Annotated in this window: 36 protein-coding genes (2 of these 36 only partly in view); 10 read left to right on the top strand and 26 right to left on the bottom strand. The window is 50.6% G+C overall.

The window, feature by feature from the left end:
- Window positions 1-514 carry the 3' portion of an AraC family transcriptional regulator gene (locus ACYU8Y_RS21485; protein ID WP_460940157.1) on the top strand. It extends 302 nt beyond the left edge of the window, so 514 of the gene's 816 nt are visible here — the last part of the coding sequence; the start codon falls outside the window, past its left edge; its stop codon occupies window positions 512-514.
- Between the two features lie 140 nt (window positions 515-654).
- Entirely contained in the window at window positions 655-1767 is a 1113-nt protein-coding gene (locus ACYU8Y_RS21480; RefSeq protein ID WP_460940156.1) for a DUF5700 domain-containing putative Zn-dependent protease, read from the top strand.
- Window positions 1768-1956: 189 nt separating this feature from the next.
- On the opposite strand, the gene ACYU8Y_RS21475 is transcribed toward ACYU8Y_RS21480, so the two are convergent.
- The 6 genes from ACYU8Y_RS21475 to ACYU8Y_RS21450 all read right to left on the bottom strand — a co-directional run bounded on the left by ACYU8Y_RS21475 (window position 1957) and on the right by ACYU8Y_RS21450 (window position 6998).
- On the bottom strand, window positions 1957-2496 hold the full coding sequence (locus ACYU8Y_RS21475) for a GNAT family N-acetyltransferase (protein WP_460940155.1): 540 nt from the start codon (window positions 2494-2496) through the stop codon (window positions 1957-1959).
- A 194-nt stretch (window positions 2497-2690) separates the two neighbouring features.
- A complete protein-coding gene (locus tag ACYU8Y_RS21470; protein WP_460940154.1) occupies window positions 2691-3221 on the bottom strand; it encodes a hypothetical protein in 531 nt (176 codons plus the stop codon).
- 145 nt (window positions 3222-3366) lie between these two features.
- Window positions 3367-4215 (bottom strand): helix-hairpin-helix domain-containing protein, encoded by an 849-nt coding sequence (locus ACYU8Y_RS21465; RefSeq protein ID WP_460940153.1) that lies wholly within the window; start codon window positions 4213-4215, stop codon window positions 3367-3369.
- Window positions 4208-4585 carry a VOC family protein gene (locus tag ACYU8Y_RS21460; protein WP_460940152.1) on the bottom strand — a complete coding sequence of 126 codons (378 nt, stop codon included), beginning with the start codon at window positions 4583-4585 and terminating at the stop codon, window positions 4208-4210. The genes ACYU8Y_RS21465 and ACYU8Y_RS21460 overlap by 8 nt, the downstream gene beginning before the upstream one ends.
- 255 nt (window positions 4586-4840) lie before the next feature.
- Window positions 4841-6115, bottom strand: coding sequence for a flavin-containing monooxygenase (locus ACYU8Y_RS21455; protein ID WP_460940151.1), 1275 nt, complete (start codon window positions 6113-6115; stop codon window positions 4841-4843).
- 313 nt (window positions 6116-6428) lie between these two features.
- Complete coding sequence (locus ACYU8Y_RS21450) at window positions 6429-6998, bottom strand: methyltransferase family protein (RefSeq protein WP_460940150.1); 570 nt, start codon at window positions 6996-6998, stop codon at window positions 6429-6431.
- A 351-nt stretch (window positions 6999-7349) separates the two neighbouring features.
- Between ACYU8Y_RS21450 and ACYU8Y_RS21445 the strand changes: the two genes are divergently transcribed.
- From ACYU8Y_RS21445 to ACYU8Y_RS21435, 3 genes are all read left to right on the top strand, one after another.
- On the top strand, window positions 7350-8540 hold the full coding sequence (locus ACYU8Y_RS21445; protein ID WP_460940149.1) for a 4-hydroxybenzoate 3-monooxygenase: 1191 nt from the start codon (window positions 7350-7352) through the stop codon (window positions 8538-8540).
- 294 nt (window positions 8541-8834) lie between these two features.
- Window positions 8835-9707: an AraC family transcriptional regulator gene (locus ACYU8Y_RS21440; protein WP_460940148.1), complete on the top strand. Its 873-nt coding sequence runs from the start codon at window positions 8835-8837 to the stop codon at window positions 9705-9707.
- A 302-nt stretch (window positions 9708-10009) separates the two neighbouring features.
- The gene (locus ACYU8Y_RS21435) at window positions 10010-10789 is read left to right on the top strand and encodes a Fic family protein (protein WP_460940147.1); all 780 of its coding nucleotides are present in this window, start codon (window positions 10010-10012) and stop codon (window positions 10787-10789) included.
- Window positions 10790-11238: 449 nt separating this feature from the next.
- Here ACYU8Y_RS21435 and ACYU8Y_RS21430 read toward each other — a convergent pair whose 3' ends face one another.
- The 7 genes from ACYU8Y_RS21430 to ACYU8Y_RS21400 all read right to left on the bottom strand — a co-directional run bounded on the left by ACYU8Y_RS21430 (window position 11239) and on the right by ACYU8Y_RS21400 (window position 23417).
- Entirely contained in the window at window positions 11239-12018 is a 780-nt protein-coding gene (locus ACYU8Y_RS21430) for a heme ABC transporter ATP-binding protein (RefSeq protein WP_460940146.1), read from the bottom strand.
- Window positions 12011-13078, bottom strand: coding sequence for a FecCD family ABC transporter permease (locus ACYU8Y_RS21425; protein ID WP_460940145.1), 1068 nt, complete (start codon window positions 13076-13078; stop codon window positions 12011-12013). Before ACYU8Y_RS21425 ends, ACYU8Y_RS21430 begins: the two co-directional genes overlap by 8 nt.
- A complete protein-coding gene (locus tag ACYU8Y_RS21420) occupies window positions 13078-13947 on the bottom strand; it encodes a heme/hemin ABC transporter substrate-binding protein (RefSeq protein WP_460940144.1) in 870 nt (289 codons plus the stop codon). Before ACYU8Y_RS21420 ends, ACYU8Y_RS21425 begins: the two co-directional genes overlap by 1 nt.
- A gap of 77 nt (window positions 13948-14024) precedes the next feature.
- On the bottom strand, window positions 14025-16367 hold the full coding sequence (locus ACYU8Y_RS21415) for a TonB-dependent receptor (protein WP_460940143.1): 2343 nt from the start codon (window positions 16365-16367) through the stop codon (window positions 14025-14027).
- A 92-nt stretch (window positions 16368-16459) separates the two neighbouring features.
- Window positions 16460-16996 carry a hypothetical protein gene (locus tag ACYU8Y_RS21410; RefSeq protein ID WP_460940142.1) on the bottom strand — a complete coding sequence of 179 codons (537 nt, stop codon included), beginning with the start codon at window positions 16994-16996 and terminating at the stop codon, window positions 16460-16462.
- Window positions 16997-17052: 56 nt separating this feature from the next.
- Complete coding sequence (locus tag ACYU8Y_RS21405) at window positions 17053-20322, bottom strand: WD40/YVTN/BNR-like repeat-containing protein (RefSeq protein ID WP_460940141.1); 3270 nt, start codon at window positions 20320-20322, stop codon at window positions 17053-17055.
- A 32-nt stretch (window positions 20323-20354) separates the two neighbouring features.
- Window positions 20355-23417, bottom strand: coding sequence for a VPS10 domain-containing protein (locus tag ACYU8Y_RS21400; RefSeq protein WP_460940140.1), 3063 nt, complete (start codon window positions 23415-23417; stop codon window positions 20355-20357).
- Window positions 23418-23816: 399 nt separating this feature from the next.
- Between ACYU8Y_RS21400 and ACYU8Y_RS21395 the strand changes: the two genes are divergently transcribed.
- Entirely contained in the window at window positions 23817-24884 is a 1068-nt protein-coding gene (locus tag ACYU8Y_RS21395) for a PepSY-associated TM helix domain-containing protein (protein ID WP_460940139.1), read from the top strand.
- A 188-nt stretch (window positions 24885-25072) separates the two neighbouring features.
- On the opposite strand, the gene ACYU8Y_RS21390 is transcribed toward ACYU8Y_RS21395, so the two are convergent.
- A complete protein-coding gene (locus tag ACYU8Y_RS21390; protein WP_460940138.1) occupies window positions 25073-28291 on the bottom strand; it encodes a WD40/YVTN/BNR-like repeat-containing protein in 3219 nt (1072 codons plus the stop codon).
- Window positions 28292-29217: 926 nt separating this feature from the next.
- Here ACYU8Y_RS21390 and ACYU8Y_RS21385 point away from each other — a divergent pair.
- The 4 genes from ACYU8Y_RS21385 (at window position 29218) to ACYU8Y_RS21370 (ending at window position 36812) form a co-directional block, all read left to right on the top strand.
- Window positions 29218-32211: a SusC/RagA family TonB-linked outer membrane protein gene (locus tag ACYU8Y_RS21385; protein ID WP_460940137.1), complete on the top strand. Its 2994-nt coding sequence runs from the start codon at window positions 29218-29220 to the stop codon at window positions 32209-32211.
- A gap of 66 nt (window positions 32212-32277) precedes the next feature.
- Entirely contained in the window at window positions 32278-33678 is a 1401-nt protein-coding gene (locus ACYU8Y_RS21380) for a RagB/SusD family nutrient uptake outer membrane protein (protein WP_460940136.1), read from the top strand.
- A 105-nt stretch (window positions 33679-33783) separates the two neighbouring features.
- A complete protein-coding gene (locus tag ACYU8Y_RS21375) occupies window positions 33784-34314 on the top strand; it encodes a hypothetical protein (protein ID WP_460940135.1) in 531 nt (176 codons plus the stop codon).
- Between the two features lie 92 nt (window positions 34315-34406).
- The gene (locus ACYU8Y_RS21370; RefSeq protein ID WP_460940133.1) at window positions 34407-36812 is read left to right on the top strand and encodes a TonB-dependent receptor; all 2406 of its coding nucleotides are present in this window, start codon (window positions 34407-34409) and stop codon (window positions 36810-36812) included.
- Between the two features lie 384 nt (window positions 36813-37196).
- Here the strand turns inward: ACYU8Y_RS21370 and mnmE are convergent, their stop codons facing one another.
- From mnmE to ACYU8Y_RS21310, 12 genes are all read right to left on the bottom strand, one after another.
- Window positions 37197-38576 carry a tRNA uridine-5-carboxymethylaminomethyl(34) synthesis GTPase MnmE gene (mnmE, locus tag ACYU8Y_RS21365; protein WP_460940132.1) on the bottom strand — a complete coding sequence of 460 codons (1380 nt, stop codon included), beginning with the start codon at window positions 38574-38576 and terminating at the stop codon, window positions 37197-37199.
- A 66-nt stretch (window positions 38577-38642) separates the two neighbouring features.
- Entirely contained in the window at window positions 38643-39701 is a 1059-nt protein-coding gene (locus tag ACYU8Y_RS21360; RefSeq protein ID WP_460940131.1) for an oxygenase MpaB family protein, read from the bottom strand.
- A gap of 66 nt (window positions 39702-39767) precedes the next feature.
- Window positions 39768-40529, bottom strand: a complete 762-nt coding sequence (locus ACYU8Y_RS21355) for an MBL fold metallo-hydrolase (protein WP_460940129.1) — start codon at window positions 40527-40529, stop codon at window positions 39768-39770.
- A 91-nt stretch (window positions 40530-40620) separates the two neighbouring features.
- Window positions 40621-41001, bottom strand: coding sequence for a response regulator (locus ACYU8Y_RS21350; RefSeq protein ID WP_046575488.1), 381 nt, complete (start codon window positions 40999-41001; stop codon window positions 40621-40623).
- A 175-nt stretch (window positions 41002-41176) separates the two neighbouring features.
- Window positions 41177-41701, bottom strand: coding sequence for a GNAT family N-acetyltransferase (locus ACYU8Y_RS21345; protein ID WP_460940128.1), 525 nt, complete (start codon window positions 41699-41701; stop codon window positions 41177-41179).
- Between the two features lie 204 nt (window positions 41702-41905).
- Complete coding sequence (locus ACYU8Y_RS21340; RefSeq protein WP_460940127.1) at window positions 41906-43480, bottom strand: serine hydrolase domain-containing protein; 1575 nt, start codon at window positions 43478-43480, stop codon at window positions 41906-41908.
- A gap of 118 nt (window positions 43481-43598) precedes the next feature.
- The gene (locus tag ACYU8Y_RS21335; RefSeq protein WP_460940126.1) at window positions 43599-45284 is read right to left on the bottom strand and encodes an amidohydrolase; all 1686 of its coding nucleotides are present in this window, start codon (window positions 45282-45284) and stop codon (window positions 43599-43601) included.
- 172 nt (window positions 45285-45456) lie between these two features.
- On the bottom strand, window positions 45457-49659 hold the full coding sequence (locus tag ACYU8Y_RS21330) for an NPCBM/NEW2 domain-containing protein (protein ID WP_460940125.1): 4203 nt from the start codon (window positions 49657-49659) through the stop codon (window positions 45457-45459).
- Between the two features lie 336 nt (window positions 49660-49995).
- Window positions 49996-51789, bottom strand: a complete 1794-nt coding sequence (locus ACYU8Y_RS21325) for a glycoside hydrolase family 9 protein (protein WP_460940124.1) — start codon at window positions 51787-51789, stop codon at window positions 49996-49998.
- A gap of 56 nt (window positions 51790-51845) precedes the next feature.
- A complete protein-coding gene (locus ACYU8Y_RS21320) occupies window positions 51846-54014 on the bottom strand; it encodes a plastocyanin/azurin family copper-binding protein (protein ID WP_460940123.1) in 2169 nt (722 codons plus the stop codon).
- A gap of 27 nt (window positions 54015-54041) precedes the next feature.
- Complete coding sequence (locus ACYU8Y_RS21315) at window positions 54042-55952, bottom strand: 3-keto-disaccharide hydrolase (RefSeq protein ID WP_460940122.1); 1911 nt, start codon at window positions 55950-55952, stop codon at window positions 54042-54044.
- A gap of 245 nt (window positions 55953-56197) precedes the next feature.
- Window positions 56198-57671, bottom strand: the 3' portion of a protein-coding gene (locus tag ACYU8Y_RS21310; protein WP_460940121.1) for a glycoside hydrolase. It continues 110 nt past the right edge of the window; 1474 of the gene's 1584 nt are visible here — the last part of the coding sequence; the start codon falls outside the window, past its right edge — the gene reads right to left on this strand; its stop codon occupies window positions 56198-56200.

Raw genomic sequence — 57671 nt, 5'->3', positions numbered from 1 at the left:
TTTCTTTTCACTTCCTGCTAAACAGTTCGTGCTTGACGGGGATATACTCTCGGAGGCATTTGGGCCAAGTGCAATTCCATTCTTTGAAACCGTTTTTGGACAAAATGACCTACTTGTTCGCTGTCAACTCATTGAACAATTTCTTCTTAAGGCCATCAACGAAAAACCGCTTCATTTGGCTGAACAGGTTATTGACTGTATTGATTATTACCAGTTTACCCGGCTGTCTCAGCTTAGTCGTTATTTCAACTGTTCCGAAAAAAAACTGTATCGTACTCTTCTCACCTATTATGATATAGGGCCTAAAGAGTACTTACGACTCTTACAATTTCGCGAGTGCCTTATGAATGCTCATCCGCGGCTAAGTCTGGATGAAGTGGCTTTTCAGAACAACTATTTTGATACGAGCCACCTGGTACGCGCTTTTGGGCAATTTACCCAGCAGCGGCCTACCACGCTTAGACAGCAGTTGATTAGTGTCGATGGACAAGTGCTTATTACTAGCTCGGACTAGGGCTCGCCTGCTTTGGGCGATCAACCTGTGTCCGATTTGTACAGTAAGCCAAGCAAAATGAGCCTTATTTTTACGTTTGGTTGTAGCTAGACTTACCATCCCAATGGCCACTGCCAATCCACCTGTTTGCCATACTCTTTATGAAGACACCCTTATTGGTTCTGTGTTGGCTTTTCGTTATCAACTCCTCATCAACTGGCCAGTCGCTAACGGCCACGGCATCGAGTGCAAAAATCACCATCCAGCTCGATTTTGAGAGTGCCAAAGCAATTACTCACTTGATGAGTCAAACCGCAGTTGCCTCAACGCAATTAGAGCAGGTGGCTAAGCTATATGGTAACCAACAATTGATTGCTAAAGTAGGCTACAACAATAAAACTAATAACGAAGTAGTCTTTAAACAGACGCTGCGCGAGGTCATTGAAACGGGTGCCATAAAAGGAGACGATCCATTCAACTGGCAAGTGGTCAAAACAAATTTAGCTTCAACGATTAAATTGATTGATCAGGTAGAAGCTAAAGGTTCTTTTCAAGATGAGGTGAAGGCGTTGATCCTTCCTTATTGTCCTCCTAATAATCCAGTGACGGCTCGGGCTTGTTTTCTAGTAGGGGGCGGATCACTGGGCTTCACAATTGGGGACGATCCCACCTTTAACGTAGCGCTGCAAAAGGTGGGTGATGACTATGAAGGCTTAGTGTACCTAGTGGCTCATGAACTCTATCACACTGTTCAGCAGGTAGGTCAGCGGTCTAGAAAGAAAGAGAAGTTGATCGGCCAATTACCCAAGCCCGTAGAAACCGCCTATATGCTTCTGGAGAATTTATGGCTGGAAGGCACGGCCACTCTGGTTGCCGATTTTTCTAAAATCAAGGGGGCTAAACCTTTAGCGGCTGCCCAACAGCGTGAATACCAACAGAACCGCCAGCGTTCCCGGCAAAATTTTGTATTATTTGAAAGCTTACTTTATTCGGCTTACTATGATTCGACCGCTAGTCCGAATCAGTTATACAACATCGCTTTTACCACTGCTTTTGACCAAACGGGCTACCATATGGGGTACCGTATGGCTAAAGAAATTGAAGAGCACCGGGGCAAAGCCGTGCTAGCTGCTTTGGTCAACCAAAGCCCACTTGAGTTCTGCCGCACGTACATCCGGCTCTATCAGGAGTTACCCAGTAAGATCAATATCAAATTGAGTCCAGCTACGGAGTCAATTATCACAAAGCTACAACCGTGGGCAAATAAATTGTGATGCACTTTCTATGCTGAGTTCCTTCATTATGACTCTTTAAACGCCCCTTTTAAGAAGCAGATGCATCAGTAATTCGTTGTCTCTGGCGGGAGCCTTTCTAAGAACGATTACTTGTCTCAAGGAAGAGCATTTGTTGAAACTGGCTTTCTACCTGCTAAATTGGGTTAATGACCGATGGACATGGGAGCACTACGGCCCGCCAAAAAAATCGTTCGCATAAACAATCTCCCCCTTGACGCCAGCTAACCCGTTTTCCACAAAAGCAATGATCATTTTGTTTTCGTCGGCTACCTGAATCGGTAGCTCAATGGGATATCCACTGAGTCGTTCGTAGCCAAACTTAGGATAGTAGTTGGCATGACCCAACACCACACAGAACGGGTAGCCCAAGTCATGAGCAATGCTATGGCTGGCCTTAATCAATTCACTACCGATGCCTTGCTGCTGAAAGGCAGGGGGTATCGATAGAGGAGCCAACGCCAGTCCTGGAAAGCGTTGATGCCCGTCTTGAATGTGAAGTTTAGTGAACATAATATGGCCTACCAGTTCGTCGGTATCCGCCTGAGCCACCAAGGAAAGTTGCGCAATAAACGCACTGGATTTTCGCAGTCGCTCGACCATCAAGTGTTCTTTTTTGTCACTGTAAGCCACCGAGCGATAGGCCTCCTGGATCAGGCTTGAGACCGCTGGGTAGTCGGCTGGCGTTTCTTGTCGAATACGGATATTCATGGAGGTGGGGCTAATGACAGTTGAACGGGTCTGACAAATGATTAAGGTTAATCATTCACTTATCGGAGCCTTTGATGAGAAATTTGTTTTCGATAGCTGACTATACATTTTTACCCGTCTCATCTAGTCAGACGCCTTTCAAGAGATGAACTGGGTGTAAAACAGCAATAAGAGACACTTTGACGGCAGTTACTCTAGGGTAACGAGCTGCTTTCAGGCAGTACGCTTTGAATCAGCATAACGATGCCCACGATGAAAGCCCCCGCACCTAAGATGGTCAACAGAATGGCCAGGACCATTCGATAGGTTGGTTTATAGACTCTGATCTCAAGGGCGTAAGTTCGCTCCTGGCCAGAGTCCGGCATTTCGAGCTGGTAATCTCCGGGCCCAGCCCAGAAGGTGAACAACTGGAAACGGGTTTCCCCCACACTACTGACCATCACATTGGAATAGGCTTTGTGAATCAACAGCCGTTTACCAGTTGGCGCTGAGGCAATGATGGGCGGGGGCATCTTCAGGGGAGTCTGTCCATAGGTTTTACGGCTTTGCCAGATAGCGTACTTGCCAGCTTTAGTTACCACAAAAGGGCTGATCGACTGAATCCCGGGCAGCTTGCCGATCAGGGAGCTACCGGCCCACTTCAGCAGCTGGCGAATCCCCTGTCGGAGCCACAGGCTACCGATCAGGATCAGCAGGATAGCGATAAACCATAAGGGGAGATGCATATAGTTTTTTCAAATATGAGCGTTTTGATGAGAAATAAATCGCCTTAGCCCCTATCTTAAAAAAGTCTTTTTTGCGATAATATATGCAATTTGATCAGAAAGAATCTTCAAAGGAGAACAAAAGTGCGCAGAGTTGAAGGCAAGATTACTTCTTCTGCCCAAACTGCTTACGGTACGCTATTGGTGTCATTCTGAATTCTTTTCTGAATAAGCGAATAAAAGCGCTCTCGTTCTCAAAGCCACATTGGGGAACGATGTTGGCCACGGTGGAATCTGATTTTTTTAATAATAAAGATGCTTTCTTTAGTCGTAATCGCGTGAGGTATTGCAGGGGTGTCAATTCATAGGCACTGTGGAATAGGCGGATGAAATGATAGGGGGAGAGGTGGGCTAAATTAGCCAGTTGAGCGATGGTGATTTTTTCTTGTGGATATTTGGTCATGTAGGCCAAGGCGAGTTTCAGTTTTTTATGCAGGTCTTTTTGGGTGGCCTCCTGCGTGGCCGGTATTTGGTTGCCCGTTTGGTACTGAGATAACTCAAACCAAGGCTTCTTTGGCCGCGTGGAAGGATAGCCGTTTTTTTCGCGGAAGGCTTTGCGCTCGGGGGTGAAGTCCCACCAATTGAGTTTACTAGTTGGGTGATTGGCAAAATGTACTACCAGCCGAAACTGATCTTCCACACAGGGATCTGTCCATACCCCTTTTTCCAACTCGTATTGATCAGTGAGCTTTGCGGGGTCCTTTCCTTTCAGCTCGTGTAGGGAATAATAGCCCATCCAGATCAGGTCATGCGCGAAGCGTATGCCGACTGAGGGAAGACTTTGAAACTCAGATAACGCAAACAGCTCCATCGCCCTGATTTTTGAGGTAACAAGCAACGTCTGCAGTACCTCTATGTTGTGCAGGTGCATTTCACTCTTTTTGATTTTCAGCGCGCGCAGCTTTTTCACTTCTGCGGGTGTTACTTTCAGTGGATTGAGTTCCTCTTTAGTCATGTTCGGCAAAAGTTAGCAGGAAATTATTGTTGTCGCAGAGCGAAAATTCAGTAGCCCCGTAAAACGTTTTCTCCAGACCGGTGAGCACGGTTACGCGTTCGTTGATATAGGCATAATACTGACGGATGTTATCCACAGTGATGTACAACAAAAGCGCCCCTCCGTCGGCACGACTCACCATCGGGTGCTTGCCTTCAATGCTGGCAAAGCTCTGAAACATGAACGTGACACTTCCGTTGGTCATCATGGCAAATACCTTTTCGCCTTCGGCAGCAGTCACTTCATCCGTTATAGTAAAGCCAAGTTTGGTGTAAAAGGTGATGGTTGCTTGTAAGTCATTGACGAAGATGTTTGGCGAGATGGATTTCATAAATTGAACGCATTGATAGTTTGTTTAAAAATAGGGTAAAGGTGAAAGCGGAAATGTGCGGAAATTGCTAAAGTGGATTAGGAGACAAGCGAATTATGAGACGAGGATTGAGGATTTTAATCACTGTCCAACTTTATGCGTAGCATACGATCAAGTCACTACTATTTCGGGCAGTCAGGATTTAAGGTTGAATCAGCACTTACAAAACGACCCAAACTCTTAAATAAAAAGATTGAATTCTGCTGGATGGTTCATTTACCTACTGCCAGGTAAGGTACTCTTTACAATGTGACTAACAATAAATTCGGCATCTTCCTTTATCCCCAATATAATGGCCGATTGCCGTTTCCTTAACCAAGGCAAACCGATAAAATAAAGTCCATCGACTGGGCTAATCCCATTTCGATGCTTGGGTAACTGATCGTCATTGAGTACCGACAGGGGCAGGTAGCTGAAGTCACCCCCAAACCCGGTCGTCCAAATGATGGAGGTGATTGTCTCTTTTACCAGATTCAGTTGCGTCAAATCAGACGCGCAGGCGGCTTCTTCGTCCGGCCTATCATCCAGATCAATGTCGGCAAGCGGAGCCAACACCTGATGGGTTTGAATATACTCGTCAATGAGCTGTTTAACATGCTGGGAAAATTCGTCAGCGTACCTGACGTTCGAGGAGGCACTGGGCTGAAAAAAAATAGTATCGGCTTCGGCCCTGTCCGCCCGACCCAGTATAATGGCTCCACTTCGGGCCAGGGACTGTAAACTCGAGGTTTTTCCCCGATCACCGGCTCCTGACACCTGTGGGTTTTTGACCTTTAACAAGGACGGGTCAGTGACCTCCTCAGTAGGCGTGTTATAAAACCCAAGCTCAACCAGCCAGTCAAAAATATCTTTGCCCCGGTAGCGTCTTGGTATCCGGCCAACCCGGGCTGTCGAGAGAAAAACGTGTCGCCCCGAAGCCATCAAATCCTGGGTTATCTGAGTTCCGGATTGGCCACTCCCGACCACCAACACATTTCCAACTGGGAGTTGATGGGGATTTTTGTATTCACTGGCGTGTAGTTGCAGCACCGACTTGGTCAGGTGATTGGCTAAGTCAGGGACCCGAATCCTATTTTGACCACCTGAAGCGATAACGAGCCGTCGGCTGAGATAGGCTGTCTCTTTACCCTGCTCCGAGACGATAACCCGAAAAATAGCTTGTTCCTGGTCAGTACGTACGGCCACTACCGGACAGTATTCTTTGACGGGCAGCTGTTCTTGGCAGGCATAGATTTCCAGCGCCAGCGCAAATTCAGTTGCTCCGGTAAAGGCATCGGGGTCTTCAAAATAGGGGGTCTGTTGGGGCAGCAGATTTAATTTGTTAGCCGAGTTCATCCTAAAGGAAACCCAGCGTTGGGAACGCCAGGTTTCCCCGATTCGTCCCTGCTCAAAGACCAGATGGGGAACACCTTGTTTGGTTAGATAATAGCTAACGCAAATGCCAGCATGCCCTGCGCCAACCACAATGACATCCAGTAGGGGCTTAACCATAGGCCAATCGAGTCATCGTAAAAAAAGTTGTTTACTAAACAGTTGTCCCAGAGTTGCAGGTAGCTAAGATCATTCTTTCTTTTGGATTAAAAAAAATGATCGGCCAACTAAACGCCCCCATTTAAAAGCCGCTACATGCTTGCTCCTTCATCTCAAGCAAGAGCCTTTACTAAGATGGTGCGCATTCCTCAGATGTATAGTAGGTCTGCACAAAGGGGTGGCAATCCGCTTAAAAAATCTTTTAAGTAAAGCTCTCTTACCGGCAATTCAGTTGTGAAAACCCCAATCCCTGTACCCCTCGCCGATTCCCAACTCAGTAAAGAAACGGAATCAGACGCCAAGTATGCTGACAATAGACAGAGTAGCCTGGAAGTGCTTGCAATAAGAACTCTTCTTCCCGGCTTATTTTTACCGCATAGGTTCCACACAAGATCAGTAAGCCCATCAAGCTTGACAGGCTGGGTTGATACAGGGTCGTCCCGAACGCGGCCGAGAGGAAACCCGTATACATCGGATTGCGAACGTAACGATAGGGACCACTAGTCACTAAAGTCTGGTTTTCAACTTGCTGAATGGCCCCACTCCAGTTATCAGCCAGCGCCTGGCGGGCCCAGCCCCCCAACAGCATGCCCATCAGCATCAACCCCATGCCTAGTAAGTGAACCCAGTGGGGCAAACCGGAAACCGGTTTAGTGAACGCCATGGGTAGTGGATTGAGCAGCAGGATGAAGGACAGCGCGACAAGGCCCACATGGATTGGCCGATACCAACTCGTCTTAGTTTGCTGCTGCACCTGGACTCGACGGCGTGTTGTATACCCCCATATGGCCCAGCCAATCCAAAAAAAGCCCCATGAACTTAGAGCAAAGTAAGTAGTGAACATAGTGACAGAGTCATTGTGTACAACTTAGGTAACTGAGGTAGCTGTCAATTTGTGTTGTAAGCCAACTCCATTAATTCCGTCCGGTGGAGTGATGCGTGATGCGGTAGGCTATACTAAAAAGCCCAAATTATAGATACGACCTCGTCTCAGGGAGGAGCCTTTCTTGAGAATAAATAATTCAGGGGTCCTTGTCAATTGAAAATGACAAGCCTGCCCCTTTGATCAGACTTCCAGTACCAACGGCAATCGTTTAATCCGCGAATCGTCCATCTATACCCGTGATCTGTTAAACAGGTCCCGTTTCTTCGTCAGCGACCTTTGTACCAAATTTAATAAAAGGCACTGAATAGTATGGAAACAGAGCAAACCAAGAGCGTTGAAGATACCCAAGTGGTTATCATTGGGGGCTGGGTATCCGGGTTGACCTTGGCGACTTTCCTGCATCAAGCGGGCATCGCTTGCGTGGTCTTGGAACGGCGCGACCGGGCATACGTCCAGGTGCGCCAACGCGCCGGTGTCGTTGAAACGCGCGGCATTCAGATGTTCGAGCGATGGGGGCTGGCTGACTCGCTCTTGGGCGGTCCCCTCGCCCAGACCATTGACTATCGGATCAACGGGGTCAGCCGCGTTTTCGAGATCCTGGGCGACGACGGCAGCGAAAGCCGATTTTGCACCCAGCAGATGTTGGTCAACAATCTGCTGCGCGAACTCATCGACGTTCGGGCCGGGGATGTCCGCTTCGAGGTATCGGAGGTTACCATCACTAACGAGGATGGCTTCTTTCCAAGGGTCACCTATTCGGATGCCAGCGGTTCTCACCAACTCGCTTGCCAGTATATCGTCGGTTGTGATGCGGATCGGGGCGTTAGCCGCTCATCGATTCCCCCTGGCATCCTGACCAAGTACAGCTATGAGTACGGCTATGCCTGGCTAGCGGCCCTGGTCGAGGCTCCTGTTACCGGGCATCCGATTATGGGCGTCAGCGACCAGGGCTTTGTCGCTCAGTTGCCCCGTGGTCCCCACCGCAGCCGCTACTATTTGCAATGCGCCCTCAGTGATGGGCCTGAGGACTGGCCCGATGAGCGAATCTGGGATGAGATTCGGCTCCGGATGAAGGATGACACTCTCCAAAACGTGATCGTCCATGATAAAGATTTCATTCCCCTCCGGTCAGTGGTCTATGCACCGATGCAGTATCGTAACCTGTTCTTGGTCGGTGATGCGGCTCACCTGGTCCCCCCCACCGGGGCGAAGGGCATGAATATGGCGCTCTACGATGTCGATGTATTGGCCCAGGCGCTGGTAAGGGCGGTACAGGATGGTGATAGGACAGGCCTGGAGACGTATTCCGACACAGTTCTGACTCACGTCTGGACCTACCAGGAGTTCAGTGCCTGGATGACCGACACGATGCATGACGCGGGGGATGCTACTCAACACGGGGCGGTTCGCCAGCAGCTAGCCCGCGCCCGCCTGGACGCCTTGTTCCGCTCACCGACAGCCGCTCGCTTGCACAGCGACTTTCTTCGAGGCCTAGTCTAAGATTCATTCGGAGGAATACCCTAAAAATGGAAGTAAAATTAGCCTAAGATAATTGTCTAAGAACGATCCATCGTTGGCTGATTTGGCCGTTGTGCCTTATTTTCAGGGCAAATTTCGATGCCTGGGTCGTTTACTAAACCATCCTAGAGACCATACCTATACCAGACAGCAGCATCCTTGCCTTTTCTTCAGGACCCTAGCGGTCATGACGGCGACGCTCAGAGGACTGACTGGCCCAGGGTGACGATGGCCTGGTGAGTAAACGTCAACGATCTGGGTAGCTTGATAAATTATATGAATAGTGATCAACGCATACCGGTTCACCGGATGGACGATTGGGTGGCGGGGGTATACCTCAAAGCGGCCGGTGGGGGACAGGCGACTTCAGCCTACGAACGCGTAAAGCCTCACCGCCATGACTTCTATTATTGTGTGCTGATCGATAAAGGCGAGCTAGAGCTGGAAGTTGACTTTCAGCCTATCAAGCTGACGGATCAAACGCTTTTTCTGTCCTATCCCGGCCAGATTCATCAGGTCAACTGGGCTCGTGTGGAGCGAGGCTGGTTTTTGGCGTTTGATCCGGCCCTGCTGGATGAGGGACTACGAAGCCTGCTGGACCAACGACTGTCCGAGGTTATTTTTCTGCCCTTATCGCCCGGTCAATCCACCCACTTTTTCTCATTTATCGGTCATGTCCATACGGTTTATGGCGATCCGGCTCAATTGTTTCGCCAACCCGTTATTCAGTCGCTGGTGATTGCCTTTGTGTATCAGCTAGTGTCGGCTTATTTATCGATGGAGCAATCCCAGTTGATTCGCCACTCCAGCCGGAGCATCGAAATTACGAAGGCCTTCAAGCAACTGTTGCGTCGGAATTTCAAGTCCATGAAACGGCCCGCCCACTTTGCCGCTCACCTGCATATGAGCGTTAGCCACTTGACTGACACCGTCCGATCCGTGACTGGTTTCCCGATCACCTACTTTATTCAGCAGGAACTGATGCGGGAAGCTCAGCGGTTACTTTACTACTCTGATCTGAGCGTCAAAGAAATAGCGGAGGTGCTGGGTTTTGAAGATGCTCAGTATTTTAACCGCTTATTTCACAAGGTGGTTGGTGTTGCTCCGGGCGCATTCCGGAAACAAAGTGAGCTATCTATTCACGCATAGACCCGTCCGATAAGCGATTTGTCACTTGAACTGGTCGTCTCAAATTTCGCCCGTTTTAAGCGATGGGTACAGTAATTGTTATGGCAAAGTCAATCTGTTTGAGCTGCAGTCTCAAATTGCCGTCTCATTAATCAACCGCTTATTCTCACAATTGAGATGAGTTTGTGCGACAGGAACGAGGGACTGTAACCCCTCAATCAATAGCGGCTAAACGCCGTACCTAGCGTCAACAAACGCGGCTTTTCAGGTAAGCGATTTTTTTACTACACTTACCGCATGTAAACCGGCCCTTCGTCGATCCCATGCCAAACCCATCCATGTATCCACCCCTGCCTCAACTTCTGGATGGCTATCGAAGTACGTTCGCCGATGGCAACATCTATGAACTTAACGAGTTGGTTCGACTTACTTACCACGCGACGGCCCTCGAAGGAGCAAGCTTGACCTTCGCTCAAACTTGCCAATTAATACAAAACGACCAACCGGTTTCTGACTATTGGTTGCCTGACCAGTTGCGTATCCTTGACCATTATCAGGCACTCGAGCAGATCCTGACCATGGCCAGCCAGCGCCAACCTATCAACCGGATCGCCCTGCAAGAAATTGCCGCTACACTCATGCGTCAGACGGGAGAATCGGTCTACTCCTTATTGAGCCAGTTCGATACGCGTCGAGGAGACTTACGAATCGATAGTGTGCTGATCGGCAAGCGCCCCTTACTAGCCGCCCACAAATTACCTGCCGCTCTTGACGAGTTGCTCAAGGGCATCAATACCCACATCAGCCAGCTGAAAACGCCCCGACAGATGTATGATTTCGCGTTTGAGGTTCATTTTCAGTTATTGACTCTCCATCCTTTTGGGGCAGGTAACGGCCCTATGGCCCGGCTGCTGATGAACTACGTTGAGCGCTACCATAACCTGCCGCTGAGTCTGGTTTATGTTGATCAGCGGGTAGCCTACCTGAGTTCTCTGGAAGCCAGTTGGCAGCAGAAAACGACGGTAGCAATTGTGCAGTTTATGCATAGTCAGTTGGTAAGGCTGTTGGAAGAAGGCAGTATGCAGCCGCCTTTTGAACCGTAAATGTTTGGTTGATTAAACTGTGTAGGTGAGGAGCGGATGAGGTTAATTATTTTTCTTTCTGATGTCTTGCCCTAATTGGAATCGGACGTTTTCATAAACGATCTTGAATACGGATCAAGTTGAGAATAGTATGTTGGCTTTCAGGTTGATATCCGATCAATTAATATGAATAAATACCATTGTATTGAACGGATCAAGTTTAGGCAGTTTACACGCAGATGTACAGTATACGTACTGGCCATTCTGCTGGCATAGTAGTACGAAGGGCATCCACTTAAGTAATCGATTTCTGATTAGGGTGCATGGGACATTAAACACATGAGTCCTGTAAAAGAGCGATCGAGAGCTCTCCACTAAACAGACCCATATTATGCCATTTTACGGGAACTAAAGTCCTTGGTATGTGACAACAGCCTCAATAAGCTATGATCTACCTAAGTACGAAAAAATCAGCAAATCATAACCCGTCTGCCGGTTTCAGGATGCGTCATGAAATAGGGGGTGAGCTTGAATACCGTTTCAATAGCATGTTTGGTAAGTACGTCATCTGGATGACCAATACCATAAATGTTCCCCTGGTCGATCAGGATTACCTTTTGAGCGTATTGCAGGGCTAGATTGATGTCGTGAACGATAACAAAGACGACCATATTATGCGACGCTAAGTCACGTACCAGCTTTAGGATTTGGTGTTGGTAATGAATATCCAGCGCCGAAATAGGTTCGTCGAGAAAAAGATACTTTACCGATTTATCCGACCGTTGACGGTACAACTGAGCAAGTACCCGAGCCAGGTGAACCTTTTGCTTCTCTCCACCCGAAAGTGAGGCAAACGCACGTGTTTTGAACGAAAACATGCCTACCGCTTCTAGACAGTCATCCGCAATTTTTTTATCCTGGCTGGTTGGGCTGAGATCAAAATACGGATAACGACCCATCATCACGACGTCTGATACACGCAAGTCGAATGGCAACGATATTAATTGCGAGAGCACCGCTTTCTGTCGGGCCAATGTAGCGAGGGGTATCGACTTCAGAAGTTGATCGCCATACCAAACTTGGCCCTGTGAGGGTGTTTCTGTTCCCGTCAATAGCTTCAGTAACGTGCTTTTCCCGGCCCCATTCGGCCCTAATACCATTGTGAACTCGCCGGGCATAAGCATCAGCGATACGTCGTCAATCAGACGATTTCCACCAATTTGAAAAGACAGATGTTCGGCTCTAAGCATAAAAACCTCCTTTTTGGAAGGACCGGGCATTGCGGACAAGCAGCCAGATAAATACGGGCGCGCCAACAAAGGCAGTAATAACACCAATAGGAAATTCGGCGGGTGCCACCAGCCGGCGCGCAATGGTATCCGCCATCGTGAGTAAAGACCCGCCCAGTAAGGCCGAAGCAATGACCAGAAATCGATTGTCCGACGTCTTTAGTAACCGAAGTACGTGCGGTACCACTAGTCCAACGAATGAAATCACACCAACCATCGCTGTTCCAACAGCTACCAGCAGCGTATTTAACAGCAACACCTGAATCTTGAGCCGGTCAATGTTATAGCCAAGATGGCGAACTTCATCTTCCCCTAGAATAAGAATGTTCAGCGCTTTGGTGAAACGAAGGGCCAGAAGAATACCAACCATCGTAACGGGTAATACAATGGCAAATTGGGTCCAGTCGGCTCCGGAAAAGGTGCCTAAATTCCAGAAGGTGATGGAACGGGCCTGCGGGTCGCGGGCAATGTATGACAGAAAACCCGTTCCACCGGCTGCCAGCGCATTGATCGCGATACCCGCCAGAATCATGGTCGCTACGTTTACTTTACCGCTCATTGATGCAATTCGGTATACCAGAAATGTCGCCAGAAAGGCAAATGTAAAGGCAACACACGGAAGCAAAAATAACCCCAGCGCGTCGGTAAAGGCCCAGTTGATGTTCTTGCCAAGCACAAAGACCAACGCGGCTCCTAAAGCTGCGCCGGAACTGGTTCCAACCAGTCCCGGCTCAACGATGGGATTACGAAATAAGGCCTGCATCAAGACCCCTGACACCGACAACCCAGCTCCAACAGTAGCACACAGCAATACGCGGGGCAACCGGATCTGCAGAAAAAGCCCCTGCGAAATCGGGTCGACAGTTGCGTTTGAGAAGCCGATGCCCTTCTGCAGGATATGTCCGATATCATCAAACGACAGGTCGACGGCACCAATCCGCAAAGCAGCCACGATGGAAATTATAAGTAGTCCCGTGAGTAGTCCGTACCACTGAGCAGGGGATAGGGAGGGTAGTTTCATTACTGATGAATTAACTTCATGAGCATCTGTACGTTTTCGCCCGTGCGCGGTCCAAGATAAATCAGGTCGTGTTCTTCGATGCGATAAATCTTCTTGTTTTTGCCCGCGGGGGTTAGGGCAATGCCCGGAAGCGTCGCTAACTTCTCGGCGTTACCCAACCGGTCGTAACCGAAATCCGTCACCAGAATAATATCGGGTTGCGCTTTGCTGATGATTTCCGGACTAAGCGGTTTCATGCCCTTCAGGGTGTCCATTACGTTTTTGCCACCTGCCAGACCGAGCATGTATGAAGCGGTTCCGGCCTTTCCGATAACCAGGTAGTTGTTGATGACCCGGCCAAAATGAATGATCGCCACTTTAGGGGTGGTTTTGTACTGCTTCACGTCTTCAGCGGCTTTGGCCAGATCAGCATCCAGCTTTGTTTTCAGACTATCGGCTTGTTTCTGAGCGCCAAACTGGGCCGCCAGTGAGTCAAACAGGGCTTTGACTTCGGGAATCGTGTGCGCGTCTGGGAATACTTTCATCGGCACACCCACTTTTTTCAACTGCTCCATCACGGCTTCCGGCGCTACATTACCATCGTGGTAAACGACCGTGGGTTTAAGGGCAATGATTCCTTCGGAATTCAGGAGACGATGGTAGCCTACTTTGGTGAGTTTCTGCGCAGCCGGTGGATACGTACTCGACAAATCAACGCCCACCAACTGATCGCCAGCCCCGAGGGCGTAAATCAATTCGGTCAGTTGCTTGGCGACACAGACTATTCGCTGTTTGGTTGTGGCTTCTGTCTGGTCTTTTTTATCAGATGTACAGGCCCCAAAGGTAAGGGTGGCGAGCGCTAGAAAAAGAGCTGTTTTAATGATTTTCATTGATTCGTAGTTGGTTTAGTATTGTACTGTGTAGAGACGCAACTATGCCGCATCGGCGGACCGGTCTCTACACAGGCTCAAAATATGTATTTCAGCATCGCTCCAGAGTAGACCGTAATCTTCGGGGATGGATTGTAGGCCAGGGGCCGGTTGTTGGTCGGGTTGGCCAGGTTCAGGAAAACCAATGAGGAATACGTACTACTCAGCATATTGTCCGAACCCACGTACACATCCAGACTGAAATGATTCCCCAATCCACTACGATAGCCCAGTTTTCCATTCACAAGCGTGTAGGCCGGGGCGAAATGGTTGTTGGGCAGGTTAATGGGCATCTTGTCGACATACATCATGGTTCCATTCAGGTAGAAGCCCGATCGGATTTCCAGATCGACACCGGCATTCAGCAGGTTTGGCGCAATACCTGACTCTTTCTTACCTGTATAATCGACCGTTCTGTTGTCGTTGTTATTGTCGCTTCTGTACTCCTTGTAGTAAAAGTCGCTGTAGGTGTACGACACGAACGGACGAACCAGGGAAACCGCCCCGGCACTCGGGCGATAGGCGTACTGAATAGCCAGTTCCAGTCCGTTGTGCTGCACTTTTCCGGCGTTGGTTGTTATCGAATACGCTGGTACGGTCGAGGTAGCCGCAAATCCCTGAGGTACGAGTTTGTCCGTTACGGCCATCGTAAAGTAAGCCACTTCGTAAGTAAGTGATTTATTCAGGAAGCTCCCTTTGCTGCCAATTTCGTAACTGGTGCCTAACTCGGGGCGAAGATTATAATTCACGACACCCGTTTGTGCGACAACGACCTGATTGGTCCCCGGCGCGGAATACCCCCGACTAACGCTGCCATATAGCGACACATTATTTGTAATCTGGTAGGCCAGTGCAGCCCTTGGCGACACGATAGGGGTGAACCGTTTATAGCCAGACACATTGACGTAAAGGGGCGTTGTTGTGGCTGCCCGCATATCGGTGATGCCATACTCGACATAATTGAGGCCTGCCCCCGCCGACACTGTCAGTTTGGGGGCTATTTGTAGGGCCGCCTGAGCAAACACACTGTACTGCATGGCCTGTACTTCCAGATCGGAACGGAGGGCGCCCAGAATACCATTAGACAGACCATACCCTTTGGCGTAGTTGAAATTCTTCAAAAACTCGCCACCAAGGCTAAGCGTTGGTCGGAGTGGACTGGCGTCGTTGCTGTAGGTGAACACGGAACGGCCACCGAATTTGAACTTGTTCGTTTTGTTTACGCCGGCCGCAAACGGCTGATCAATAACCTGTCCCCCCACGAAAATAGTTGTTTTGTTCGTGAATCGGTCGGTAAACTGGTAGCTATGGCTCAGGCCAACCCGGGCACTTTCTGTTTTGATGCTGGCATTATTGCTGACATAGGCCGGATCGGAGCTTTCCGGTTGTTCACGTATGGCTACACTGTCTATTTCTCCGGCCAGCAAGTCATACGAATTGGTATAGCCGACAAAGACTGACATCGACCGTTTGGCACTCATATAGGTGTCGCTGGTGATACTCAGAAAGTCTTTTTGTGAACCGCCATGCACCCGGAAACCATCGTATTTCTGATGGCCATAATTGATGTTCAGACTCGTATTATCAGAGCCTGTTTTGATGGATGTGTTGGTCCGAAATAAGCCATACGATCCCCCTAAAACTTGTTGACTGATACTCGTTTTGCCAATTGGCGCCCGTTCAGTATATAAATTGACGACACCACCAATGGCATTCCCATACGCACTGGATCCTGGACCTTTCAGTACTTCAACCCGGCTCAGGGTCGTAAAATCAACATCATCCAGGAACGTGGTGCCGTCGCCGTCCGTGAGTGGAATGTCGTTCAGGTAGGCTTTGTAACCAACGCCGTTGAAGTTGGTCTGGTTGCCATACCCACGAATTACGATCCGGTTTCCGGCAGCAATTGTCCGCATTTCTACTTTCACACCAGGGATCAGGTTCACGTAATTCTGAAGATGAATCCCGTTGGTTCGCTGAATATCGCGGCTGGTTACCAGCCCCACCGCTCCGGCCGTACGTTGGATCGTTTGGGGGACTGAGTAACCGGCCACGATTACTTCGTTCAGGTCAGTATTTGACGGCTCTAGCTCAATCGTCAGGCGACTCATAGTCGCTTTAACACCAACTGTAAGGGTCTGATAGCCAATCGCTGAAAATTGCAGTTGATCCCCTTCATTCGCCGACAGACTAAATTGGCCCTTATCGTCGGCTGTCGTGCCGCGCGTTGTGCCGCTAATCAGAACAGATGCTCCGGTAATGGGTTGAAAATTAGTCGGATCAACTATTCGGCCCGTTATGGTCGTCTGGGCAAAAAGTGCCGGCCCGTAGCATAGGGCCAGAAACAGCGTGAGAATGTATTTTTTATAGATAAACCTCATGAGTAGTTAAATAAAAGTAGACATAGAATCCTTCCGGAAAGGGCATACCTCTCCTGATGTCTGGAAAGCAGACAGTCGAAAACAGAGGGGTTCTATAAATTGGGCGGAGGAGAGATTACGTCTAGTTCTGGACGTGTAATCAGAAGCGAACAGTACGTGAAAACCGGCTTAAGGCCGTGCCACGTAGCCTGAGGAAGCTGGCTAGATTCGGCCAGATAAAGCAGGTCAAAAGTAGTCCGCCATTTTATCTGCTTTCGTCTACTAGTAGGCCTGGAGCTAAGTGTCTGATCGACATGGGCCGTTTCTTCATACAGCCAGGGAGCCTCTTTCTTAAGCTCAGTTTCGGCGTCATCCCGAAAGCCATACACATACAATGTATCGGAGCGAACCTCGCGGTAGAGTACATCGACCATCTGGCCCATCCACTCAAATTCGCGTTCGGTTACCAAAAAATCCGTTTGATCGGACAACTCGGCCCTCGGAACCGCGATACGTATCAGTTTATCGGAAGCGAAATACGTTTGGTGGGTGAATGCCCATTTGGCCAGAAACTCCCGGGCATAGAAATGGCCGTAAAGGCCCACAAGAGCCAATACAACCACCACCAACAGCACACGTACTATTGTCATACGCCCGATAGACATTTGCTTTGTTCGTATCCTGGGTTATTCAGAAAACCAGGATCTTAGTTTGGTCGACTCTTGCTCTGAATCGCCGGTTTTAGCGCGTTTAACGCTTTTAACTGCTCTGCCAGGCTTTTTGACAAGCTATTATACTGGTCACTTTGCTGCTTAGTCGGTTTCGAATCATCAGACTCAACGAACCCAGCCAAGGCCGTGAACTTCGTATTCAGCCGAACCGGGTGATTCGTCAAATCCTGATTAGCCTTCGCCCGAAACTGGTACAAAGCGTCTTCAATACGGAGTAGTTTATCCTTTAATTCTTTGATCGACTGATCATCGGCGGATCGTCCCGTGCTGTCCAACTGTCGTCGCATTTGCCGAATCGTCAGAACACCGTTCCGTAGTTCGTTGAGCCGCTCCCGAATTTTGATGAGCATATCGAATTGTTCTTTAAACTCGGCCGGTGTTGTCTCGATGCGTGGATCTTTAATGATTTCGAAGTTCTGGACGTATGTTTTACCGTCTACCATCAGTTGGGCTTTGTACGTACCCGGCATGGCCAGGGGCCCTCTGGCACGTCCGTGTGTCACGGAATTGGGTAGTGTAATCGGGTCCGGGTAGCGCATGTCTTCCCAAACGAACGCATTGCCGCCTGCTTCAGCGGGCAACATCGTTTCTTTTCGGGCAGGTGCTTTTGGCTGACGCATTTCCGCTAAACCGGACGAATCTTTCGGGGTCGTTGCCGAGGCAGATCGAGGTGTCGTAGTAGAAGCGTTGCTTTTGTAGGATTTAATGAGCAGTCCGCTGGCGTCAAAGAAATCGAGTGAAATCTGGCCCTTCGGCTTCTCCGGTAAATAGTAAACGACCTTAACGCCATTGGGCGGGTTTTTCCCTAATTCAGTAGGTCCATTCGGCACTGGTTTTATGGCTGGGTCCAGGCCCGCTTTAAACCGAACCGTTGGCCGGGGTTTGAACAAGTGCACGGCTGATTTTTGTACCTCATCGGTCAGTTGATGCAAAATGGTCAGGTCGTCCAGAATCCAGAACGAGCGGCCGTGAGTAGCCGCTACCAGATCGTTATCCTGAATCGCCAGATCGTGAATAGGTACCACCGGCAGGTTCAACTGAAGCGGTTGCCAGTTGGCTCCATCATTGAAGGAAACATACATGCCCTTTTCTGACCCCGCATAGAGCAGCCCCCGCCGTTTAGGGTCTTCCCGAACGACCCGAACGAAATCATCATTGGGAATTCCTTGTGTAATTTTAGTCCAGGTTTTGCCGTAATCGCTGGTCTTGTAAACGTATGGTTGAAAGTCATCCTGCTTGTACTTCAAGGCGGCTACGTAAGCCGTCGCCGGGTCATGCGGTGAGGGATCGATGATGCTGATCCGGGCAAACGCCGGCATGTCTTTCGGTGTAACATTTTTCCAGGTTTTGCCATTGTCCTGCGACAATTGTACGTACCCATCATCCGATCCTGACCACAAAATACCCGCTTTTTTAGGCGATTCGGCCAGCGCGAAAATAGTGCCATACCACTCTACACCTGTATTGTCCCGTTTGATAGGCCCCCAATCTTTCCCAATCGATTGGTCATCCAGCGTCGGTGTTTTTTCGAGCGTGGCCGGGTCGGACCGGGACAAATTGGGGCTGATCACCTGCCAGCTTGCTCCCTGATCGGTTGAACGATGAACGTACTGCGAGGTAGCATACAGTACTTTTGGATTATGGGGCGACACCATAACGGGGTACGTCCACTGAAAGCGATAAGCCAGATCCGCTGATCCGTAGCCGTACATGTCATCCGGAATGACCGATACATCCTTGAGCTGGCTGGTCTTCTGATTCAGGCGGGTAAGCCAATGGTGATTAGCGGCAAAAATCATCGACGGATCATTTTTGTCGAAAGCGATATAACCCGATTCGCCCCCGCCTACGTCGTAATTTTCGTTGGGATAAATAGCCCCGTAATCCGAGCGGCTGGGAACGGAAATGGTTGAATTATCCTGTTGTGCGCCATAAACCCGATACGGAAACTTATTATCGGTAATGACGTGGTACATCTGGGCCGTTGGCTGATTGTAGATCGTCGACCACGAGTTTCCACCATCGAACGTAACGGTTCCCCCTCCATCGTTGGCCTGCACCATCCGTTTGGTATCGTTTGGATCAATCCAGAGCTGGTGGTTATCGCCGTGCGGAGGGTCGACTTTTTTGTACGTTTTCCCCCCGTCGCCCGATTTCCACATGTCAATGTTAAGCACCCATAGTGTTTCAGGGTCTTTGGGGTCGGCCGCGAGGTGATGGTAATACCAGGGCCGTTGGAACAGGTCGGCAAACTGACTGACTACCTGCCACGTAGCCCCTGCATCATCGGTTCGGTAGACGCCCGTCTGTTCATTTTCGGCTTCGATAATTGCCCAGATGCGGTTGGGTTTCGACGGAGAAAGTGCTAAACCAATACGGCCCCGGTTGGTGCCCGTCGGTAACCCCTTATTACGGGTAATGTCGGTCCAGGTAGTGCCGCCATCCGTCGATTTGTGGATGCCCGCACCCGGTCCTGCGCTACGTACGCCCCAAGGAAACCGGCGGAATTCAAACGTAGACGCATAAATGGTTTTGGGGTTTGCCGGATCGATTGTCAGGTCGATAGCACCGACGTTCGGATTCTTGTACAAGACTTTTTGCCAGCTTTTGCCACCATCCTGTGTGCGGAAGACACCCCGTTCATCGTTCGGTCCAAAGGCGTGTCCCAGTGCAGCTACGTAAACGATGTCGGGATTCGTCGGATCGATAATAACCGAGCCAATGTGATACGTATCGCTCAGCCCAATATGGGTCCAGGTCTTGCCCGCATCCGTCGATTTATACATGCCATCGCCGTGGGCCAGATTGCCCCGCAGCGTGTGTTCACCCATCCCAACGTACATGATATTGGGATTTGACTTGGCCAGCGCGATGGCACCCACGGAACCCGTTTTGCAAAAACCATCCGATATGTTCTGCCAGGTAATGCCCCCGTTTTCGGTTTTCCAGACGCCCCCGCCGGTTGTGCCCATGTAAAACACCAGCCGTTCGGTAGGATGACCCGCGACAGCTACCGAACGCCCTCCGCGAAAAGGGCCGATGTTCCGCCATTGCATGGCTTTCATGACCGAAACATTGACTGGCGTTGGCGACGGAGCTGTTTTAACGGGTGTAGACTGTGCCGTCGCCTGGAAATGGCTCAACGTGAGGGTTAGGCCAGCTAGGTGAAACAACCGGCAAAACGGATTCTTTAGGCTAACGAAGACCTTGTCGATCAGGATAGTAAGCGGGCTAATTATGGGCATGACGTACGTTGATGAACTAGTTTGGCAATGGATTACATGCCAATTTTGGCCGTTTTTGTAAGCTTATCCAACTCAGTCAATTGCCTGGTCAGATCATTCGTTAACTCCTCGTATACTTTGTAGGAACCATCCGTTGGTTTAGCATCCCCATTTTCTATGCTGCGCCAGAGAGCCGCCAGCCGGTTATTCAGTTTGATCGGGAAGTTCAACGGATCCTGCCCGCTCTGATTCCGGATCTGATACAGATTTTCTTCGATGATGCTCAGTTGGTCCTTCAGTTTCTTGCTGGCTGGATTTTCGGGTTGCTTCGCCAGTTTTTCCTTCATGGCCCGAATCTGAATGACCGCGTCGTTGGCTTTACTGGTCTCATCTCTCAGTTTCATGGCCATCTTAAACTGCTCCTGCACGTCAGCCGTCGTAACGCCCTTCAGCCGGGGATCGAGTCGGATCTCAAATGGCTGCGTAAAGGACTGGTCACCCACCGTAAGGCGAACCTGATATTGACCGGGTAAGGCCAACGGACCGGATGTTGGACGTGCTCCCCACATAATCATGCCTTTAAAATACGTGGCACCGGGATAGCGAAGATCCCATTCGTAGCGGTTCAGCCCGGCAGCCGTTGTGGGTAGCTTGACCCGAGGCTTGCCCGGTTCATCATCATCGTCGTCCTCCCCAATTTTTGGGTTTGTTGGCTTATTGCCGGTAAACGTTTGTATTACGGTTCCGGCTGCATCCAGTATTTCGACTTTCACACTGTCGGCCTGTTTCGCCAGATAATACTGGAAAACAGCCGGTTGTACCCGTCGAACGGCATAGTAGGGCTTGAATAGGTGGACGCTTTTCTTGGCCAACTCGGGCGTAAATTCCCGAACAGGGGCGATGTCGTCCAGTACGTAGATCGATCGGCCATGCGTACCGACCACCACGTCCTTTTCCGTTACCTGTATGTCTGCGATCTGAGTATCGGGCAGCTTTAATTGCAGCGGTTGCCAGGTTTCACCATCCGTAAAGGATACCCAAATACCATGTTCCATGCCCGCGTAGAGCAGGCCGGGGCGGGTAATATCTTCCCGAATCGAATGCGCATAATCGTCTGATCGCAGGCCCGTAATGATCTTTTTCCAGGTTTTGCCGTAATCATTCGTTTTATAGATGTAGGGCGCCCGGTCGTCCATCTGGTACCGTTTAGCCGCTACATAGGCTGTGCCGGGTTTGTGCCGTGAGGCTTCAATAATGCTCACGCGGGTGTGTTTGGGCAAATCCGGTGGCGTGATGTTCTGCCAGGTTTTTCCATGGTCGCGGGTGATGTGGATGAGTCCATCATCGGAACCAGCCCAAATCGTATTGACGTCGTGGTAGGAGGGAGCCAGGGCAAAAACGGTCGCGTAGATTTCGGGGCCATTCATATCCATGGTGATAACGCCACCGCTTTTTCCAAGCGTCGTGGTATCGGCAAGGGTTAGGTCTGGACTTATTTTTGCCCAGCTCTGACCTTCATTGGTCGATACCCAAACGTGTTGAGAACAAACGTACAACCGGTTTGGGTCTTTGGGCGAGAACACAATGGGGTACGTCCACTGCCATCGTTCGGGTAGCGCACTGGCCGGTTCACCCGAGAAGAAACGAGGATACACCTGTACGTCCCGATTTTGACCTGTCGAACGGTCATAGCGCGTGAGCAGGGCTCCCTGGCTACCAGCATAAAAAATGTCGGGATTCTTCGGGTCTTGGGCAATGTAGCCGCTTTCGCCCCCGCCAACTTCATATCCCCATTCGCTTTTCTTGATGCTGTTGCTTTTTACTAACCGATTCGTCCAGTCCTCACTGGCCACCGCAACCGTTGTGTTATCCTGTTGGGCACCGGCAATGTGATAGGGAAAATCGCTGGTGGTTGTAATGTGATATAACTGTGCTGTCGGGAAGTTTTCGTCGGTCCAGGTTTTGCCACTGTTGACTGACACCGCTCCACCGCCATCATTTGATGTAATCATACGGGTTGAGTCAGCCGGGTCTATCCATAGATCGTGGTTATCCCCATGAGGAACGGTAATGGTTTTGTTAAATTTCACCCCGCCATCTGTTGATTTGTAGAACCCAACGTTCAGGCAATACACGCCATTTTTGTCGAGCGGATCGGCATAAATTCGGGAATAATAAAAAGCCCGCTGGCGTAGTTTTCGTTCGTCATTGACATGCTTCCAGGTCATGCCGGCATCATCGGATCGGTAGACGCCCCCGTCTTCGGCTTCGACAATGGCCCAGACGCGGTTTGGATCAACCGGCGAAACGGTCACGCCAATTTTACCTACCGTCCCTTTGGGCATGCCGGGTTTGCGGGTTAGTTCGGTCCAGGTGTCGCCCCCATTCGTGGATTTAAACAGGCCTGATGCACCACCTCCGCCCCACATTTTCCAGGGTTTTCGATAGACCTCCCAGATGGAGGCATAGAGGACGTTTGGGTTTTTTCGGTCGATGATAATATCAACACCCCCCGCCTTGTCACTTTTATAAAGCACCTTTTTCCAGCTCTTACCCCCATCGGTCGTTCGGAAAATTCCCCGTTCTTCGTTCGGCCCATAAGGATGGCCCAGAGCCGCTACATAGACAATATCCGGGTTTGTCGGGTGGATACGCACACGGGCAATTGCCTGGGTATTTTTCAGGCCGATGTTGGTCCATGTTTTCCCGGCGTTTGTTGTTTTGTAGACCCCATCGCCCTGCATGATGTTTCCCCGAAGCTGCGTTTCGCCAGTCCCGATATAAACGATGTCCGGGTTGGATTCGGCCACCGCCACAGCGCCCACCGATGAACTAGTTATCTGCCCGTCCGTGACGGGTCCCCAGCTTTGGCCGCCATCCGTCGTTTTCCATAACCCTCCGCCTACGGCACCAAAATAATACTCCAATTTACGACTCGGCGAACCAGCGGCTCCCAGCGATCGCCCGCCCCGAGTGGGGCCAATGTTGCGCCAGGACATTCCCTTGAATACAAGATTGCTTGCTGTATCGACAACCGTCTTTTGCTGAGCCAAAAGCGGGCTACTGGCGAGTGCGCTGCCAATGACAGTGAAGATAATAAGGAACAAATACTTCATTAGTAGAAGGTTATTATGACAATGCGTTGATTCTTTTGTGCCTTTGGCAGAATGAGCCTGTCGGGTGACGGATGCGTATAGATCAAGTAGGGTATACTGAGCAAACTTAGGGAAGTCCAAACTAAATACAGTACGAATGCGTAAAGAAATATATTCTGATTTTTTGAAATATGCCAAATTTTAATTTAAACTAATTCTCGCTTATTGGTAATTTGAGTTATAGGAAGACATCTAAGGGAAATAATATATTGAATGTAAGGATTTTTTTAGAGTAAATTTGGCAACTGCCAGGACCCGTTTAAGTTAGCCCTGCTAAGTCAGTCAATTCTGTTTCATTGGTCTGTTGACGGTTCAACCCCCTAACAACGGTCTATCTATCGTTACTTTTCTTTTCTTTCTATGTTTTCGCTTTCCGACAAAACCGTTTATAGCCTGCACCGAATTTCGGGTTTGGTAGGTGGCCTATTCATTCTGATCATTACCATTACCGGTTCAATCCTAGTCATTGATAAACAGGTCGATAACTTGCTGAACCCGAATCTGACTAAGGTTAATCCTGTCGGCAATCGCCTGTCGTACGACCAGTTGCTGGCAAAGGTGCATCAGCAGTATCCCACCGCTCAACTGCTCAATCTTCAGATAGCCGGCATGGATAAAACAAGTGCTACCCGAGTTGATTTGATCGATCAGGGCATTTGGCAATGGGTTGTGTTGAATCCATACACGGGGGCTACGGTCGGTGCGCGCAATGCGGATGCCACACTGGTCCGACGGGTGCGGGAACTGCACGAAAATTTATTGCTGGAACCTGTGGGTGGTTTCGTCATGGGGCTGGCTGGCATTTGTTTGCTGGGTTCAGCTCTGACGGGAACCTGGTATTACCGGCGGTCGCTGCTCAGCGTTTTCAAAATCGGCGTTCGATGGAATAAATCAGCCCGTATCGTGTACGCCGACATTCATAAATGGCTGGGTGTTGTCGCCCTGCTTTTTATGCTGATGATGAGCGCAACGGGTATTTTTTTTCACTGGGAGCAAATCGAGCGGAAATTTGGTGACAGTGCCAAACCACCACAAACCCAATCAACGCTGGTCAAGCCAGCCAGATTTGCGGTCGATGCTTCCTTGGCTGCTGCCAGGGCTTCCATCGCCGGTTTTGAGCCCGAGCAGATTGACTTTCCCAAATCCGGCGACACGACGTTAGTCATTCGCGGGAATATGCCGGGTAGTATCCGCTTGCTCGGCAAGTACAACGTTTCGGCTACGATGAATGCTCGAACGGGTCAATATGTGAGCGGCTTCAATGCGCGGGACGCCGATCTGGAATACATTGCCGAACACATTTTCGAGGAACTGCACTTTGGCCGTTATGGTGGCTGGCTATCTCAGATTGTCTATATTCTTCTGGCTCTGGCGACAGCCATTGTTACAATTACAGGTCTGCTTATCTGGCTTGTAAAGCGGAACTGACCGCCCCTTTAAAGAGAAAAACACAGGCATAAATACGATCACTAGAAAGCGATCCTTCATACTGACCAAATGTCGGTATAGAGGATCGCTTTCTAGTGATCGTATTTGTTTGCGGGTGGGCTAGCACAGGCTAGGTGTTTCAACAAAATCTTGCGCTAAGTCAGCCGCATTTAACCCATAAAAGTCTATTACGGAATAATTGCCGGTATATGTTGCTCCGTTACCAGCCGATTAAACTGCGGCACATCTCGGTCGATAACCTCTTTCAATTGGCCAATCGATGTATTGACCTGCTTTTCCAGCGTTTCATAGACGACATAAGACGATTTGGTTGGCTTCGTATCAGCAGAGGACACCACCGAGCTAACACCCGACATTTTGTCGTTCAACCGAATCGGATACGCCAACGCATCCTGACCTGCTTTCGACTTAGGCTGCATCATGGTCGATTCCAGCTTATCCAGCTTGTCCAGGATAGGCTGTGTTACCTTCTTAAACTTAGCGATTGTGGTCGAGTCCTTGACCTCTTTCATGTAGCTATTGATCTGGTTCCGAATCTGGCGCAATTGATTGATCGACTTGTGCGTCTCCGACAGCTTATTGTTGATCTTCATCAATAAATCGAATTGTTCCTTATAATCAGCGTCGGTCAGTTTCAGGCGCGGATCTTTCAGAATTTCAACTGGCTGTTCAGCCACTAGCGAGTCGCCCAGCAACAGCCGAACTTTATATTTACCTGGCACGGCTTTCGCGCCAATGCCCCGACCCGTCCACATAACGTTGATGCCATCGACGGCCGTTACATCCGGGTAGCGCATGTCCCACACAAAGGCGTTCATGCCTGCCACCGCCGGAGCCGTTCCGGGGCGCGTCGTAGTCGGATCGTTGTAAAATTCTTTTGCAATTTTCAGGGGTTGCCCTTTTTTGTCTTTCGTGCTCGAATACGTAATGATTGTGTCGTTCGTGCTGGTCATGAACAGCAATTTCAATTCTTTCGTCGGTGCCTTTTTTAGGTAATACCGAACGATGACGCCATTCGGTGCATTTTCGCCCTCGTCCAGAATTGGGCCGCCCCGACCACCACCAGCCCCACCTTCCATGCGATAAGCCGGGCGGGGTTTATACAAGTGCGCCGTCTTTTTAAGTAAGGCGGGCTGCTGATCAGCGATTTCGTGCAACGGCGTTACGTCATCCATAATCCAGAACGAGCGTCCGTGCGTAGCAATGACCAGATCTTTATCACGTTTATGAATCTGCAAATCGCGGACTGGCGTAACGGGTAAATTCAAACTCAGCTTCTGCCAGGAGGCTCCGTCGTTGAAGGAAACGTAAATACCGCGTTCGGTACCGGCATATAATAAGCCAGCTTTGTTAGGATCTTCGCGCACGACGTGACAATAGTCATCGGCCGGAATACCCGCTGAAATTGATGTCCAGGTTTTGCCGTAGTCTGTCGTTTTAAACATATAAGGCTTGCGGTCGCCCGACATGTAGCGTTTGGCCGCCAGATATGCCTTACCCTTCACGTGATCAGATGGGTGTACCATACTCATGATGGCCCATTCCGGCAGCATGGACGTCGGGGGCGTAATTTTCTGCCAGCTTTTGGCTCCATCACGGCTAATATGCATCAGTCCATCGTCAGAACCCGCCCAGAATATGTCTTTCTCCACCGGTGATTCGGCGAAGGTAAATATGGTTGGAAACGTCTCGGCACCCGTATTGTCTTTCGTGATCGGGCCACCCGTATCACCCTGCGTTTTGGGGTCGTTGCGGGTTAAGTCGGGGCTGAGGTCCTCCCACGAATGCCCGTAATCCATACTCCGGTGCACATACTGCGACGTAACGTAGAGTGCTTTGCTGTCGTGCGGAGAAAATACAATAGGAAACGTCCACTGAAAGCGATACTTCCGATCGGATGAAGGCGCCCCCATGCTGTAATCAGGATATACATTAATCCGTTGATTCTGGTCTGTATCCTTGTCGTAGCGGGTAATCAGCCCATCGTAGCTACCGCCAAACGTAATTTGTGAGTTGTTGGGGTCTGGTGTAATATAACCCGATTCACCACCCGCCACGGTATACCAGGCACTTGGCCCGATTGAGAAATCCGTTGTCCGGCTGGCAATGCGAATTGCTGAGTTATCCTGCTGAGCGCCATATAAATTATACGGGAAATCATTATCGAGCGAGACGTGGTAAAACTGCGACGTCGGAATGTCGATATTCGAGAACGTAGCCCCACCATTGTAGGTCACTTCTGCGCCACCATCATCGGCAATAATGAAGTTCTGGGCATTTTTGGGGTTCCACCAGATATCGTGCGTATCGCCGTGGTGAACCTCTATGCTCTTGAACGTTTTGCCTCCGTCAAATGACTTCAGCGCATTCACGTTCAGGATAATAAGTCCATTTTCGTTCTGCGGATCGGCGGCCAGCATCATGTAATACCAGGGGCGCTGCCACAGGTTTTTGTCTTCGTTGATCAACTGCCAGTTCTCGCCCGCATCGTCGGAGCGATACAAACCGCCTTTTGCATTTTCAATCATGGCATACAGGCGATTGGAGTTAACCGGCGAAACCGTAATACCGATTTTGCCTAGCAGTCCTTTTGGCATACCTGGCTTATCATGCAGGCTGATCCACGTGTCGCCCCCGTCGGTTGATTTATACAAGCCACCGCCTGTTCCACCACTGCTCATCATATAGCTGTTGCGGTACGCTTTCCACATAGATGCGTATAGAATCGACGGGTTATTAGGGTCAAGTTCAATGCAGGCCGCGCCTATACTGTCACCTTTGGCAAGAATTTGTTTCCAGGTTTTGCCCCCGTCGATAGTCCGGAAAACACCCCGTTCCTTGTTCGGCGCAAATGGGTTTCCCAGCGCCCCCACGTAAGCGATATCAGGATTTTTAGGATGAATTTCGATATTACTTACGGCATCGGCCAGTTTCAGCCCCACGTGTTTCCAGGTTTTTCCGGCGTCCGTCGACTTGTAAATACCATCTCCGTTGGCGATGTTGCTACGGATATCCGGTTCGCCCATACCTACATAAATGATGTTTGGATCAGACTGGGCAACGGCAATAGCGCCCACCGAACTGGACTTAAACGTACTGTCGGAAATGCTGTTCCAGTTGGCCCCGCCGTCGGTAGTTTTCCAGACGCCACCACCTGTTGCGCCAAAGTAATACGTAAGTGGCTGGTCGGAATGCCCCGCTGCCGCTAGCGAACGTCCACCTCGAAACGGCCCGATGTTCCGCCATTTCAACCCATTAAAGAGACTGTCGGAGGATGGCTGAGCAGGCGCAGCCGTCGATTTGGGTTTTCGTTGAGCCACTGCAGGGTCGGTAAGCAGCAGGGCCGCTACCATAGCTCCGGCAAGGGAAGTAAAGTAATGAGACATAGAGATTGGGTTAAGTGATTTCCCCACTGCAGGGCAGGGGGCTTGATTAGCAATTGAATTTTCTGATACCTGGAGTACTAGAGGACTTCCTTTTGAGGGATTTTTAGGGAGAGTTCATGTACAGGTCTGCGTAGGTTGGCTTATAGTACAAGAAAAGTAAAGGGTATTTCTATTGGCAAGCATACCAAGCTCAGCCGTATCGCCGTAGTTACAGAATTTCTGCCGTCGCTGGTATAACCGTATGTCTAACAAATCGTGCATAGAGCACACAAGCCAGAATTAAATAGGCGAAACATCATGACGGACATCTCCTGCCTGGAAACGGTTATTATACTTTTTGGGAAATGGACTCGAAAAGTTTGCTTATACCAATGCGTTACGCTGTATCTTCTGCAAACCCGGTTCAAATATTCATTACTATTTTCAGTAAATCCAATTTTAATTATAATTTAATGTAATATTGAAAATATTGGATGGTTAAAATAATATAAATTAAAAAAATAGTTCTAAAATAGTTTTAGCTATTTATTTCCGTAAGATTGTTTAAGACTGTTATTAACGATATGGTCAGCGAAGAATACAATCAATATTTCTAAAAAAAGCTAAACTATTTCATAGGGTAATATTTGCGTTGCCTATGGCGAATCCCTACATTAGCAAGCGAAAATCTTTTGCAATCCCGCATTTAGCAAAATACTATTTTGCAAACGCATAAAATAGTATTTTCTCCTTTTATACCTATTCTTATCCAAGAATACGGCGATATGGTGTCGTGCTACTCTCGATGCCAGTTGTTACTAATATGCATATCCTTTTTTAGACAAATTCCAAACTGTGATTAGTAGAGGCTGGAATTTGCCGCCCCATATTACCCAGTTTTAATCTATTTTTAATATAAAACCCGCCTTATGGCAGCCGTCTACATTATGAGACAAACATCTCTACTCATCTTTCTCTTGTGCCTGTCGACAATGTCCCTGTTTGGCCAGGCGCGCACGCTTACCGGCAACGTAACCAATAGCGAAGACGGTACTGATCTGCCGGGCGTAAACGTGATTTTGAAAGGAACAAGTACGGGGGTAACTACCGATGCCAACGGGGCGTTTAAGCTGTCGGTACCTGATCAGGGCGGAACATTGCTCTTCTCATCGATCGGATTTCAGGCGCAGGAAGTATTGATTGGCAACCAAAGCAAAATCACCATCAAGCTGTTGCCTGACACCAAACAACTGTCCGAAGTGGTCATCACGGGCTATGGTACTCAAGCCCAGAAAACGCTGACGGGTTCTATTGCCTCCGTAAGTGGCAAATCCATTGAAAATATCCCAGCTCCTAGTAGCGATCAACTCCTGCAAGGGCGGGCAGCCGGTGTTCAGGTGAGTGCTAACTCCGGTACACCGGGTGGTGGTATGCAGGTACGCGTACGCGGAACAACCTCCATCAACGGCTCCAGCGACCCGTTATACGTAGTAGATGGCATCCCGATTCAGTCGAACAACCTGTCTGGTATTGGTTTGGGTGGTAGTACGACCAATCCGATCGCGGATATCAATCCGGCCGATATTGCTTCCATGGAAATTCTTAAGGATGCTTCGGCAACGGCTATTTATGGAGCACGGGCAGCCAACGGGGTCGTGCTGATCACAACCAAACGGGGGGCTAACAAAAAAGCGAAGATCAGTTTTGGTACGTATCAGGGCACGCAACAATTATGGCGTAAACCCGCTGTTGTCAACGGCACTACGTTCGAAACGCTCATCAACGAAGCGAATGTAAACAACGGGCAGAAACCCACCTATGCGAATCCAGCCGGTACGACAAACAGCAACTGGAGTGACCGTATCTTTCAGGATGGCGCAATCCGCAATTATGATTTGTCAATAGCGGGCGGCAGCGAGAAAGTGCAGTACCTGGTATCGGCAAATAATTTTCTTCAGGAAGCAGTCATAAAAGGTTCGGACTTCAAACGAACCAGTGGACGCGTCAATCTTGATTTTACACCGATCGACAAAGTCAAGGTAGGAACGAGCGTCCTGTTTGCCCGAAGCAGGCGCAATCTAATTCGGAGCGACGATAACATTTCCGGCGCGCTGTCGGGTGCGTTTTTCCTACCACCAAATCTGCCTTTCTACCAGGCCGACGGCTCGTATACCAAGTTTGGTACCTTCGAGAACCCCATTGCCGCCGTTGAGAACAACAATATCAAGATGAATACAAATCGGTTTCTGGCCAATGTATACGCGCAATATGATATTCTCCCCGGTCTGAATTTACGCAGCACCTTTAGTCTTGATTATTCGAATATTCAGGAAGATCTATACGACAATACGTTTCTGAATAACGGCGCATCCCGGAACGGGTTCGGCCAATCGCTTAACTCGCGGGACAACAATTGGATTCAGGAGAACGTCCTGACGTATCAGCGCTCGTTTGGCGATCATTCCATCAATGCACTGGTTGGTACGTCAATGCAGGAATCGACATTTGATCGTACTACGGCCACTGGCGAGCAGTTTCCAAGCAATGACTTCACCCGGATTATATCGGCGGCTGTGCAACGGGGTACATCCGAAGGTACCAGTTGGGGGATTTCTTCACTGTTTGGACGTATCGTTTACGATTATAAAAGCCGGTATTTGGCAACGGTCAATGTCCGGCGCGATGGCTCGTCCCGCTTTGGCCGCGACAACCGCTGGGGTACGTTCCCGTCGGTGGCTCTGGGCTGGTTACTCTCCGAAGAGTCATTCATGAAAGGTATATCGTTCGTGAATATCCTTAAAATTCGGGGGAGCTACGGGCTGACGGGCAACCAGAGTGGTATCACCAACTTCCAGTCAATTGGCTTGTGGGGTGGTAATCTGGACGATCTGGGTGCGCCGTCTGGTTCATCGGCTTACGTTGATCTGCCGGGCATAGCACCCATTCAGTTGGCCAACCAGGATCTGAAATGGGAAACAACGACCCAGACCAACGTTGGTTTAGACTTGGGTATCGTTAAGAACCGGGTGAAAATTACCGCCGATTACTACGTTAAAAATACCACCGATCTGTTGCTGGCTGTTCCGGTCCCGCGCACGTCCGGATTTAATACGTTGGTGCAGAATTACGGTGCCGTTCAAAACAAAGGGGTTGAACTGGGTATCAACGCCGATATCTTAAAAGGCGACGACCAGAAAATTGGCTGGAATGTCAACTTCAACATTGCCACCAACACGAATAAACTAACCAAACTGGCAGCCCCGTTTACGGTTTATAACCGGGACATCTACCGCTACGAGGAAGGCTATTCGATGTACTCGTTCTATCTGCACGAGCAACTAGGGGTAAATCCGGAAACGGGTGCACCCATCTGGACCGATGTAAACGGCGATGGCAAATTTGACGCGAACGTTGACCGAAAAATTGTGGGCAATGCCAATCCGAAATTCTTCGGCGGCATCACGAACACGTTGAATTTCAAAGGTTTCGATCTGATGTTTTTCTTTCAGTATTCGTCAGGCAACAAGCAATTGCACTGGAACCGATTCTTCGGTGAACACGGCGGAACACGGAACACAAACTTTATGACCAGCCAGCTCGATCGCTGGCAGAAATCGGGCGATCAGACAATGATCCCTAAAATGAGCGCTGAAAACTACGCGGGCAACCTCCGGCCGTCGCGGTTTCTGGAAGATGGTTCATACATGCGGTTGAAGAATATTTCGCTCGGCTATACGCTGCCTAAACCACTGTTGGATAAACTCCACCTGTCAAATTTGCGCATTTACGTGTCGGGTCAGAACGTGCTCACGTTCACCAAATACACCGGCCTTGACCCAGAAATGACCGGTACCGCATCGACCAATCTGACCCAGGGTATTGAGTTCTTTACGATGCCACAGCCCAGGGTGTATATGGCCGGACTCAATGTTAGTTTCTAACGCCAGCTAACACTTTCTTTCATGAATGCCCTTTTTATCAGAGCATTCACTAATCGACTTTGTATCATGAAACCTATTAATACACTTTTACTGGCCGGGTTGGTCAGCGTGTTTTCTGCCTGCAACGTACTCGATCAGTTGCCACAGGCCGAAGTAGCCGAATCCATTGCCGTGACAAACAAGAAGGGCGCCAATGCAGCTTTGGCAGGCTTGTATAACCAGCTTCAGGACGGCAACTATTATGGCCGTAATTTTCAACTGATGAGCGACGTGGCATCCGACATTTCGCAGAGTGTGGGTACCTGGGATTTTTACCGGGAGATGGATACCTACGTAACAGCACCCGCCAATCGGGAGAACGCAGCCCTGTGGACACGCGGCTATCGGGCCATCAACATCGCCAATACGCTGATCGCCAATGTGCCAAACCTGGCAGACCTGACCGCTGCCGAAAAGAATGTATTACTGGGCCAGGCGTATTTCCTGAGAGGACTGGTTTATTTTGACCTGACTCGCGTGTATGCCGGTGTGCCCGATGTAGTGGGCACGTTGGGAATTCCCATTGTGCTGACGCCTTCCAAAACGGTCGATGAAACCTTGTATCCAAGTCGTCCTACCTTAAAAGCCTCCTACGACCAGATAGAAAGCGATCTTGTAAAATCGCTTGAATTATTACCAGAGTCTTACCCGTCGGATATCACCACACGGGCACAGGCGGTTAAAGGCACGGCCAAAGCCTTGCTCTCGCGGCTTTATTTATACCTTAAACAACCTGCCAAGGTTTTGCAATACGCGAATGACGTGATTGCTGACCCGAAATACGTATTGCAAACGTCCTATGAAAGTATCTTCTCCGGAAAATTCACGGCGGAGTCCATCTTCGAACTGAACTTTGGTAGTACTGACCAGAGTGGTATGCGGAACTGGTATTTTCCATCAAGTCTGGGCGGCCGGGGCGACATTGCTATTCACGAGAGCTTTTATCAGGAGTTGATCGCCAATCCAAAGGACGTTCGGGGAAAAATGATAGCCCGAGATAATACCGTGAACGTCTATTATTCGACCAAGTACCAGAAACCGGGTAATATCGACAATGCCCATATCATTCGGATTGCGGAAATTTACCTGAACCGGGCCGAAGCGCGTGCCCAGTCGGGCGACTTGTCGGGGGCATTAGCCGATTTAAATAAAATCAGAAACCGGGCGGGTGTAGAAAGTCTGACGGTTACGGGCCTACAGCCAACCTTGGAGGCCATCTGGCAGGAGCGTAAACTGGAACTGGCGTTTGAAGGTCACCGCTTCTTTGACCTCGTTCGCACGAACCAAGCCTTGACGAAACTGGTGCAGGTAAGCCGGAAAAACGGGCCACCCGTTACGTTGAGCAATGCGGGTCGGCAAATCTTCCCAATTCCCCTGGCCGACATCGACTCGAACAAGAAATTGGTTCAGAACGATGGGTACAAATAAGGGGGCTATTTTGCCCAACTACTGCGTGTAAACACTCAATTAAAATGCCTTCGGACAGAAAATGCCTCCTGGCGTTGGCTGTTCGAAGGTATATGGTTTACCTGTTTGAAAATCCTGCTTGTTATACTGCTATTGTTCTCGCTTGGCGTTCCTTTCTGGGGGACGTATACGATCCTGCAATCCCAAAAAAAAGAGGTTAAAGAGGAGGTTGCCGAGCAGATTCGCAAAGGCATAGATGCAAATGAAATCGTGCTGCTGAAATTTTCTATTTCAGACAGCAAGAAGCAGCTGCACTGGGAACATGATTGGGAATTTGAGTACAAAGGTCAGATGTATGATCTGATCGAAACGACTGTAAATGGCGATAGCATCCGGTATAAATGCCTGTGGGATAAGGAAGAAACCCGCTTGAATAGGCAACTCGAAACGTTAATGACATGGGTGGTGGGTTCCACTGCGGAGGCAGGTGACTCGGATGAACAGTTCATTTTCTTAAAACCGCTCTATTATCAGGAACTCACCCATTGGCAGGCAAGACCGTCTTGCGTGTATGTTGCCCGCGCTAGATACTATTTTACCAAGCTTGCGCTAATACGTATCGCGCTGTCCCCACCCCTTCTCCCGCCGGAATCATAGTGTCACGTACTGGATTTTCACTGGCTAGCGTCTGAAAATGAAGCTAGCTAAGAATCTATTTATCTGCATGCTTTGACACTAATTCAGGAGAAATGAAAAAAATTATAATTCTCGGCTTACTGCTGGGTACTTGCCTCACAAGCTACGCCCAGGAGATAACCGTGAAAGATCAGCAGGATTACAGACCGCTCGAACGGGCAACGCTTTCGAGCGAAAACCCGAAAGCATCAGCCATGACAGATGCCAACGGGAAAGTGACTATTTCGGCATTTAAAGGCGCTACCCAAATTCAGGTTCGGACGGTTGGTTACGAAACACAAATCCTGACCTACGACGAGTTGGTCAAAACAAATGGGACTATTTACGTAAAACCAGCTCACATTTCGCTGGATCAGGTGGTTGTAACGGCCAACCGCTGGAATCAGTCAAGACGCGATATTCCCGCCAAAATCACCACGATTTCGGCAAAAGATGTAGCCTTCCAGAATCCGCAAACAGCGGCTGATTTGTTGGGTATGTCGGGTGAGGTGTTTATCCAGAAAAGTCAGCAGGGAGGGGGCAGTCCTATGATTCGCGGCTTTTCGACCAATCGGCTGTTGATCACCGTCGATGGGGTTCGCATGAACACGGCTATTTTTCGAAGTGGAAACCTGCAAAATGTGATCTCGCTCGACCCGTTCGCGATCAGCAATACCGAAGTACTGTTTGGTCCGGGATCGGTTATGTACGGGAGCGATGCCATTGCGGGTGTGATGAGCTTCTATACGCTGACGCCCAAACTGTCCACAAGTGCCAAGACCTTTGTATCGGGTTCGGCCGTGGGTCGTTATTCATCGGCTAATGGTGAACTCACGGGTCATGTTGATGTGAATGTCGGCTGGCAAAAGTGGGCTATCGCTACCAGTATATCGCACAACAATTTTGGCGATTTGCGCATGGGTACGAACGGTCCGGATGAATACCTCCGCAAGGAATATGTGGAACGAATCGACGGGAAAGATGTGGTCATCAGGAATGCCGATCCCCAGATACAACGTCCAAGTGGGTATTCACAGCTTAATCTGACCCAGAAAGTACGGGTCAAGCCAAACGAAAAATGGACCTTCGATTATGGATTTCATTACTCGAACACGTCCGATTATGCACGTTATGACCGGTTGCTACGCTACCGGCGTAATTTACCCCGAAGTGCCGAATGGAAGTACGGGCCGCAGGAGTGGATGATGAATAATCTGACGATGACCCACACCAAATCGGCAGGCATCTACGATCAAATGACGATTCGGCTGGCGCATCAATTCTTTGAAGAAAGCCGGATAGACCGGGATTTTAACACCCCTCAGCGCCGAACTACGCTGGAAAAAGTCAATGCATTTTCAGCCAGCGTCGATTTCAACAAGCAGATTGACCAGAAACAGCGCGTATTTTATGGCGTTGACGCAATCTACAACAACGTTGTTTCTACCGCTTCTAATCTGGATATCGTCACCAATGCTACGACACCCGGCGCTCCCCGCTACCCAAAATCGAACTGGGCATCCTATGCCGCTTATCTAACCTATCAGTTGAAAGCCAGCGATCAGTTGACGTTTCAGGCGGGTGCCCGCTATAACCAGTTTGTCCTGCATTCTCAGTTCGAAACTACGTTTTATCCGTTCCCATTCACCTCCGCGAAACTCAATAATGGAGCACTCACCGGTAGCGCCGGACTTGTTTACAGTCCTTCGGAATCCTGGATGCTGAGTGCCAATTTGTCGACAGGTTTCCGGTCGCCCAATGTGGATGATATCGGTAAAGTGTTCGATTCGGCGCCGGGTTCGGTCGTGATTCCAAACCCATCGCTCAAGGCCGAGTATGCCTATAACGCCGAAATCGGCATTGCCAAAACGATTGGCCATTCAGTTAAAGTGGATGTAACGGGTTATTATACCTTGCTGGATAATGCGCTGGTACGTCGCAATTTTACGTTGAATGGCCGAGACAGTATTGTGTATAATGGCGAACTCAGTCAGGTGCAGGCGATCCAGAATGCAGCCCAGGCCAGGGTATATGGATTACAGGCCGGTCTGGAAATCAACCTACGAAATGGCTTTCGGTTGTCGTCGCAATTTACGTATCAAAAAGGCGACGAGGAACTGGACGATGGTACAACCAGTCCACTCCGGCACGCAGCTCCTTATTTTGGCATTACCCGGTTCAGCTACACCGCGAAACGGCTACGGGCTGAACTATATGGCGTTTATAACGGCGGTGTGACCAACAAAGGATTAGCGCAGGAAGAACAGAGCAAGGATTACATGTATGCCATTGATGCCGACGGGAAACCGTATTCGCCAAGTTGGTATACCCTCAACGTAAAAGCTCAGTACCAACTGTTGAATTACCTGTCACTCAATGCAGGGCTTGAAAATCTGACCGATCAACGGTATCGACCCTACAGCTCAGGGCTTGTGGCTCCGGGTCGAAACTTGATTGTTTCAGTACGAGCAACATTTTAGCGACGTTTCAGTGTCCATAAATCGGCGGGTTTTAGTCCGTCGATTTATGGACATTAGTCTTCTTCTCTGGCTACGCTAGCCATTTTTGCTAGCGATTTATCTGGGCCGTCTGACAAATAGAAACCGTTAACCACAGCAAAGCACCACTTCAGCAGTTTGTTGGGTTCATCAATAACCTTATATTGAACAAATGATAGTGCCCGCACTATTTCTGATTTTCGGGCGATACACCCTGTTTATGGCCCGATAGGTGCGGCATTCCTGACATTTCTTGAATGTCTTAGCTCGGAGATTTTCAAGCTGCCGCCAAGATATTGACAGGAGCGTTTACGGGGGTATTCGAGTGCCTTATTGGTACCGTTTTTAATGGGTTTGTGAGGGTAATTACTTCCCAATGCAGAACTTGCTGAATATTGAGTCGAGTAAATCGTCCGTTGTTATTTCTCCCGTCAGTTCGCCCAAATGTTGTAGGGCAACCCGCAAATCCATGGCTAACCAGTCCGGGGTAACGCCGGAATCCAGTCCGGCAATGGCACGAGCGAGGGCATCATCCGTGCCGGTGAGGTGATTGTAGTGACGGGCGTTTGTTACAACGGCGCTGCCCGTTTGTACGGCGGAATCCGTACGGACGCGGGCCGAAAGTGCCGCTTTCAATTCGTCGAGGTGCGTTTGTTTAGCCGCTGAGATCCAGATGACCCGCTCGTTGGCAAGGGTAGGGGCTAAGGCTTCGTGTTTGGCTTCCGTCATCAAATCGACCTTATTGCCGACCAGCAGGTAGGGTTTTCCTGATTGATGTATCTCACGGATGACTTCATGCAGGTTAGCCGCGTCAATGGCGGGTCCATCGAACAAATAAACGACAAGGGATGCGTCACGCATTTTCTGCTGTGTACGTTCAATGCCGATGGCTTCGATCTGGTCAGTGGCTTGGCGTAACCCAGCCGTATCGATCAGGCGGAAGCGAATCCCATCCAGAAAGAGTTCGTCCTCAATGACATCGCGGGTAGTACCGGGAATGTCGGAAACAATCGCCTTCTCTTCATTCAAGAGTGCGTTGAGCAGGGTGGATTTTCCCGCATTAGGTTTGCCGATGATGACCGTTGGAACACCATTTTTGATCGCGTTGCCGGTTGAAAAGGAGTCGATCAGGGGGTGGAGTACACGGCGTATGTCGAGCATCAGTTGGCGAAGCTTGTCCCGGTGGGCGAATTCAACATCTTCTTCGCCAAAATCCAGCTCCAGTTCCACTAAGGCCACAAAGTCAATAAGTTGCTGCCGCAAATCTTTCAACTGCCGGGAAAAACCACCGCGTAGTTGATTCAGGGCGGCCCGGTGACTGGCATCTGAATCCGACGCAATCAGGTCGGCCACGGCTTCGGCCTGAACAAGGTCGAACTGGCCGTTCAGAAACGCCCGTTGGGTGAACTCACCTGGCCGCGCCAGCCGAACGCCTTCCTGCATAAGCCGATGCAGAATCTGCTGGATAATAAACTCCGACCCATGACAGGAAATTTCAACAACGTCTTCTTTCGTAAATGACTTTGGCCCCCGAAAAATTGTTACCAATACTTCGTCGATGATGCCACCGGTTTGGGTGCGAATCGTGCCGAAATGAGCTGTGTGACTGGCCTGCTGTGTGAGGTCTTTTCCCTTGAACAGGCGATTGGTTAACTCGATGGCTCCTTCGCCCGACACGCGCAAAACGGCAATGGCACCGATACCGGGCGCAGTAGCGAGCGCAGCGATGGGTTCTAACTGATACAAGTTTCGTTGTGGTTTGTGGCTTGTCGTTGGCTGGCTCCTGAATAATCACTAACCACAATCGACAAACTATTTAAATGTATTCGGAAAAATGGGCAGGCGGTTTATGAGTCCGGCCAGCCGCTTTTCGACGGGTGTATTGGGTATCCCGAGCCAATCGGCATACTGGTCGCCCAGAAAGAAACGCATTTCACCGGCTGCCAGGTTCCGGATTGTTTCTGAGCCCGTTGAGGTCGACTTCCGGGCGCCTGGCTGGCTAGCTACTGCTGGCGACGATTGAGCCGCTCCGATACCAGTTGCTACGGCGTTCAACAACGAGCGGGTCAGGCCCACACCTGCTTCAGAAGGCGCAAACTGCCGCCGGGCAATCGCGTTGCCCAGGTTGTAGGCTTCCCGCAGGTTTTGAGGCATCAGCTCTTCCGCTACGCCATTGATATAGCCCACTACATTGATGTGATGCAGGTAATCTTCTTCTTCCTGCTCGGTCATGGAGACGTTTAGCTTGCGCAGACCTAACAGAACGATATACGAAAACGCCAGATTGGTTCCGGCCATATCTTCCTGATTGACCGGGTAGCCCCAGGCCATGTCCCAGCGTTTGGAGTGCAGGGAAAACCACCGGGCCCCGGCATGAATCAACCGGATTTTCTGGGTTCGGCTAATTGCCTTTCGAGATACCCATTCTTTCGGGTCGTTGACCGCCGAGACCCATTCGCCGGTTTCCTGCAATCGGCGTGTGGTGTCGTTCTTAATTCGTTCGGTCAGCCACAGCACCTGCGCTCCGTTGGCACCAAGATAGGAGAAGGGGAGGGAGAAGAAGCCCAGAGTCAACCCAATTTGTTGGGCGTGTTTCTTAAAAAAGGCCATACCCCGCTTCATCCGGTCAGCATCCGCCCAGTCAGGCATAGAGGCATAATCCGAAAAGAAAGCCTGTACTGCCGGATGCTGCGCTGTCAACGAAAAGTCGGTTGTATCGGCCAGCCACTGCATCAAGGTTCGTAGGCCGACCATCGTTTCGGCATCCACAACGGCAGCAATGACCGCATCGGCAGGTGGATCGCCCTGCTGGCGGTAATGATCCAATAGCGTGTCCGTAAAAGGGCGGGAAGGCTTTATGAGCGTCGGCATCGTATGACTGTAGTCTACACGGGTAACGATGCGTGGACGGAATTGGTTTTGGCAGATTGCCCCAGACTAGATCGTAAGTTGCAGCCCGTCGTAGCCCAGCCGGATGTTGGGGGGCAGTTCCTGTTCCACTTCCCGATGCAGGCCTAACTTATGGCTGATGTGGACGAAATAAGTTCGGTCGGCACCAATGCGGTTGGCGAGCGCAATGGCTTCATCCAGCGTGAAGTGGGAAATGTGCGGCTGACGCTGAAGCGCATCAAGCACCAGGACTTTAGTGCCGTGAACTTTCGTCAATTCCTCGTCGGAAATGTAATTCAGATCGGTGAGGTACGTGAAATCGCCCACCCGGTAGCCATAAACAGGGAGTTTATGGTGCATCACTTCGATGGGAGTGAACCGAACTCCCAGTACATCGAATGACTCATTACGCAGATTATGAAGCTGAACGCTGGGCGTACCGGGGTATTTTTTTTCGGCGAAGACATAGGCGAATTCGCGTTGGAGCTGCGCCAGAACGCTGGGCCGGCCATAAACGGGAATATCTTTTCCAGACCGGAAATTGTAGGCTCTGACTTCATCCAGACCTGCCGTATGGTCTTTATGCTCGTGCGTGAACAGAACCGCGTCGAGCTGCATCAGGTTAAGTCGCAGGACTTGCTGGCGGAAATCAGGCCCCGTATCAATGACGAAACTACGACCGTCTATCGCCAGGTGAACGGACGTGCGGAGTCGTTTGTCCCGAAAGTCAACCGAACGGCATACCTCGCAAGTACAGCCAATAAGCGGCACTCCCGACGATGTTCCCGTACCGAGCAGCGTGATCAGCATAAAGAGTTAATGTTGACTGAGTGAATGATAGAATGAGTGAATAAAAGTAGCTGGATAATATTCACTCATTCTATCATTCACTCAGTCAACATTATTTATCCGTCAATTGATTAACGACTTCAACCAGGCGGTCGAAATTGAGGGGTTTTACCAAAACGTCGTTAAACCCGGCGGTTTTGAATTCTTCTTCCGTGTAATTTTTAGCATTACCGGTGATGGCCACGATGGGCACACTGGCTTTTTCTTTTTCGGGGAGTGCCCTAACCCGCCGAACGCATTCCATACCGTCCATGAGCGGCATGTTGATATCCAGGAGGAGAATGCTGAAATCTTCTTTTTCCAGAATTTGCAGGACTTGTTCTCCGTTTTTTACGGCGGTGATGTCGTAATTCTGAAACTCAAGAATTTTGCGGGCCAGATTCTGGATAACAGAGCTATCTTCGGCAATCAGGACGCGTTTGGAAGCTGACATAGGGCTTAAGAGATCGTGATTCGTTATACTGTGGTGAAATTATAGAGTTAAATCGGCAAACGCAAAAAGGGTTTGGATTCCGCTGGTACCAAACTCATTTTTTTGGTCGATAGACGCACGGTATGTGCATTGACTGCCAGTAGTGTACCAAATGGCGGGTTGCTCTTCGCCGAAGTCATAGAATTTTTTCCATGACCATAAACTCCAGAGGCTGTTTTTTGATGCCAAACTTTGGATCGTCGGGGAAAGGCTGTCTGCTGCCGGTTGGCTGATAACCGCGTCGTTCATACCAGGCAATCAACTCGTGTCGTACCGTGATGACGGTCATTGTAACCGCGCGGCATTTCCTGTCGATCGCCAGTTGTTCAGCCGCGTTTAGTAATTGTTTGCCAATGCCCTGGGCCTGCGCATCGGGCGAAACGGTCAGCATGCCCAAATAGAGGTCGTTCCCTTTTATTTCCAGATAAACACAGCCTAGCAGCGTGCCCATGTCTTCGTATTTTAAGATCTGGGCGTTTGGGGTCTGAAACACCTCCCGCAAGGACTCTTCACTGGTTCGGGTACCGCCCAGCAGGTCCGCTTCGGTAGTCCATCCCTTACGCGAGCTATCGCCCCGGTAAGCACTGTTCACTAAACTGACCAGAGCAGGTATGTCCTGTTCCGTAGCGGTCGATATGGGATCTTGTTGGGTTGCGGTCACGGTTAGAAAAGTAAAGTACAAGGAATGGCCCTGGCAAAAGCCACATTAGTGATACAACGAGTATGACAAACCGTTTGGCCAACCCCTATCGACGAAAAACTATTGTGTTTACCAGGGGTTGAACGGAAAGGTAAGGGCAACATAGGGTAAACCAACTCGGTACCGACTCGCCATCCAACGAATAGACCATGCAAAGTGCGTAAGCTATTTAGGCACCTCCTGAAAGTCAAGTTGCTGAATCAGGGCGGGGTTTTCGGGCGTTAAGGTAAAAAAGACGTCGATGTTGGCTTTGTCGCCTTCCAGTAGGAAATGGCCCCGTAGCTGATTTTCGGGAATCAGGTCACCAATACGTTTGATGGCTCCCGCTTTCGTGTATAAGTCCTGCACCACCTTCCGGCGCAGGGCTACCGATTCGTCGGGGAAGAAATTCTCCGCAAAAATGCCACTTTGTTCGGCGTTTGTCCAGTTGGGCAATAGCTTAAGCAGCTCGGCTTTTCGCTGGGCCAGGATGCTGGATACGGGGAGTTGACGGGGTTGAAGTTTGCCGATGGCCACCAGCGTATCGAGCACCGCCGAGTTGACGGGGCCAAAGCCCGCGTAGGTCAGGTTGCCGTAAACGATGACGCCAATACCATAGTCGGGCAGAATACGCCACTGGCTGCCGAAGCCGGGCAAGCCCCCGCTATGGCCCACGTCGACCTGCCCTATGCAGTTCTTGTTCCAGCGTAGGCCGTAGCCATAGCCACTCGTGACCGGGCACAGTTGCCCGGCTGAATTTTTAGCCTGGGCGGAAAGGCCGGCAAACGTCCAGGGCTGCTGCATCTCACGAATAGAGCTGCGTTTGATCGGGCCGTTGTCAATGTCATTGCGTGGCGGCCAGGCAGCCTCATGCACGGCTACATACTTACTAAAGTCTTCGATAGATGTAATCAATCCGCCCATAGCACCATGAGAACCGTCGTGGAGCAGGGGTTCGGCGAGCCATTTTTCGGTTCCTGAACCATCGTCCTGCCAGCGATACCCCAGGGCCAGTTTGTCGGCGGGGACATTGGCGTATTCCCATTGGGTATCGTTCATCCCCAGCGGTTTCAGGATGTTTCCGGTGATGTATTGCTGGTAAGGCTTTCCCGACACAACGGTAATAATCCGGCCCAGCATGGCAAAAGCAAGGTTGCTGTATTCGTAGGCGAAACCCGGTACGTTGGCGTTCGAGAGGCCGCCTTTGATGAGCTTTGTCAGATCCTCGTCGGAGTCGGCGAGCTGGCGGTCGCCCCAGGGATTATCCTCGGGAAAACCGGCCGAGTGCGTCATCAGGTTGCGAACCGTAATGAGGGGGGCGTCGGCGGTGAGGTATTTATGCGACTTAAGCTCAGGAATGTACCGTTCTGCAGGATCGTCGAGCCGGAGTTTGCCTTCATCACGGAGTTTAAGAATTGCCATCGTCGTCAGGCTCTTCGTCATCGAGGCAATCCGAAACATCGATTTGGGCGTAGCTGGTGTTTTGGCCGCTACGTTTGTGTAGCCGAAACCACCCGAATAAACGAGCTTGCCATCGACCACAATACCAAAGGCCAGACCAGGTATGTGCCGTTTTTCAGCGAAATCTTTGTACAGCTTTTCAACAGTGGGGAAGGCCGCTTCCAGCTTTTTTACTCGGTCAGGGTCCGTAAAAACCGGTGGTTGGTAGGCAGTCACATGGGCGGTCGTGCGGGCTGGATTAGGTTGCTGGGCTAGTGCCGATGAAGCCAGAAGGAACAGAACAGGAAAAATTGGTTTCATTGAATAAGTGACGTGAGGAACAGGTTTACGTGTGCTAACATACTGAATAATGCGAAAAGCCACACCAGGAGCGTGACTTTTCGCAGGAAGAGACTTTTGAAATTGGCCCAAATGGGCTTTACTTGCCCTTGCTTTCGGGTTTCTTTTCCAGGTCGGCCCGCTGATCGTCGCGGAGGGTTGGGTATTTGATGCCGAGTTGTTCCAGGTAAGTTTTATACTTGGTTGGGTCGTAATAGAACTTCTCAAGTTTTGGCTTGAACTCGGTCATTATCTTCTGATTCAGGTAGATGGCCGGGATTTCTTTTGCCGAGATCAGGGGCGTATATTTAGTGTCTTTGGTTTGTTCATCGGTGTAATAGGCTTTAGCCTGCTGAAGAACTTCGGGTTTCAGCAGCATATCCAGCAATGTCATGGCCTCTACTTTCGCACCGGCCACGATGCCTTTGTGGGCGATAGGTGTTGCCATTGAGATCGCATCGGACCAGTGATGCCCCGGCAAGCCCGGAATATTCGATGGATACAAAAGCACGACCGTTGGCACGGCCCACGAAATATCCGAAATATCATCCGAACCACCCGTAAGCGGAACCATCGACTGGCCCCCCATCATCACCGTTGGCGCTGTAGGAACCGGCGTGCCAATGGTATCCAACTTGATAGCTAATCCATCCCGTTTGGGCGATTGTAATTCTTTCTGGGTGGCCCTGGCCAGTAATTGATCATCCGGAGACCAGCTTGGCAGACCGATTCGTTTGATGTTATCATACATTGCCGAGGCTATTGGTTTGTTAAAGTGTCCTGGCCAGGCCGACCCCAGAATCTCGTAGGTGAACTTTGTGTCGGTCATCAGCGCAGCGCCTTCCGCTACCTTGATGCCTTTCTCGAACAGGGCTTTGATTTTGGGATAAGATCGCTCCCGAAAATAATACCAGACAGATGCTTTGGAGGGGACAACGTTAGGCTGATCGCCACCGTCAGACACGACATAATGCGAGCGTTGGGTCAACTCCAGGTGTTCGCGCCGGAAGTTCCAGCCGATGTTCATTAGTTCAACGGCATCCAGCGCACTTCGCCCGCGCCAGGGAGCCGCAGCTGCATGAGCTGCCTGCCCTTCAAATGAAAACTTGACCGAGATCATGCCGTTGTAGCCTGCATCGCCATAATTAACGCTGAGATTATCGGCAACATGGGTGAAAATACAGGCATCTACATCCTTGAAATATCCATCGCGGACGTAGAATGCTTTGGCCCCGAGTAACTCCTCGGCCACACCGGGCCATAGCATCAGCGTACCCGATAATTTATTTTTCTCCATCAGTTGCTTCACGCTCAGGGCCGCTACGATGTTGAGTGCCTGCCCTGAGTTGTGCCCTTCGCCATGGCCGGGTGCTCCTTCCACAATCGCGTCTTTATAGGCCACGCCGGGTTTCTGACTGGCTTTTGGGATGCAGTCAACATCGGAACCAATGGCAATAACGGGTTTGCCCGAACCCCAGGTCGCAATCCAGGCGGTAGGCATCCCGGCAATACCTTTCTGAATAGTAAAGCCTTCTTTTTCGAGGAGTTTGGTTAAGTAATTAAAGGATTCGACCTCCTGAAAACCGAGTTCAGAAAAGCTGAACAGCATGTCATTAATTTGCTGTGCCTGATCTTTACGCTGATCGATTGCTATAATTGCTTCCTGCTTCAGCTTCTCTAACTTGTCACTCGACCGACTATCAGCCTTTTTGGGTTTAGTCCCCTGCGCGAACAGTATTGACGGAACGGTAAACAAAAAGAACAGTGCTCTAGAGGTGTATTTCATAGAGAAGCTAAAATTTTATTTTGATAAATAGATTATTAATTCATAAATGTATTGATTTTATATTAAAGTGAGAAATAAACTATAGACTTCGGAAATTTTCTGTTAACAAAAGAAGCGGATTATATGGATAGAACTCCACATAATCCGCTCGACTAGAAGCAGTCTGCTCCTGTTATTCAGACAGAATTACTTTTCGGGTAATGCGCTGATTACCCTGAACGAGTGTGAGCACATAATAGCCGCGGCTAAGCGCACCGACGGGTAATTTTAGCAGGTTCTCGCCCACTACTACCTGATGCCTGGTTTCAATCACGGGCAGTGCCGATACCGTTACCAGTTGCAGACTTACTTCGCCTTCGCTCTCGGCTATGTACCGGATACTGACTTCGTCGCGGGCAGGTATCGGGAAGATGCGTACCGGCGAAAACTCGTTTGTTTCCTGGCTGGCCAGCCGGCCACCGCTGGTGGGGGTTAACCGGGCGCCTGCCCAGTCGGCATGGTCGCAGGTTACGTTGTCGCCCCCGTTTGTAACGACCAGCTTCAACGTCTGTTTGCCCGCTACGTTCAGGTCAACCGACTTGGTTGTCGAAGCAGGTGTCATGATGCCGCTGCTATAAACCAGGGTATTGTCGACATAGATCTGGAAGTTTACCGTTCCGCAGCCCGCGTCGGTCATCTCGTCGTCTATGCCCATATCCGTCAGAAAATGAGTGTACTGACCATTCAGGTTATAGGTGATTTCGGAGGAGGCATGTACGCCCAGTCCTTTCGGGTAGGTTACACCATTGAGCGTAATCGTTCGGCCATCGCCCGCGCCTGATTCGCCGTTGCTGCGGTCTTTCTCCGCCGGTCCGTGCCCGTTTGAGGCAGTCACCCAATTGAGGTCCGACAGGTAAACGCCCGTTCCTGCCGATGGCGTTGTTGGCGTCGTCGTGCTTGCCGTGGCCGGATATAAGTAGTTTTGAGGAACCGCCTGCTGCCCCTGGCCAGGGTAAGCCCACAGCAGTTTGGCAACGGCACCTGAACCACCGTCGTAATACTCCATCTGAATCGTGTAGCGTTGCCCTGCCGTGAGGGTTATTCCACTTCCATCGTTGTTGGTTGGCGCGTGCACTGTCCAGTTATTGACAAGCATCGTGCCGTTCACCCACAGCCGAACGCCATCGTCCGATGTTGTCGTAAATACGTAGTTGCCCGTAACCGGAGCCTGCACCTGGCCGGTCCAGCGAACGGAAAAATTATCTGCATTGATGCCGGATGCCGGTGAGCCCGTTCCCCAGTCGAAGTTAATGGTTGCATCCGTGCGGGAGAGTACGGCAGGTGCATTGAGGGTTGCATTATTGTAGTATTCGCCCAGCAGCCCGCTGCCATTTCCGGCGGTGGGTGTCGTTGGGGTGGTCGTCGTCGAGGGGACCCGGTAAAATGCGGCCGTTGGAATAGTTTGTTTACTGATGCCGGGTCCTTCGTAGCTAACGACAAAATTCTGGCCGCCACCACCCTGAATGAATGGCAACGTTAGGGCGTGCTTTCCGGCTTTCAACCCGATGGTGCCCGATTTCTCCGTGGATCCATGCAGACCGTCATTGTTGACCACTTCGGTTGTGCCGATCAGGAGTTTACTGCCATCGTCGGACGTGGTGTAGAACGTGTAGGTTCCGTCGGTGGGTACGCTGATGTAGCCTTTGTAGCGGATACCGAACTGCTCGTCCCGGTTGCGAACGGATAAATCGACCGTGGAAATGGTTCCTGTCTTTGTCGGATTGATCGAGTTGAAATCAGGAATGGTATTCCAGGAACCTTCATAGTACTGGTAATCAAGACCTGTAACGGCATTGCCCGGATTTTCAGGGTCGCGCAGGGAAACGGTAGGAGGGGGCGTGGGCGTTGCATTGACTTCTTTCATCAGCACCGCCGATGTATAGGCCTGCAGGGTTATCTGGTTGGTATACTGGGTGTTTTTGGCATCCCGGTAAGAGCCGCTCAGCGATGTTGTCTGGGGCTGACCCGTTGCATTGTATACCAGTTTAATGTAGTCGTCTGGATTAAGGCTTGAGAGCGTTGCTTCTTTCAGCCGGATATTATCGACCCAGGCGGTTTGCCCGTCGCCGGTTACCTGAAACACCAGAATGGCGTTTGATTCATCGGCTGTAGCCGTAAAAACGGCTTCGTACTGCTGCCGGCTCGTCCCCATCAACTGAACGCTGCGGGGGGCCAGATCGCTGTAGCTGCCGGACAACTGGCGGGGGTACAGTTCAATCCGCTTGTTGCTTCCGGTCGCTATCCCATCGAACAGCAACTGATATGATTTACCGCGCGAAACGGCTCCGATATTCACCGTAGCGAGCAGGTAAGAATTGGCCTGATTGTTGGAAAATGACAATTGAAGTGACCCGCCATCGAGCCGGTTGGCGTTGTTCCAGTCGGCCCGGCCGTTGCCATTTGGCGACCATACACTCCAGCCTTCGGTGTTGCTGTTGAATGAATTCGTGAGCAGGCTGGCCCCCGTCTGGCTGACAACCTGGCTCTTGTACGTGACAGGGCTGTTAAACGAGTGCGCATCTTTATTATACATCGCCTGCCAGGCCGTCAGTGTATTATCTGAACCCGTTATGCCTGATCCTGGGTTGTAAACCGTGCGGATTTTGAACAGATCTTCGAAGGGGCGTATGTAATAGTTATAGTCGAACTGACCGTAACTCGCCAGGTCATTGGCGTTCGACTCGTAAGACGCTACGACCTGATTGGGTAATTTGCTGAATAATATATTGTTCTGAACTACATTGTTTCGCAAGGCGCAGGCACCGTTGTAGGCAAGCTTGAGTTGTTCCTCTGTGTTGTTAAAACTGGTGTTCCCGTTTACGGTTATACTGGACACGCCCCGCAGGAAAATGCCCATTCCCCGCGACCCGAACGACGTGTTACTGGCAACTTCGACATTCTGAGAGCAGTCGTCCAGGAAAATTCCGTTCGCACCCGAATAGGCACCACCCGGCGTTCCTTCCGGTGCACCAATGCCGCTGTAGACAATGTTCGACACGATATGCAGATCGCCTACATTGCTGCGCGCGCCATTCCAGGAGTAAATGCCGCCCCCGTCGCTTTTGGTCAGGCAGAAATTGGACACCTGGTTGTACCGGACCGTTGCATTCGTAACTACGGCAATGCCGTTGTACCCTACGTTATCGACGACGTTATTTTCGATCAGGGTATTGGCCGTACAGAGGGCTTGTACGGCCGAATAGGTACCATCGCCACTTTTCCCCCGGCCTGGTGTCAGACCGATACGCCGGAGGGTATTTCCCCGAAATGTGAAATTCTGATAGGGTCCAATGTACAGTCCACTGCTGTTGGCATCTTCGAACAGGTTGTTTTCCGCCACTACATTGTTGCCCGAGCCGATGATGGTAATTCCGTCTTCGCCCGAGTTCGTAATGTCATTGCCCGAAAAGACAAAATTTGACCCGCCATTCACGGCCAGTCCCGTACTCAGCGTTTCCGTAATCTTGACATTCCGAACCGTAATGGACGATACATTTGTCAGGTTTATTCCCTCATTGAACGCCGTGGCTGTGATGAGCTGGTTATTGGGGTTGTTCTGATTGTCGAACAAACGAATCTTTTTGCTGGCAGGGTCATAATACCACTCGCCAACCTGATCCAGCGTAGCCGGGTGATTCTGAATGAAAAAGCCCCAGCCATCGGCCAGGTTGTAACTGCTGGAATTGTTCAACGAAAGCGTATTTCCGTTCTGCTGGCTGATGGTGGCCCGGTCCAGAATCCACTGAGTGGGTCGCACGACCGCTTCTCCGCCCGTCCAGTTCTGAGATAATCCCTGCTGGCTGGTTAACTGGTTTTTGCCGCTATGCGACTGAATGGTCAGGTAGCCTTTGTTGGCATCGCTCAGGTTTGGGTACCGGCCCAGCGGAAGCACGGAGCCGTTTCGATACAGGCCCGTTACCCGGCTTCCGCACGAAGGGCAATCGGCCTGCCACACGTTATTGCCGATATTGTTCCAGCCGGAAACCGGGACCGACCCGGCAAGAATGGGTTTATTGCCCGAGCCATAGGCATCGACTACGATAGGACTGCCCGAGGTACCGGATTGCCGGATGGCTAATGTCCCCCGAAAGGTATCGCCCCGCCGAAACAGAATGGCGTCGCCCGGCTGAAGAGATAAACTATTGATTTTGGCAATGGTCTGAAACGGAGAGCCATCCGATCGGCCGTTGTTGGCGTCATTTCCTGAATTAGCGACGTAGTAGGTTGTCTGGGCTAGGGCAACTTGCCAACTTGCGCACAAGAGAACCAGCATGTTTGCTCGAAGGGCAAACAGTCGACCTGCCCGGCCGTTCTTCCGGCTAGAAAAGTGAAGCATGTAGGAATAAGAATAGGTATATACCGTAGTTAGGAGGTGTGAATAAACCAGTGCCTGCTTTATTCACAGGGGCAAGTTAATACCAAAAGTTTATTTATTAAGCGGTATGTATAGTGAAACAGTAGAGAATGCAACTTATTCTGGAATAAATCAGATGGACTTAGTTGATACGGGCTTGCATTCTGATTTGTAAGTAGATAGAATCTGTTTTTTATAGACAACGGCTTTTTCTGAACAATTGGATTAGTTCATATGAAGTGATCCGGTTGTTCAGAAAAAACCGTCATGCCACGGGGGGGCTGACCTGCATTTGAGGTATGGCAGGTTTGTTCATTACTAGCGGTTTATACGGGTTTTCTGATTACTCTGCAAGGCTTCGAGGGCGGCTGCCAGATAAACGAGCGGAGCGTTCCAATTGATCGCAATTTCGTTGGAGGCATAGGAGCAATCGGCATCGAGGTATACTTCGTCGGGAATGGTGGTCGTGTAAACCGGACATTTATCCTGCCGGGCCGCATTGGCGTTGGTACCGCCCGAAAGCAGGCCCGGTACGGGAGCTTCGATGCCATCCGCTACGGACGGCCGATGGTGAGGGTGCAGGGTCGATTTATCGCCGAAACCCGTCACGAATGAGTAGCCAACGGCGTTTCGGCCCAGTAAATAATCCAGATTGGCCAGTGCGTAGTAAAGGTACTGATTGCGGTTTGGCGAATCGGTAAGTCGGTAGGCCTGAAGAAGAGCAATGCCCTGATTGGCTGCTTCGGAACTGCTGCCCCAAATGAAATCCTTCGATGATCTACCCATTACCGTCTGAAATGCCTGCCGATCTGCGCCATTGATGAGCGAGTCAGCCAGCGAGATTAGCTGATGCTTTACCTTCGGCAGGTCCTTTTTGCCAAGAGCGGTCAGGCCGTTCCCTGTCCGGGCTAGTGTATAGTAGGCCAGCGTACGAACTTGTGGCCAGGAAGGCAATGGGGTCTTGTTATCAGGAAAGAACTTGACGGCTGTGTAATAGGCATCGTCTTTTGTTGTGGCGTATAGTTCGGCTGCGGCCCAAATCCACTCATCATCGGCGCTGCGATCTTCGTAGGTACCCGTCGATATATCCGGATCAAACGTGTCATTTATCGCCCGCTGGTTGTATAGCTTAGTTGGGTTCGCTTTGGCCCAGCCCCACGCTTTTACGGCCATCGATAAACAGGAATCGGCCAGGCCGGGAAGCTCTTTGTTGTACGGTTTAAGAACCCGGCTTGCCTGAGCCAGAACAGCGGCAAAATCGAGGGTTGCCGTGATGCTTTTGGCAACCACATAACGGTCTTTAGTCGCTTTATCCGGCATAACCATCCCGTCGAAACTCGCGTTGGTCAATTTGTGGTAAACGCCACCGTCGGCGGGGTCCTGCATGGTCAGCATCCAGCGCAGATTCCAGAGCACTTCGTCCAGCACGTCGGGCACGTTGTTGGTGCTTTCGGGAATGTTCGTGTTTAACGTTTTGACATAGTCCGGGAAGTCCTCACACAAGGAGAGCAGCGTTCCCATCGTGATACCGGAATTGACGATGTATTTGTTATAGTCCCCGGCGTCGTACCACCCTTTCGGGGAGGAAATGACCGTTCCGGCCGGACGATTTGCGGAGGCAGCCGAAGGGTGAATAAGTACCCGCGTATCGGGGTGGCCAGCCGGACGTGCCCACTGCCCGGCATAGTTGGCTGGTAAGTCAATGGATGCCCGTTGGTAGTAAAAGCCTTTGATCGCTCCGATGGCCAGGTTTCGGTGAACATCCTGACGAATTTCGAACGGGTAGGAGTGGCCCAGACCGGGAATGATTACCACATACGTACCCGGTTTGGTCACCGCCGAAAATTCAGCCGAGTGGGTCGTTTTTCCGGAAATGGTATTTTTTCGGGCGCTGCCCAGCGTACCGGTAAAGACAACTTTTTTGAGATCGGAGGTCGCTACCTGAAAAGGCCCCTGTGCTTCACCAACCACCACGGCAATTTTGGCACTGTTTGGGTAGAATCCGATCTGATTTAATCGAATGGCCTCGGAAAGTGGTTGAGCCGCCAGGTTTCCGACAGCAAGCAATAGGCCTAACGAAAGGGTAGCAAGTTCCTTGACTGAACAATTCATGATGCGTATCAATGAAGCCCGTAAGGTCTCGAATAAACCTTACGGGCTTGAGGAAATTACTTTACTACTTTCATTGTGCCCTGCATGACGTAAAAATGTCCGGGTACCGAGCACTCGTACATGTAATCGCCGGGCTTTTCGGGAGCGATAAAATAAATGGATTCGTTGGTGTTTGGCTGGAGCAGATTGGTATGGTGTAAAACCTTGTCTGTCTGCGGAATGTAATTCTTTTCCTGTCCTTCCAGGCCGAGCTTCATGGCCAGTTCGCCTACCTGAATGGCCGAACCAGGAGCGACTACCACGAAGTTGTGAAGCATGTCATCCTCGTTGTTGAACACCACCCGTACTTTGCTGCCCGCTTTCACCTGAAACTGTTCGGGCGCAAACTTCAGGCCCGGTTTTGTGCCCATGTTAATGGTGTAATCAGGCTCGGTCCAGGATGAAGGCATTTCGGTTATCCGTTTAGCCATTGTACTGCCCGTGGCTTTGGAAGCTGTAGCTGGTTTTGCCGCCGTTACTTTCTTTGTCGTTCCTCGGGGGCTTACGGGGGGGGACGTCGCCGTAGATGCCGTCATCATGGCTGCGTGGTCATGGGCGGGTGTCGAAGTGGCAATGCTCAGCTTTTCACCATCGGGAATAGTATTGAGTGTGTAATAGCCAACGTTGTGCAGCAATGCACGACCCGCTTTCGACCGAATACCGGGCGTTGTGATTTCGTGAATATAGCCCAGACGCAGACTATCGACCACCAACCGGGCTTTCAGGCCATCTTTCGACACAACGATACCCCGAATTGGGCAGCCAGCCCGATTGATGACCGGGCTTCCATACGTGGCGTGGTATTTGTAATTGAAGCCCGTGACTTTGTAAGACGCCGGGTCAGCCGCTAGTTCCGCATCGACCGGCTCGGTGAATTCAATTTCGAAACCATCCGGCATCGCGTGGATAGTTTTCATCTCGAAGGGCATCTTCCCCGTCCAGACCACCCGCTGCAGGCTGAATAGCTCTTTCCCCGTCGATGACCAGCCCCGACTGGTCATCCCCACAAACATGGACGCATCGTGACCCCAGACCAGGCGTAGCACGCCCGACGAGAAACCTTCCCGGAAGGGGAACACAACTCCCTGGTAGACTCCTTTTACCTTCTCGAAATCGACCCGCGAGAGAATACTTTGCCCCTGGTCGCCAATAAACAACTGGTTCTCGAACGGACCGAATTTTCCTTTCGTGTTATCTGTCAGTAGACCGGATGTCGAAATACCCAGAATACCGTGGGGCAACCAGACCGCGGGCGCTTTCAGCGCCGTAAATTTTTTGGATACATCGTACAGGGGTTCACCCGTGTTCGGTACATCCTGCGGCTTGATTTTTAACGGTGAACCCGGCATATCCGTCCACCGCAGACTTTCGGCATTGCCCAGGAAATCTCCTTTTTCAACCTGCGAAATACGGCCTGAACCAACCCAGTCGCCCTGGTTTTCGGTGTAGAAATAATCACCGGCCGCGTTCATGCCGTAACCGGCCGGGGAACGCATCCCGGCCGCAAACGGAGTCATTTTTCCGTCCGGAGTAATTTCCAGCGTCCAGCCCCGCCAGGGAACCAGACTAACGCCATGGCCCAGGCTGTTGCTCCAGCCCACGTTCAGCGTTACGAGCATGTTGCCGTTCGGCAGAAACGTCGGACCGTATGAATACTCGTGGTAATTGCCCGACAACGGCCAGGAATAAATTTTGTCGTAGGAGTCGGCCCGACCGTCGCCGTCGGCATCGTGCAGGCGGGTGAGCTCACTGCGCTGGGTAACATAGATATCCCCGTCTTTATAGGCCAGTCCCAGCGGCTCGTGCAAGCCATAGGCAAACCGTTTGTACGTGGGCCGAATCGACCCGCTGACGTAGGGGTTCGATACAATCCAGACTTCGCCCCGGCGGGTACAAACGGCCAGGTTACCATCCGGCAAGGTAACCATACCACCGACCTCCAGAATAATATCTTCGGGAACGGGTAGCGAAATCAGTTTATAAAAATCGTCTTCTTTTTCGGGATCGGCTTCCACTTTAGCCAGGCCTTTCGGGGCGGGCGCTGGTTGTTTGCTGCTGGAACTGACGGGTAAGCCGGTTTTAGACTGAATTTGCGCCTGAGCCGACAAATGGCTGACGCAGGCAAGGCCTGACGCCAACAGGGCAGTTCGGGCTAAACGTTGTATGGTCTGATGATTAATATTCATGAGTAAGTTCGGTCAGAAAGTTGAGCGTTACCAGATAATGGAGTAAGTCACTGTAGCCGCGGCATTGGCTGGCTTGATAGGCAGCAGCATTTCTTTTGTTTTCTGCGCTGTCGTACGGATAACGGGCTTCTGTTTAGCGGGTAGCTCAATAAAATACTGCTTGTCATTAATGGCATACAGTCCATTCGGTAATTCCGTAATGTCATTCCCTTCGGCAACCCGGCACCAGATTTCGCCCAGAGTGGATGCTCCCGGAGTGGACGCTCCGGCAGAAGGCGTTACCGAAAACGAGTGGGAGAGTTTATGCCCCTCTTCTTCAGCGGCAAATGACTCCCGAACCTGTGCTGCACCCAGGGTGTATTTGAAAATGGGTCGCCCTTTGGCATCGACATCATAGCCCATGTTCATATAGGTTGCATTGGAGTCGGGCCAGGCTGCGTTCTGGTCCGCGAGGTACGTCAGCGAGGGTTTGCCCGACAGCTCAATAACACTCCCCAAAGGAACCGATAACTGGGTTTCGCCCCGTCCGTACCACATCGGTGTCGTTTCCAGAAAGTCGCCCCGCCAGATCTGCAGAAATTCGCCTTTCTGCAGATCGACGCTGTAGTTTACCTGACCTGGTTCGCCGACGGAAATGGTGTGCGTATGTTTCTGACCGTGGTGATTGACAAAGCCACGCTGCATAACCGGCTCATCGTTAGCCAGCAGGGAAATTTCTCCAACGGGTTCTTCGACCCGGATTACCTGATTCAGGGTGGTGTATTGAACGCCGGGGCCTTCGACGCCCAGAACAATATCGTTTCGACGGGCATACCACAGACCGAAGTTTTTGTAATAAGCCAGCACAACCGGATGGTCGCCTGCTTCCAGCGCCACCATCGCCGAAGCCGTGCCGCCATTTTTGCCGCTGATGCTTAAGACGGGCTTGTTATCGATCATCAACTCACCCGCGCCGTTTGGATTTGCGGGGTTGGTTTCAGCCGGAATCCAGTTCAGGTTGAGGTTCAGCGAATACTGGCCTGAGCGGGGAATGTGTAATGTTCCGGTAATTTTACCGCCAAACTTATCCCGGCTGCCGGGGGCCGAATGCGCCAGCATGTCGATGGCCATTTCCCGTTTGGGCGTGAGCGAACTAAAATCATTTACCGACGCGAACTTGCCTTCGTAGGCACTCAATTTCATGTTGGTGAGCGTTACTGGCTCAATTCCGTAGGACTTATATCGGATGTTGCGAATGGCTACCGGGCCATGATCGCCCTGGATCATGAGTGAGCCAGTAGGTTTTTCGTCCTGAAAAGCGGCCGCGCGCGTTGGCCCTAGTACTTCGACGTTTTCCTGAACCGTTACACCATTAAGGATTACCTTCATAAACCGGGCATTGGCGGTCTTTTCGCCTTTTTCCGTAAAGCGGGGGGCTCTGAACACAAGGCTCAGATGCTGCCACAGACCCGGCGCTTTGGTCACATTCTGAGCGGGTGGGTGCCCTTCGTACCCTTTTCGGCCTTCGGGGCGGCTGTCGTCCCAGCGTTCATAAATCGCTCCGCAATCGCTCGCTTTGGGTATTTTGGCACCCCAGCTATCGAATAATTGAACTTCATAACGGCTTTGGAGGTAGATACCGGAATTCGATCCTTTCTCCAGCATAAAATCGAGTTCCAGTTCCAGGTCGCCGTGGTCCATCTTCGTGAAAAGATGGTCCTTGTTTTTTCCAGAGGGATCATTGACTAGAATACCCGTCCCCGATTTCGTTGTTCCTTTACCTGGTTTAGTCAGGTCGTAAAAAACATCGCCCACGATCTTCCAATTAGTACCGGCAGGTTTAAAATCGTTGAGGTTTTGAAGATTGATTGTTGCGTAAGGTATTTGGTTTGGTTGTGCCGACACCCCAAGGGTGCCCAGCAACAGGCAAAAAAGAGAACAACAGACGTTGCGTCGCATAATTGAATAGAAACAAATGATAAGCAGGAATGAGGGTACGCAACTGAGTCAATACGACCACTCAAGGGAGCGTATGGCATGGGCCAAAAACAGATCAAAAATAGTTGAATCTATTCATTATATATGATAACAATTGCCGGACAATTTGACAAACCGCTCGTTGGCAACGGCCTTACTGGGATTTTTCCCGGATGTTGCCGATGCCAACTCAGGTTAACTACTTTCGTTGCTGAGCCTGCCGGTAACTACTCATACGTCCCCACCAGCGTCACTATTGATTTTGGCTCCACCTGAATCTGGTTAGCCGAGACAATGGATTTTGCCAGTGATTTAGCCTCCGTTGTGGTGTAACTCGCGAAGCGGTTGTGCTTGATCGACACACCGCTGATGGGTAGCATTACGGCATTGGGTGTCATGTTGATGCAGACGAGTACCAGTTGTTTGCGAATGGGGTCTTTATAGGCCGACACCATGCATTGGCTGGCTTCGGCTACCGGATTGCCGACGGCACCAAGGCGAACGCCAATCCGTTTCATCCCCGGTCGGACAAAACGGGCATAGTTTCCAAACGCCCATAACTGTTTGGAGTCCAGAACCTGGCCATCCTGCCGGGCGTTGTCAGGCCGCTGATAGGTACCGTCGGATGCGTTAATGTAGACGAGTCCATCGCTGTAATTGTATGGATTAATCGCCAGCCACCACTGCCATGAGGTTACATTGGCCACCGTCAGGTCGTTGTGAATGACTTTGGCCACGTATAAGCCGTAGTTTATGTCGGTATGGCGTGGGCTCCCGTTGTACTTCCCGCAGATATCACCCAACACCCCAAACTCACTTTGCCATAACAGGGGGTTACCAACCGCTCTGGCCTGTTGGGCGGCCCGCCGACGAATCGCCACTAATGTTGAATCGGCACAGGTTGTGAAATAACTGTGGTAGGCCCAGATCGGCGCAACATTGGGCAGCTTGGGCAGGGGAGATTGGGTGGTGAAAAAGTAGTCGAGTTGATTGCCTCGTCCGCTCTCTGCTTTTTCGTAGAGGTAATTCAATTGGCCCGCTTCACCTGTAACGACCATCGTTTTGGCTTTACTGGTCAGCAGCTTCGTCGACAAAGCGCTCGCTACGTCAGCTATGTCTTTGTTTTCGGCGGGCGAACCTTCCTGATTGGCTTTTCCGTTTTTGCCGGCGGTCCAGTCCCATTGAGGTTCGTTGATGGGGCTTAGGTAATCCAGGTGAAAATGATTGGCAACTGTCGTTAAAAAATCGGCGGAAGGCGTCAGGGCATTGGGCTTGAGGTTGAAGGCTTTTCCGCCTGCCGAAAACGCTTTGCCATTGCGCGTCATCTGCACGGGTGGCGAGTTGGTGAAACCCAACGCGTAGCGAACACCCCGACGGCGGGCAGCCGCTAAAAACCACTGACTTCCGGCCTGTTTGCTCCAGTCGTAGCGTCCGTCGGGCGTCAGAAAACACGCTTCACGTCGCCACTCATCCGTAATTAAGCTGCTGTCTTTCTGCTCATAGCTGCCAGCACCGATGTTCATTCGCCACAGCGAGAGGCCTATTCCTTTAGGTCGGCCATCCGACAATGTATCCAGGCTGAAGAGAAGATCAGCTATCTGATTCTTCTTGGTTTCGTTTTGCCAGGTGCCAATAAACTTCGCTGACCAGCAATCGGACGCGCCAAAGCTGTGAATTGTCTGAAATTCCTCTTTTAGGTTG

The organism is Spirosoma humi, assembly GCF_054776575.1.
The sequence above is the reverse complement of the archived record's forward strand: the minus strand, read 5'-3'. Positions and strand labels throughout refer to the sequence as shown.

Excerpts from the sequence above, each read along its gene's own strand:
- ACYU8Y_RS21480 (WP_460940156.1), top strand. The coding sequence starts at position 655 with ATGAAGACACCCTTATTGGTTCTGTGTTGGCTTTTCGTTATCAACTCC.
- ACYU8Y_RS21475 (WP_460940155.1), bottom strand. The coding sequence starts at position 2,496 with ATGAATATCCGTATTCGACAAGAAACGCCAGCCGACTACCCAGCGGTC.
- ACYU8Y_RS21470 (WP_460940154.1), bottom strand. The coding sequence starts at position 3,221 with ATGCATCTCCCCTTATGGTTTATCGCTATCCTGCTGATCCTGATCGGT.
- ACYU8Y_RS21465 (WP_460940153.1), bottom strand. The coding sequence starts at position 4,215 with ATGACTAAAGAGGAACTCAATCCACTGAAAGTAACACCCGCAGAAGTG.
- ACYU8Y_RS21460 (WP_460940152.1), bottom strand. The coding sequence starts at position 4,585 with ATGAAATCCATCTCGCCAAACATCTTCGTCAATGACTTACAAGCAACC.
- ACYU8Y_RS21455 (WP_460940151.1), bottom strand. The coding sequence starts at position 6,115 with ATGGTTAAGCCCCTACTGGATGTCATTGTGGTTGGCGCAGGGCATGCT.
- ACYU8Y_RS21450 (WP_460940150.1), bottom strand. The coding sequence starts at position 6,998 with ATGTTCACTACTTACTTTGCTCTAAGTTCATGGGGCTTTTTTTGGATT.
- ACYU8Y_RS21445 (WP_460940149.1), top strand. The coding sequence starts at position 7,350 with ATGGAAACAGAGCAAACCAAGAGCGTTGAAGATACCCAAGTGGTTATC.
- ACYU8Y_RS21440 (WP_460940148.1), top strand. The coding sequence starts at position 8,835 with ATGAATAGTGATCAACGCATACCGGTTCACCGGATGGACGATTGGGTG.
- ACYU8Y_RS21435 (WP_460940147.1), top strand. The coding sequence starts at position 10,010 with ATGCCAAACCCATCCATGTATCCACCCCTGCCTCAACTTCTGGATGGC.
- ACYU8Y_RS21430 (WP_460940146.1), bottom strand. The coding sequence starts at position 12,018 with ATGCTTAGAGCCGAACATCTGTCTTTTCAAATTGGTGGAAATCGTCTG.
- ACYU8Y_RS21425 (WP_460940145.1), bottom strand. The coding sequence starts at position 13,078 with ATGAAACTACCCTCCCTATCCCCTGCTCAGTGGTACGGACTACTCACG.
- ACYU8Y_RS21420 (WP_460940144.1), bottom strand. The coding sequence starts at position 13,947 with ATGAAAATCATTAAAACAGCTCTTTTTCTAGCGCTCGCCACCCTTACC.
- ACYU8Y_RS21415 (WP_460940143.1), bottom strand. The coding sequence starts at position 16,367 with ATGAGGTTTATCTATAAAAAATACATTCTCACGCTGTTTCTGGCCCTA.
- ACYU8Y_RS21410 (WP_460940142.1), bottom strand. The coding sequence starts at position 16,996 with ATGACAATAGTACGTGTGCTGTTGGTGGTGGTTGTATTGGCTCTTGTG.
- ACYU8Y_RS21405 (WP_460940141.1), bottom strand. The coding sequence starts at position 20,322 with ATGCCCATAATTAGCCCGCTTACTATCCTGATCGACAAGGTCTTCGTT.
- ACYU8Y_RS21400 (WP_460940140.1), bottom strand. The coding sequence starts at position 23,417 with ATGAAGTATTTGTTCCTTATTATCTTCACTGTCATTGGCAGCGCACTC.
- ACYU8Y_RS21395 (WP_460940139.1), top strand. The coding sequence starts at position 23,817 with ATGTTTTCGCTTTCCGACAAAACCGTTTATAGCCTGCACCGAATTTCG.
- ACYU8Y_RS21390 (WP_460940138.1), bottom strand. The coding sequence starts at position 28,291 with ATGTCTCATTACTTTACTTCCCTTGCCGGAGCTATGGTAGCGGCCCTG.
- ACYU8Y_RS21385 (WP_460940137.1), top strand. The coding sequence starts at position 29,218 with ATGAGACAAACATCTCTACTCATCTTTCTCTTGTGCCTGTCGACAATG.
- ACYU8Y_RS21380 (WP_460940136.1), top strand. The coding sequence starts at position 32,278 with ATGAAACCTATTAATACACTTTTACTGGCCGGGTTGGTCAGCGTGTTT.
- ACYU8Y_RS21370 (WP_460940133.1), top strand. The coding sequence starts at position 34,407 with ATGAAAAAAATTATAATTCTCGGCTTACTGCTGGGTACTTGCCTCACA.
- ACYU8Y_RS21360 (WP_460940131.1), bottom strand. The coding sequence starts at position 39,701 with ATGCCGACGCTCATAAAGCCTTCCCGCCCTTTTACGGACACGCTATTG.
- ACYU8Y_RS21355 (WP_460940129.1), bottom strand. The coding sequence starts at position 40,529 with ATGCTGATCACGCTGCTCGGTACGGGAACATCGTCGGGAGTGCCGCTT.
- ACYU8Y_RS21350 (WP_046575488.1), bottom strand. The coding sequence starts at position 41,001 with ATGTCAGCTTCCAAACGCGTCCTGATTGCCGAAGATAGCTCTGTTATC.
- ACYU8Y_RS21340 (WP_460940127.1), bottom strand. The coding sequence starts at position 43,480 with ATGAAACCAATTTTTCCTGTTCTGTTCCTTCTGGCTTCATCGGCACTA.
- ACYU8Y_RS21335 (WP_460940126.1), bottom strand. The coding sequence starts at position 45,284 with ATGAAATACACCTCTAGAGCACTGTTCTTTTTGTTTACCGTTCCGTCA.
- ACYU8Y_RS21330 (WP_460940125.1), bottom strand. The coding sequence starts at position 49,659 with ATGCTTCACTTTTCTAGCCGGAAGAACGGCCGGGCAGGTCGACTGTTT.
- ACYU8Y_RS21325 (WP_460940124.1), bottom strand. The coding sequence starts at position 51,789 with ATGAATTGTTCAGTCAAGGAACTTGCTACCCTTTCGTTAGGCCTATTG.
- ACYU8Y_RS21320 (WP_460940123.1), bottom strand. The coding sequence starts at position 54,014 with ATGAATATTAATCATCAGACCATACAACGTTTAGCCCGAACTGCCCTG.
- ACYU8Y_RS21315 (WP_460940122.1), bottom strand. The coding sequence starts at position 55,952 with ATGCGACGCAACGTCTGTTGTTCTCTTTTTTGCCTGTTGCTGGGCACC.